Origin of the sequence: Klebsiella sp. BIGb0149, assembly GCF_004362605.1 — a bacterium.
In the GTDB taxonomy this organism is placed as follows: domain Bacteria; phylum Pseudomonadota; class Gammaproteobacteria; order Enterobacterales; family Enterobacteriaceae; genus Klebsiella; species Klebsiella terrigena.
In genome coordinates, this window is sequence record NZ_SNYG01000012.1 from 1 (window position 1) to 56510 (window position 56510).

54 protein-coding genes, 2 tRNA genes and 1 rRNA gene (1 of these 57 running past the window's edge) are annotated in these 56510 nt (G+C 56.0%); 40 read left to right on the plus strand and 17 right to left on the minus strand.

All coding sequences use genetic code 11. From position 1 onward, the window contains the following. From rrf to dkgB, 3 genes are all read left to right on the plus strand, one after another. A 5S ribosomal RNA gene (gene rrf, locus EDF75_RS25680) occupies nucleotides 1-88 on the plus strand; the annotation flags it as partial. A gap of 195 nt (nucleotides 89-283) precedes the next feature. Beyond that, a tRNA-Asp gene (locus tag EDF75_RS25685) sits at nucleotides 284-360 on the plus strand. Between the two features lie 162 nt (nucleotides 361-522). Beyond that, nucleotides 523-1326, plus strand: a complete 804-nt coding sequence (gene dkgB / locus EDF75_RS25690; RefSeq protein WP_133601328.1) for a 2,5-didehydrogluconate reductase DkgB — start codon at nucleotides 523-525, stop codon at nucleotides 1324-1326. Between the two features lie 34 nt (nucleotides 1327-1360). Here dkgB and yafC read toward each other — a convergent pair whose 3' ends face one another. Continuing rightward, a complete protein-coding gene (yafC, locus tag EDF75_RS25695; protein ID WP_041144158.1) occupies nucleotides 1361-2263 on the minus strand; it encodes a DNA-binding transcriptional regulator YafC in 903 nt (300 codons plus the stop codon). Between the two features lie 104 nt (nucleotides 2264-2367). On the opposite strand from yafC, the gene EDF75_RS25700 reads away from it, so the two are divergent. The 3 genes from EDF75_RS25700 to EDF75_RS25710 all read left to right on the plus strand — a co-directional run bounded on the left by EDF75_RS25700 (nucleotide 2368) and on the right by EDF75_RS25710 (nucleotide 5311). Then, on the plus strand, nucleotides 2368-3555 hold the full coding sequence (locus EDF75_RS25700; RefSeq protein ID WP_133601329.1) for an MFS transporter: 1188 nt from the start codon (nucleotides 2368-2370) through the stop codon (nucleotides 3553-3555). A gap of 103 nt (nucleotides 3556-3658) precedes the next feature. Then, nucleotides 3659-4456, plus strand: coding sequence for an endonuclease/exonuclease/phosphatase family protein (locus EDF75_RS25705; protein ID WP_133601396.1), 798 nt, complete (start codon nucleotides 3659-3661; stop codon nucleotides 4454-4456). An 84-nt stretch (nucleotides 4457-4540) separates the two neighbouring features. Next, on the plus strand, nucleotides 4541-5311 hold the full coding sequence (locus tag EDF75_RS25710) for a class I SAM-dependent methyltransferase (protein WP_133601330.1): 771 nt from the start codon (nucleotides 4541-4543) through the stop codon (nucleotides 5309-5311). 44 nt (nucleotides 5312-5355) lie between these two features. Here EDF75_RS25710 and mltD read toward each other — a convergent pair whose 3' ends face one another. Together mltD and gloB are read right to left on the minus strand one after the other, a co-directional pair. Continuing rightward, nucleotides 5356-6723 carry a murein transglycosylase D gene (mltD, locus tag EDF75_RS25715; protein ID WP_133601331.1) on the minus strand — a complete coding sequence of 456 codons (1368 nt, stop codon included), beginning with the start codon at nucleotides 6721-6723 and terminating at the stop codon, nucleotides 5356-5358. Between the two features lie 71 nt (nucleotides 6724-6794). Next, nucleotides 6795-7550: a hydroxyacylglutathione hydrolase gene (gloB, locus tag EDF75_RS25720; protein WP_133601332.1), complete on the minus strand. Its 756-nt coding sequence runs from the start codon at nucleotides 7548-7550 to the stop codon at nucleotides 6795-6797. 33 nt (nucleotides 7551-7583) lie between these two features. Here gloB and EDF75_RS25725 point away from each other — a divergent pair, with 33 nt between their 5' ends. After that, nucleotides 7584-8306: a class I SAM-dependent methyltransferase gene (locus EDF75_RS25725; protein WP_041144164.1), complete on the plus strand. Its 723-nt coding sequence runs from the start codon at nucleotides 7584-7586 to the stop codon at nucleotides 8304-8306. On the opposite strand, the gene rnhA is transcribed toward EDF75_RS25725, so the two are convergent. Then, on the minus strand, nucleotides 8303-8770 hold the full coding sequence (gene rnhA / locus EDF75_RS25730; RefSeq protein ID WP_133601333.1) for a ribonuclease HI: 468 nt from the start codon (nucleotides 8768-8770) through the stop codon (nucleotides 8303-8305). The two genes, EDF75_RS25725 and rnhA, sit on opposite strands and share 4 nt — an antisense overlap. 64 nt (nucleotides 8771-8834) lie before the next feature. Between rnhA and dnaQ the strand changes: the two genes are divergently transcribed. Both dnaQ and EDF75_RS25740 read left to right on the plus strand, forming a co-directional pair. Next, entirely contained in the window at nucleotides 8835-9566 is a 732-nt protein-coding gene (gene dnaQ / locus EDF75_RS25735; protein ID WP_200851558.1) for a DNA polymerase III subunit epsilon, read from the plus strand. A gap of 134 nt (nucleotides 9567-9700) precedes the next feature. Continuing rightward, a tRNA-Asp gene (locus tag EDF75_RS25740) sits at nucleotides 9701-9777 on the plus strand. 372 nt (nucleotides 9778-10149) lie between these two features. On the opposite strand, the gene EDF75_RS25750 is transcribed toward EDF75_RS25740, so the two are convergent. The 3 genes from EDF75_RS25750 to fadE form a co-directional block, all read right to left on the minus strand. Then, nucleotides 10150-11262, minus strand: coding sequence for an AI-2E family transporter (locus tag EDF75_RS25750; protein WP_133601334.1), 1113 nt, complete (start codon nucleotides 11260-11262; stop codon nucleotides 10150-10152). A gap of 356 nt (nucleotides 11263-11618) precedes the next feature. Then, nucleotides 11619-12389 (minus strand): amidohydrolase, encoded by a 771-nt coding sequence (locus EDF75_RS25755; RefSeq protein ID WP_133601397.1) that lies wholly within the window; start codon nucleotides 12387-12389, stop codon nucleotides 11619-11621. A gap of 210 nt (nucleotides 12390-12599) precedes the next feature. Next, nucleotides 12600-15044, minus strand: a complete 2445-nt coding sequence (gene fadE, locus EDF75_RS25760; RefSeq protein WP_133601335.1) for an acyl-CoA dehydrogenase FadE — start codon at nucleotides 15042-15044, stop codon at nucleotides 12600-12602. 238 nt (nucleotides 15045-15282) lie between these two features. Between fadE and lpcA the strand changes: the two genes are divergently transcribed. Beyond that, a complete protein-coding gene (lpcA, locus tag EDF75_RS25765) occupies nucleotides 15283-15864 on the plus strand; it encodes a D-sedoheptulose 7-phosphate isomerase (protein WP_004133848.1) in 582 nt (193 codons plus the stop codon). Nucleotides 15865-16015: 151 nt separating this feature from the next. Next, nucleotides 16016-16783, plus strand: coding sequence for a class II glutamine amidotransferase (locus tag EDF75_RS25770; RefSeq protein ID WP_045854097.1), 768 nt, complete (start codon nucleotides 16016-16018; stop codon nucleotides 16781-16783). Here the strand turns inward: EDF75_RS25770 and dpaA are convergent. Next, a complete protein-coding gene (gene dpaA / locus EDF75_RS25775; RefSeq protein ID WP_045854098.1) occupies nucleotides 16754-17494 on the minus strand; it encodes a peptidoglycan meso-diaminopimelic acid protein amidase in 741 nt (246 codons plus the stop codon). The two genes, EDF75_RS25770 and dpaA, sit on opposite strands and share 30 nt — an antisense overlap. Before the next feature lie 412 nt (nucleotides 17495-17906). Between dpaA and EDF75_RS25785 the strand changes: the two genes are divergently transcribed. From EDF75_RS25785 to EDF75_RS25825, 9 genes are all read left to right on the plus strand, one after another. Further along, nucleotides 17907-19250 carry a Na(+)-translocating NADH-quinone reductase subunit A gene (locus EDF75_RS25785; protein ID WP_133601336.1) on the plus strand — a complete coding sequence of 448 codons (1344 nt, stop codon included), beginning with the start codon at nucleotides 17907-17909 and terminating at the stop codon, nucleotides 19248-19250. 3 nt (nucleotides 19251-19253) lie between these two features. Further along, the gene (locus tag EDF75_RS25790; protein ID WP_133601337.1) at nucleotides 19254-20492 is read left to right on the plus strand and encodes an NADH:ubiquinone reductase (Na(+)-transporting) subunit B; all 1239 of its coding nucleotides are present in this window, start codon (nucleotides 19254-19256) and stop codon (nucleotides 20490-20492) included. Beyond that, nucleotides 20485-21279 (plus strand): Na(+)-translocating NADH-quinone reductase subunit C, encoded by a 795-nt coding sequence (locus EDF75_RS25795; RefSeq protein ID WP_133601338.1) that lies wholly within the window; start codon nucleotides 20485-20487, stop codon nucleotides 21277-21279. Before EDF75_RS25790 ends, EDF75_RS25795 begins: the two co-directional genes overlap by 8 nt. Next, nucleotides 21272-21910, plus strand: coding sequence for an NADH:ubiquinone reductase (Na(+)-transporting) subunit D (locus EDF75_RS25800; protein ID WP_041144175.1), 639 nt, complete (start codon nucleotides 21272-21274; stop codon nucleotides 21908-21910). The genes EDF75_RS25795 and EDF75_RS25800 overlap by 8 nt, the downstream gene beginning before the upstream one ends. 3 nt (nucleotides 21911-21913) lie before the next feature. After that, nucleotides 21914-22513, plus strand: a complete 600-nt coding sequence (nqrE, locus tag EDF75_RS25805; protein ID WP_041144176.1) for an NADH:ubiquinone reductase (Na(+)-transporting) subunit E — start codon at nucleotides 21914-21916, stop codon at nucleotides 22511-22513. Nucleotides 22514-22524: 11 nt separating this feature from the next. After that, nucleotides 22525-23748 (plus strand): NADH:ubiquinone reductase (Na(+)-transporting) subunit F, encoded by a 1224-nt coding sequence (nqrF, locus tag EDF75_RS25810; RefSeq protein WP_128879000.1) that lies wholly within the window; start codon nucleotides 22525-22527, stop codon nucleotides 23746-23748. Nucleotides 23749-23750: 2 nt separating this feature from the next. After that, nucleotides 23751-23966: a (Na+)-NQR maturation NqrM gene (nqrM, locus tag EDF75_RS25815; protein ID WP_041147525.1), complete on the plus strand. Its 216-nt coding sequence runs from the start codon at nucleotides 23751-23753 to the stop codon at nucleotides 23964-23966. A gap of 135 nt (nucleotides 23967-24101) precedes the next feature. Beyond that, entirely contained in the window at nucleotides 24102-25157 is a 1056-nt protein-coding gene (dinB, locus tag EDF75_RS25820; protein ID WP_133601339.1) for a DNA polymerase IV, read from the plus strand. Nucleotides 25158-25162: 5 nt separating this feature from the next. Then, nucleotides 25163-25615, plus strand: coding sequence for a GNAT family N-acetyltransferase (locus tag EDF75_RS25825; RefSeq protein WP_133601398.1), 453 nt, complete (start codon nucleotides 25163-25165; stop codon nucleotides 25613-25615). Between the two features lie 40 nt (nucleotides 25616-25655). Here EDF75_RS25825 and pepD read toward each other — a convergent pair whose 3' ends face one another. After that, the gene (pepD, locus tag EDF75_RS25830) at nucleotides 25656-27113 is read right to left on the minus strand and encodes a cytosol nonspecific dipeptidase (RefSeq protein ID WP_133601340.1); all 1458 of its coding nucleotides are present in this window, start codon (nucleotides 27111-27113) and stop codon (nucleotides 25656-25658) included. 257 nt (nucleotides 27114-27370) lie between these two features. Between pepD and gpt the strand changes: the two genes are divergently transcribed. From gpt to EDF75_RS25860, 6 genes are all read left to right on the plus strand, one after another. Continuing rightward, entirely contained in the window at nucleotides 27371-27829 is a 459-nt protein-coding gene (gpt, locus tag EDF75_RS25835; RefSeq protein ID WP_041144180.1) for a xanthine phosphoribosyltransferase, read from the plus strand. 106 nt (nucleotides 27830-27935) lie between these two features. Then, nucleotides 27936-29180: an esterase FrsA gene (frsA, locus tag EDF75_RS25840; RefSeq protein WP_133601341.1), complete on the plus strand. Its 1245-nt coding sequence runs from the start codon at nucleotides 27936-27938 to the stop codon at nucleotides 29178-29180. Between the two features lie 57 nt (nucleotides 29181-29237). Continuing rightward, nucleotides 29238-29636, plus strand: coding sequence for a sigma factor-binding protein Crl (crl, locus tag EDF75_RS25845; RefSeq protein WP_133601342.1), 399 nt, complete (start codon nucleotides 29238-29240; stop codon nucleotides 29634-29636). A 614-nt stretch (nucleotides 29637-30250) separates the two neighbouring features. Beyond that, nucleotides 30251-32536, plus strand: coding sequence for an FdhF/YdeP family oxidoreductase (locus tag EDF75_RS25850; protein WP_133601343.1), 2286 nt, complete (start codon nucleotides 30251-30253; stop codon nucleotides 32534-32536). A 578-nt stretch (nucleotides 32537-33114) separates the two neighbouring features. Then, complete coding sequence (gene cas6f, locus EDF75_RS25855) at nucleotides 33115-33669, plus strand: type I-F CRISPR-associated endoribonuclease Cas6/Csy4 (protein ID WP_133601344.1); 555 nt, start codon at nucleotides 33115-33117, stop codon at nucleotides 33667-33669. 255 nt (nucleotides 33670-33924) lie between these two features. Next, entirely contained in the window at nucleotides 33925-34227 is a 303-nt protein-coding gene (locus EDF75_RS25860; RefSeq protein ID WP_243733556.1) for a hypothetical protein, read from the plus strand. Nucleotides 34228-34246: 19 nt separating this feature from the next. Here the strand turns inward: EDF75_RS25860 and csiR are convergent, their stop codons facing one another. From csiR to glaH, 4 genes are all read right to left on the minus strand, one after another. Continuing rightward, nucleotides 34247-34939, minus strand: a complete 693-nt coding sequence (csiR, locus tag EDF75_RS25865) for a DNA-binding transcriptional regulator CsiR (RefSeq protein WP_133601345.1) — start codon at nucleotides 34937-34939, stop codon at nucleotides 34247-34249. Between the two features lie 89 nt (nucleotides 34940-35028). Continuing rightward, nucleotides 35029-36477, minus strand: a complete 1449-nt coding sequence (gabD, locus tag EDF75_RS25870; RefSeq protein WP_133601346.1) for an NADP-dependent succinate-semialdehyde dehydrogenase — start codon at nucleotides 36475-36477, stop codon at nucleotides 35029-35031. A 22-nt stretch (nucleotides 36478-36499) separates the two neighbouring features. Beyond that, the gene (lhgO, locus tag EDF75_RS25875) at nucleotides 36500-37768 is read right to left on the minus strand and encodes an L-2-hydroxyglutarate oxidase (protein WP_133601347.1); all 1269 of its coding nucleotides are present in this window, start codon (nucleotides 37766-37768) and stop codon (nucleotides 36500-36502) included. A 27-nt stretch (nucleotides 37769-37795) separates the two neighbouring features. Beyond that, nucleotides 37796-38773, minus strand: coding sequence for a glutarate dioxygenase GlaH (gene glaH, locus EDF75_RS25880; RefSeq protein WP_133601348.1), 978 nt, complete (start codon nucleotides 38771-38773; stop codon nucleotides 37796-37798). Between the two features lie 274 nt (nucleotides 38774-39047). Between glaH and EDF75_RS25885 the strand changes: the two genes are divergently transcribed. From EDF75_RS25885 to EDF75_RS25905, 5 genes are all read left to right on the plus strand, one after another. Beyond that, a complete protein-coding gene (locus EDF75_RS25885; RefSeq protein WP_133601349.1) occupies nucleotides 39048-39380 on the plus strand; it encodes a nuclear transport factor 2 family protein in 333 nt (110 codons plus the stop codon). A gap of 413 nt (nucleotides 39381-39793) precedes the next feature. Further along, nucleotides 39794-40837: a TRAP transporter substrate-binding protein gene (locus EDF75_RS25890; RefSeq protein WP_241722232.1), complete on the plus strand. Its 1044-nt coding sequence runs from the start codon at nucleotides 39794-39796 to the stop codon at nucleotides 40835-40837. 74 nt (nucleotides 40838-40911) lie between these two features. After that, nucleotides 40912-42786, plus strand: coding sequence for a TRAP transporter large permease (locus tag EDF75_RS25895; RefSeq protein WP_133601350.1), 1875 nt, complete (start codon nucleotides 40912-40914; stop codon nucleotides 42784-42786). 172 nt (nucleotides 42787-42958) lie between these two features. Next, entirely contained in the window at nucleotides 42959-43723 is a 765-nt protein-coding gene (locus EDF75_RS25900) for an SDR family NAD(P)-dependent oxidoreductase (protein WP_115193510.1), read from the plus strand. A gap of 46 nt (nucleotides 43724-43769) precedes the next feature. Next, nucleotides 43770-44189 (plus strand): RbsD/FucU family protein, encoded by a 420-nt coding sequence (locus EDF75_RS25905; protein ID WP_133601351.1) that lies wholly within the window; start codon nucleotides 43770-43772, stop codon nucleotides 44187-44189. Between the two features lie 54 nt (nucleotides 44190-44243). Here EDF75_RS25905 and EDF75_RS25910 read toward each other — a convergent pair whose 3' ends face one another. Both EDF75_RS25910 and EDF75_RS25915 read right to left on the minus strand, forming a co-directional pair. Next, complete coding sequence (locus EDF75_RS25910) at nucleotides 44244-45311, minus strand: LacI family DNA-binding transcriptional regulator (protein WP_374756753.1); 1068 nt, start codon at nucleotides 45309-45311, stop codon at nucleotides 44244-44246. A 174-nt stretch (nucleotides 45312-45485) separates the two neighbouring features. Beyond that, entirely contained in the window at nucleotides 45486-46241 is a 756-nt protein-coding gene (locus tag EDF75_RS25915; RefSeq protein ID WP_243733557.1) for an AraC family transcriptional regulator, read from the minus strand. A 109-nt stretch (nucleotides 46242-46350) separates the two neighbouring features. Between EDF75_RS25915 and EDF75_RS25920 the strand changes: the two genes are divergently transcribed. The 3 genes from EDF75_RS25920 to EDF75_RS25930 all read left to right on the plus strand — a co-directional run bounded on the left by EDF75_RS25920 (nucleotide 46351) and on the right by EDF75_RS25930 (nucleotide 47671). Continuing rightward, nucleotides 46351-46743 (plus strand): nuclear transport factor 2 family protein, encoded by a 393-nt coding sequence (locus EDF75_RS25920; protein ID WP_133601353.1) that lies wholly within the window; start codon nucleotides 46351-46353, stop codon nucleotides 46741-46743. A gap of 82 nt (nucleotides 46744-46825) precedes the next feature. Further along, nucleotides 46826-47212, plus strand: a complete 387-nt coding sequence (locus EDF75_RS25925; protein WP_133601354.1) for a VOC family protein — start codon at nucleotides 46826-46828, stop codon at nucleotides 47210-47212. 126 nt (nucleotides 47213-47338) lie between these two features. Continuing rightward, nucleotides 47339-47671 (plus strand): DUF1294 domain-containing protein, encoded by a 333-nt coding sequence (locus tag EDF75_RS25930; protein WP_133601355.1) that lies wholly within the window; start codon nucleotides 47339-47341, stop codon nucleotides 47669-47671. Here the strand turns inward: EDF75_RS25930 and EDF75_RS25935 are convergent. After that, entirely contained in the window at nucleotides 47662-48528 is an 867-nt protein-coding gene (locus EDF75_RS25935) for a LysR family transcriptional regulator (RefSeq protein ID WP_133601356.1), read from the minus strand. The genes EDF75_RS25930 and EDF75_RS25935 overlap by 10 nt on opposite strands. Nucleotides 48529-48621: 93 nt before the next feature. Here EDF75_RS25935 and nagA point away from each other — a divergent pair, with 93 nt between their 5' ends. Next, a complete protein-coding gene (gene nagA, locus EDF75_RS25940) occupies nucleotides 48622-49719 on the plus strand; it encodes an N-acetylglucosamine-6-phosphate deacetylase (RefSeq protein WP_208113330.1) in 1098 nt (365 codons plus the stop codon). Between the two features lie 291 nt (nucleotides 49720-50010). Here nagA and EDF75_RS25945 read toward each other — a convergent pair whose 3' ends face one another. After that, a complete protein-coding gene (locus tag EDF75_RS25945; protein WP_371822945.1) occupies nucleotides 50011-50820 on the minus strand; it encodes an IclR family transcriptional regulator in 810 nt (269 codons plus the stop codon). Between the two features lie 353 nt (nucleotides 50821-51173). Between EDF75_RS25945 and EDF75_RS25950 the strand changes: the two genes are divergently transcribed. From EDF75_RS25950 to EDF75_RS25970, 5 genes are all read left to right on the plus strand, one after another. Beyond that, nucleotides 51174-52700: a sugar ABC transporter ATP-binding protein gene (locus EDF75_RS25950; protein WP_133601359.1), complete on the plus strand. Its 1527-nt coding sequence runs from the start codon at nucleotides 51174-51176 to the stop codon at nucleotides 52698-52700. A 22-nt stretch (nucleotides 52701-52722) separates the two neighbouring features. After that, the gene (locus tag EDF75_RS25955) at nucleotides 52723-53868 is read left to right on the plus strand and encodes an ABC transporter permease (protein ID WP_133601360.1); all 1146 of its coding nucleotides are present in this window, start codon (nucleotides 52723-52725) and stop codon (nucleotides 53866-53868) included. 20 nt (nucleotides 53869-53888) lie between these two features. Then, the gene (locus tag EDF75_RS25960) at nucleotides 53889-54989 is read left to right on the plus strand and encodes a substrate-binding domain-containing protein (RefSeq protein WP_133601361.1); all 1101 of its coding nucleotides are present in this window, start codon (nucleotides 53889-53891) and stop codon (nucleotides 54987-54989) included. Nucleotides 54990-55000: 11 nt separating this feature from the next. Further along, nucleotides 55001-55831: an SMP-30/gluconolactonase/LRE family protein gene (locus tag EDF75_RS25965; protein ID WP_133601362.1), complete on the plus strand. Its 831-nt coding sequence runs from the start codon at nucleotides 55001-55003 to the stop codon at nucleotides 55829-55831. A 229-nt stretch (nucleotides 55832-56060) separates the two neighbouring features. Continuing rightward, nucleotides 56061-56510: the 5' portion of a NanQ anomerase/TabA/YiaL family protein gene (locus tag EDF75_RS25970; protein WP_133601363.1), read on the plus strand. 24 nt of this gene lie beyond the right edge of the window; 450 of the gene's 474 nt are visible here — the first part of the coding sequence; its start codon is at nucleotides 56061-56063; its stop codon lies beyond the right edge, outside the window.

Genomic DNA, 56510 nt, shown 5'->3' on the forward strand with positions numbered 1-56510 from the left:
CTGACCCCATGCCGAACTCAGAAGTGAAACGCCGTAGCGCCGATGGTAGTGTGGGGTCTCCCCATGTGAGAGTAGGGAACTGCCAGGCATCAAATTAGCAGTATGGCACTGACTTTCGAGGCAGTTTGCTATTCGACAGAGTAGCAGAGCAAAAGCGAATGCTTTTGAACGTTGCACAGCAACGGCCCGAAGGGTGAATCACAAAGTGGTGATTCATAAACTGCCAGGCATCAAATTAGCAGTAAACCGGGGCAATAAACCGGTTGTTGTAAAGAAATTCGGTGGAGCGGTAGTTCAGTCGGTTAGAATACCTGCCTGTCACGCAGGGGGTCGCGGGTTCGAGTCCCGTCCGTTCCGCCACTTATTAAAAGCCCTGAGCATTTGCTCAGGGCTTTTTCTTTTTCCGTCGTACTATTATTGCTGTTTCAGCAAAAATCCTCTGCATTTATCGATCTTTTTCCCCTCTGCTGCATCAGCCATAATGTTCTCAATGAGTTAACACTAAGTAAAAAAGAGGAATTTATGGCAATCCCTGCATTTGGTCTTGGAACCTTCCGTCTGAAAGATGATGTGGTTATCGCATCGGTAAAAACGGCGCTGGAACTGGGCTACCGTACGATTGATACCGCTCAGATCTATGATAATGAAGCGGCCGTTGGCCAGGCCATCGCCGAAAGCGGCGTAGCGCGTGATGAGCTGTTTATCACCACCAAGATCTGGATCGAAAACCTGAGCAAAGACTCGCTTATTACCAGTCTGAAAGAGAGCCTGAAAAAGCTGCGTACTGAGTATGTCGATCTGACGCTGATCCACTGGCCTTCGCCGGGTGATGCCGTCGCCGTTGAAGAGTTTATGCCGGCGCTGCTGGAAGCTAAAAAGCTGGGGCTGACTCGCCAGATCGGGATTTCAAACTTCACGATTCCGCTGATGGAACGCGCAATTGCTGCCATCGGCGCTGAAAACATTGCTACCAATCAGATTGAGCTATCCCCCTACCTGCAGAATCGCAAGACTGTGGATTGGGCGACAGCGCACGGTATCCATATCACGTCGTACATGACGTTGGCATATGGTAAGGCACTGAAAGACGAAGTCATTTCAGGTATTGCTGCGAAGCACAGCGCAACGCCTGCACAGGTGATACTGGCCTGGGCTTTGGGAGAAGGCTACGCGGTGATCCCGTCTTCAACTAAACGTGAAAATCTGGCGAGCAACCTGAAAGCTCAGGATCTGCAGCTGGATGAGGAAGATCGTAAAGCGATCGCCGCGCTGGATTGCAACGATCGTCTGGTTAGCCCGGAAGGTCTTGCCCCCGAGTGGGATTAAAATAACCCACCCTCTGTAACCCTTATTTAACCCTCTACAGCTCCTTCGGGAGCTGTTTTACGTGCTCGCTGAGAAAATCAATAAACGCCCTGATCCGGGTACTGACCGCTCTGTCGCTGTAATAAACGGCGCTAAAGGGCATTTCTACCGGCAGCCGCTTGTCGGCAAGAAGCTCGACAAACTCCCCGCTCGCAATCTCCTGATTCACCATATAATCCGATAAACAGGCGATGCCGTTACCGGCCAGGCACAGCTGCTTGATGGTTTCCCCACTATTGGAGGATATCTCGCAGCTGACTTCCAGCAGCTGGCCATCGCAGCAGGAGACTGGCCAGGTATTTAGTGAAAGGGGCTCAGTAAAACCCAGGCACTGATGATCTTTAAGGCTGGCTACATCCTGCGGCGTGCCGTGGCGGGAGAGGTAGTCAGGCGAGGCGATGATTTTGCGGTAGCTGTTAAACAGCGGCCGGGCGCGCAGGCTGGAATCCGTCAACGTACCCGCGCGGATCGCAACATCAACCTTACGCTCAATCAGGTTGATGAAGGTTTCCGACGACACCAGCGCGAGGGTCATTTCTGGATAGCGCTCGCGAAAAGGCTTCACCAGCGGCATCAGAAAGTGGAGCATCACCGGGGTGGCGGCATCTACCCGCAGCAATCCTCTTGGCGTCGTCCGTGTTTCCAGAAGCTCATTTTCCGCCGCCGCCATCTCCTGAAGCACCACCTGCATGCGGCGAAAGTAGCGTTCTCCCTCCTCGGTCAGGCTTAGCTGGCGAGTTGTTCGGTTAAGCAGGCTGACGCTAAGCTTTGATTCCAGCTTTTTTACCGCCCGGCTGACGGCGGAGTTTGCCTGTCCCAGCTGTTCCGCCGCCCGGCTAAAGCTTCCGCTTTCCACCACGGCGACAAAGATGGCAATCTCTTCTGATGTTGCTCTCATTATTGCACCTGTAGCAAAATTCTATTGAGACTTTGATGGTTTTTGTTATTTAAGCATCCCTGCATACTACGTGTCATCTTAATCCTGATGCTACGGAGTAAATTATGCCACTGGCGCTACTTGCCTTAACTATCGGTGCCTTTGCGATTGGTACCACCGAATTTGTCATTGTCGGCCTGGTGCCGACGATCGCAGAGCAGCTGGCCATCTCACTGCCTTCAGCGGGTCTGTTGGTTTCTATCTACGCGCTGGGCGTCGCGATCGGTGCCCCGGTGCTGACGGCGCTGACCGGCCGCATGCCGCGCAAACAGCTGCTTCTGGCGCTAATGGTGCTGTTCACTGCCGGCAACCTGCTCGCCTGGCAAGCGCCGGGTTATGAAACGCTGATTTTCGCCCGCCTGCTTACCGGCCTGGCGCACGGCGTGTTCTTCTCGATTGGTTCTACCATTGCGACCAGCCTGGTGCCTAAAGAGAAGGCCGCGTCGGCGATTGCCATCATGTTTGGCGGTCTGACCGTCGCGCTGGTTACCGGGGTGCCGATTGGTACCTTTATCGGCCAGCATTTCGGCTGGCGTGAAACCTTCCTTGCGGTTTCCATTCTTGGCGTGATTGCGCTGGTGAGCAGCCTGATTCTGGTGCCGAACAATATTCCGGGTCGGTCCAGCGCCAGCCTGCGCGATCAGGTGCAGGTGTTAACCCATCCGCGCTTGCTAATCATCTATGCCATTACCGCCCTGGGATATGGCGGCGTCTTCACGGCGTTTACCTTCCTCGCGCCAATGATGCAGGACCTTGCCGGTTTCAGTCCGTCTGCGGTGAGCTGGATTTTACTGGGCTACGGTGTTTCAGTGGCGCTGGGTAACGTCTGGGGCGGCAGGCTGGCCGACAGGCACGGAGCGGTGGCCGCACTGAAGATTATCTTTGCTGCGCTGGTTGTGCTCCTGCTGGTGTTCCAGCTGACGGCCAGTATCCAGTATGCCGCGCTGGCAACGGTGCTGGTGATGGGAATCTTTGCCTTCGGCAACGTGCCGGGCCTGCAGGTCTATGTCGTACAGAAAGCGGAACAGTATACGCCCGGCGCCGTAGACGTTGCCTCCGGCCTTAACATCGCCGCTTTTAACGTCGGTATCGCTTTAGGCTCTATTATTGGCGGACAAACCGTAGCGCGCTATGGCCTGGCCGAGACGCCGTGGATTGGCGCGGTGATTGTGTTGGCTGCGCTGCTGCTGGTCATACTGAGCGGTCGCCTGGATAAATCTCGCCCGGCAACGGCGGTTTCCGTCGAAGGATAAAGGTTTCTCGCGAATTGCATTGAAAGTGCATACGAAAATCCCTATAACAGAATAACCGGCCGCAGTCAGGCCGGTTTCATGTTATCGAGGTTTGATGCCTAAATTGCGAAAGAATACTTATGCTATGCGCTATGTCGCCGGACAGCCTGCGGAGAGAATTTTGCCTCCGGGGTCGTTTGCAAGCCTTAGCCATGGTTTCCCGCCTGGCATCCCTTTAAGCAGCGATGAGAAGATCCGCGTGCTGGTGTGGAATATCTTTAAACAGCAGCGGGCCGAGTGGAAGTCCGTGCTGAATAATTTCGGTAAAGATGCCCATCTGGTGCTGTTACAAGAGGCGCAAACGACGCCCGAGCTGGTCAGATTCGCCACGACCAACTATCTGGCCGCCGATCAGGTTCCCGCACTCGTTCTACCTCAGCACCCCTCTGGCGTCATGACGCTGGCTTCGACTCATCCGGTCTACTGCTGCCCTCTGCGCGAACGCGAACCCATTTTGCGTCTGGCTAAATCGGCGCTTGTGACCGTCTACCCGCTGCCGGATATGCGTTTGCTGATGGTGGTGAACATCCATGCGGTTAACTTCAGCCTTGGGGTTGATGTCTACAGCAAGCAGCTGTTACCTATCGGCGACCAGATAGCGCACCACAGCGGCCCGGTTATTATGGCCGGTGATTTTAATGCCTGGAGCCGACCGCGCATGAATGCGCTCTATCGCTTTGCCCGCGAAATGTCGCTGCGCGAGGTTCGTTTTTCCGACGATCAGCGCCGCCGCACTTTTGGTCGCCCGCTCGATTTTGTGTTCTACCGGGGATTAAGCGTGCACGATGCCTCCGTGCTGGTCACCCGCGCCTCCGATCACAACCCGCTACTAGTCGAATTCAGTCCCGGCAAGCCTGATTAATTAAGGTACGTCAGGCCTGCCATGGGGCGGGCCTGCGCAAGCAAGGTGCTGCCTTTATTATTCAAACAACCGAAGGACAACACAATGACAACACGCTCTCACCATGACAACGTCGAAAAGCAGTTTGGCTCACAGGCCAGCGCTTACCTGACCAGCGCAGTACACGCATCGGGACGCGATCTGCAGCGGCTGGCCGAGCGGCTGGCTGATTTCCCTGCTGCGCAGGTTCTCGATATGGGCTGCGGCGCCGGGCATGCCAGTTTTGCTGCGGCCGGGCAGGTGGCAGGGGTAACGGCATATGATTTATCCAGCCAGATGCTGGACGTTGTGGCGCAGGCCGCTCAGGATAAGGGTTTTTCAAATATAAAGACCCAGCAGGGCTATGCGGAAACTCTGCCCTTTGCGGCGGACAGCTTTGACGTGGTGATTAGCCGCTATTCTGCCCATCACTGGCATGATGTCGGCCAGGCGCTGCGTGAGGTCAAACGCGTTCTCAAGCCGGGTGGGGTGCTGATTATTATGGACGTCATGTCACCGGGACATCCGGTTCGTGACGTGTGGCTGCAAACGGTTGAAGCGCTGCGCGATACCTCTCACGTTCGCAACTATTCCAGCGGAGAGTGGCTGGCGCTGGCGAACGATGCCGGGCTGGTCACCAATAGTTTATCGACCGATCGCCTGCCGCTGGAGTTCAGCTCATGGGTGGCGCGTATGCGTACGCCGGAGGCGCTGGTAGCAGCGATTCGCCTCTATCAGGATAGCGCATCGGCGGAGGTAAAAGCCTACTTTGCCTTACAGGACGACGGCTCCTTTACCAGCGATACCATCATGTTTGAAGCGCATAAAGCGGTATAAAAAGAAAAGGCACCGGGAGACGGTGCCTTTTTTTATCAGGTATATCAGGAATCCGGCCGGTCGCTATTTTTCACAAACAGCGTGAGCTGATCGCCCGGCTTCAGGTCATCGGTGCCGTTGTTCCAGCGCATCACATCACGAATATTCACGCCATGTCGTTTTGCGATGCTCGACAGCGAGTCGCCTTTGCGTACGCGATAGGTGATGCTATCGCTGTTGTTCGCAAGACGCGTCGCGCTGCTGCCGGCGCCAACTACCAGCTCCTGGCCCGCTTTCAGCCCGGATCCGCGCAGATTATTCCACTGCTGCAAATCTTTCGTCGATACGCCGAGACGTGAGGCGATCCCGGAAATCGTATCGCCTGAACGAACCTTATAGCTGCGGCTGGTCAACGGCGCGTTGGCCGCGAGCTGCGTTGGCTGTACGGCGGCAATATCGCCAGAGGCCAGAGATTCACGCAGCTGAGCGGCATGTTTCTGTGGCACCATCACGTACTTCGGCCCGTTCGCACCCAGGGTTGAGCCCTTTACTCCGGCGTTGAATGTTTTCAGCTTGCCGACGGGCATTCCTGCCATATCGGCCAGCTGACTAATATCAACCGGACTATCGAGGCGAACTCGCGCCAGCGCACGGCTTTCGTCTGCCGTCGGCAGCTTCACGCCATAGCGCTTGCTGTTTTTGAGAATATCGCTCAAAGCCAGCATCTTAGGTACGTAAATTCGGGTTTCCTGTGGTAATGAAAGCGACCAAAAATCAGTGGGCTTGCCGCGTGATTTATTCGCTTTCATTGCCTTCAGTACCCGGCCTTCACCGCTGTTATAAGCTGCGACGGTCAACAGCCAGTCGCCGTCAAACATCTTATTCAGACGCTGCATCATGTTCAGCGCCGCCGTAGTAGAGGCGACAACGTCACGACGCGCATCGTAGCTGCGGGTCTGCTTCAAACCATAATTGCGCCCGGTGCTCGGAATGATCTGCCAGATGCCTGCGGCATTGGCGCCAGACGTTGCATGCGGGTTAAAAGCGCTCTCCACTATGGGTAGTAATACCAGTTCCATTGGCATGTTACGTTTCTTAACTTGCCCGGCTATCCAGTACATATACGGCTCTGCCCGTAAAGTTACATCGTGGAGATAGCTCTTATTACTTAAGTACTTCTGTTTCTGTTCGCGAATCCGGGTATTTTCCGGAATTCCCATCTTTAGCTCGTCGCCTATGGAAGTCCACAGATCCTGGTCTTGCGCGTAGAAGGTTCCATCATCTAACCAGCGCGCTTGACTTGTGAACTTACCTGCTTCCCCTTGACCAGCTGCAGAAAGGCTCTGTGCGTGCTGTTGAACGTTGCCATCGTGCTTAGACGATTGGCACCCCGCCAGCAGGACAGAGACGAGTAAAATCGCTCGTGCCTTCATGTGTGTGTCAATAGTTGCTTAAAAGACGAGCAAGAATAACGGTGAAGTTCGCGAATGACAAGAGTTAAATGTCAGAAGTCATCTTTCTTTGACCTTAACCACGCGAATCGCTGCGCAGAGTGTTGCAAATTTGTTTCTTTGGATATTTCTTTAATTAAATCATCATCATCCGTGCGTAAAAATAAATTTATACGGCGTTCATTTTTGAGAGTTACCGGTAGTGTCATTTGGTTTTTTGCACGTAACTCATTAACTTTATGGTAGTAATCATTTATAGCCATATCCTGTGGCAGGATACTCAGAGCAAACTTCATATTTGCTAAAGTATACTCATGTGCGCAACATACCAGCGTATCGTCGGGGAGCGCCGCTATTTTCTTAAATGATTGATACATCTGATCCGCCGTCCCTTCGAAGAGTCTGCCACAGCCGCCGGAAAACATTGTATCGCCACAAAATAGATAAGGTTCACTGTAGAAACAGATGTGTCCTAAAGTGTGACCTGGCGTGGAGAAAATAGAAAATTCGTGGCCTAAAACAACGACCCGATCGCCGTCGGCAACGAGACGCGTCGTTCCCTTATCCTGGGTTTCTGCCGGTCCGTAAACCACGATGTCGGGGAATTTTTCGCACAGTTGTTTCACGCCGCCAACGTGATCGTGGTGGTGGTGGGTGAGAAAAATGGCCTCCGGCTGCCAGCCGTGCTCCGCGATAGCGGCCAGCACGGGCGCCGCTTCGCCAGGATCGACGATCAGACAGCGGCCGTTATCCGCGCTAAGAACCCAGATGTAGTTGTCCTGAAATGCAGGAATGCTGATAAGATTCATTTATTACCCCTAAAAGCGTAGCGGAAGGTTGCGATGAAGCCGGCAAGGATATCTCAGATAGTCACAGCGCCAGAGCATTGGTCCAGTATGCCCTGGGGCGAATACTATCGCGAATCGCTGGAGCGGCAGATGAAACCGTGGCTGGCCAAGCTATATGGCTTTCATTTACTTAAGATTGGCAATCTGAGCGCGGAAATCAATACCGAATCCTGCGCTATCTCGCATCAGGTGAACGTTTCGCTTCAGGGCACGCCGATTCAGGTTCAGGCCGATCCCCTCCATCTGCCTTTTGCCGAAAAGTCGGTTGACGCCTGCCTGCTGGCGCATACCTTGCCCTGGTGTAGCGATCCCCACCGCCTGCTGCGCGAAGCCGACAGGGTGCTGATTGATGACGGCTGGATAATTATGACCGGGTTTAACCCCGTGAGCCTGATGGGCCTGCGCAAGCTGATGCCGGTATTGCGCAAAACGGTGCCGTACAGCAGCCGGATGTTTACGCTAACGCGCCAGCTGGACTGGCTGGCGCTGCTCAATTTTGAGGTGCTGCACTACGGCCGTTATCAGGTGCTGCCCTGGTCCCGACACGGCGGCAAGATGCTCAGTACCCACCTGCCGGCGCTGGGCTGCCTGCAGCTGATTGTTGCCCGCAAGCGCACGATCCCGCTCACGCTCAACCCGCTGAAGTCGGGAAAAGCGAAGACCCGGCTGCGTCAGACGGTAGGGGCCACGCGACAGTCGCGAAACGGGCAGAATTAACGTTCCGGCTGGTAACCGACATCGTCCTGGGTAGGGCTGGAGGCGGCAGCGCGCGCCAGCTCGTCGCAGCGTTCGTTTTCCGGATGGCCGGCGTGGCCTTTGACCCACTCCCACTTAATCTGGTGCTGGCCAAGCGCGATGTCCAGGCGCTGCCACAGATCCACATTTTTGACCGGCTTTTTATCCGCCGTTTTCCAGCCGCGCTTTTTCCAGTTGTGGATCCACTGGGTGATCCCCTGACGCACGTACTGGCTGTCGGTGCTGAGAACGACTTCGCACTGCTCTTTCAGCGCTTCCAGCGCAACGATGGCCGCCATCATCTCCATGCGGTTGTTGGTCGTGAGGTTATAGCCTGCGCTAAAGATTTTTTCCTTCCCGCGATAGCGTAAAATAGCGCCGTAGCCGCCGGGTCCTGGATTTCCCAGGCATGAACCGTCGGTGAAAATTTCTACCTGTTTAAGCATCTCTGGTAGACTTCCTGTAATTGACATCGATATGTAAACGGCAAGTCTGACATAAATGACTGATATGAGCACTGCAATTACGCGACAGATTGTTCTCGATACTGAAACCACTGGTATGAACCAGCTCGGTGCGCATTACGAAGGACATAAAATCATCGAGATTGGTGCGGTGGAGGTGATCAACCGCCGCCTCACCGGGAATAACTTCCACGTTTATCTCAAGCCGGACCGGCTGGTGGACCCTGAAGCCTTTGGCGTTCACGGGATTGCCGATGAGTTTCTGATGGATAAGCCGGCGTTTGCTGAGGTCGCCGATGAGTTTATGGACTATATCCGCGGGGCGGAGCTGGTCATCCATAACGCATCGTTCGATATCGGCTTTATGGACTACGAGTTCGCCAAGCTCAAGCGCGATATTCCCAAAACCAATACCTTCTGCAAGGTCACCGATAGCCTGGCGCTGGCGCGGAAAATGTTCCCCGGCAAGCGTAACAGCCTCGATGCGCTGTGCTCACGTTATGAAATAGATAACAGCAAGCGAACGCTGCACGGGGCGTTGCTCGATGCCCAGATTCTGGCCGATGTCTATCTGATGATGACCGGCGGTCAGACGACGCTGGCATTTTCGACGGAAGGCGAGGGGCAGATGCAGGCAGGAGAGATAGGAATACAGCGCGTTGTTCGGGCGGCCAGCAGGCTGCGCGTCGTTTACGCCTCTGATGACGAGCTGTTAAACCATGAATCGCGCCTCGATTTGGTTCAAAAGAAAGGCGGAAGCTGCCTGTGGCGGAGCTGATAGGCCGCAATACGCTGTAAAAATAGGCTGGTGGGCGATTTTTACAGCAAATGGTTCAAAAGTGAAGAAAAAGCGTTGACGGAGTTAGCGGTAATCCGTAATATTCGCCTCGTTCCCAAGGGAACAGTGAAAGTGGAGCGGTAGTTCAGTCGGTTAGAATACCTGCCTGTCACGCAGGGGGTCGCGGGTTCGAGTCCCGTCCGTTCCGCCACTATTCAGAAAGCCTGAATCAGCAATGATTCAGGCTTTCGTCGTTTTAGCGACGCCATCTTATTCATTTCATATATTTCAATTGCTTGCGGATATGATGCTGCAAAACAGCCAGCATGCATGCCCCGGACAGGCCAATAATCAGCGCGCCGTTTACCGCTTCCAGCGGTCCAGGAAGCTTCCACCTGGCGCTCATCACAATATCGCCATAGCCTAACGTGGCGAAATTTACTGCGAAATCGCCTGATGTAAAAGCGGATACACCACACTGAAATAATCGACTGCAGAAGCATATTGCACAGAATAATCGGCACTCCCGCCAGCGGCGGTAGCAGCATGTTAGCCTCTCAGCAGAAAACGCTCGGCTCTCCCCTCATTGCGCATCTTTGCTGACTGGGTTGGCGTGGGCCTGGCCCTCGTCGACCCAGGTCATAAAAATACGATAACCGATGGAAAGCAGGGTTGCCCCGATAAACATCCCAAGAATGCCGCTGGCCGCCATGCCGCCTAATGCGCCCAGCAGGACCACCGGCATCGGCGCGTCAACGCCGCGCCCGAGCATCAGCGGCTTAAGGACGTTATCGGCCATGCCGGCCACGATCAGCACAATAGAGTAGAGGACGTTCATTCCGGTGCCGTGGTCGCCGATGCTCCACATCAGCGCGATTGCCGGGGCGGTCACCAGAATGACGGGGATTTGGGCGATCCCGAGGATCAGCGCCAGGATAAAGAAGATCCCGACCGCCGGGATCCCGGCGACAATCATGATGATGCCGACCAGCAGCGCCTGAATAAGCGCAACGCCGATAACGCCCTGCGCGACGGCGCGAATGGTGCTGGTACAGAGCCGGGTTAAGGTCAGGCCTTTCTTCTCATCGGTGATACGAATCGCAATCCGCCTCGCGCTGTTGGCGCCAGCGCTACCCCAGGCCATCATAATGCCCGCAACGATGAAGGAGAGGATAAAGCCGATGAGTCCGCCGCCCATGCTGGCCAGGATGCCCAGCACCTGCCGGGCGATTTCGCCGAGCTGGGTGCGGTAGTTGTTTATCAGCCCGGGTAAATCCATCGACGCTTTTAGCCATAGGGCGCTGATCTTCTCCCCGACAACGGGGATGGTGGCAATATGGGCTGAAGGTGGGGGAATGGCGAAGCTGCGGCCGCTCATCTTATCAATCAGCGCGCTGACGCTCTCTCCCAGAGAGCTTATCATCAGCACCGTCGGCGCCACGATCAGCAGAATGCCAAGCAGGACCAGTATTGTGGAGGCCCAGCCCTGTTTTCCGCCGAGCCGGGCGGCAAAATATTGATGGAGCGGATAGAGCGTGACCGCCAGAATGACGGCCCAGAGCATCATATTCAGGAATGGAGAAAATACGGTATAGCAGAAGGAGGCTAATGCCAGGATAAGCCCAAACCGAATGAACATATCCAAAAAACGGGCAACCACTCTTTTTTCAACAATAAGCAGATTATCATTTTCCATGATGGTTTGTTCTCGCTGAGAATGCGCACACAACCGCCCCGGCCTGGTTTTACAAACCAGGCCAGTATTTGAGATGGAATCGTTTAGAAATCGCTGAAAGTTATTTGAAAATCGTGCTAGTTATTGTTGAATTTTATCCCTTTTATTAGTGTAGAACAGAAAATAATCCTGCCAGGAAAATATTATTTATCGTCAGGGAAAGGCGTCAGAACGGGAATGTCCGGGGGCTTAGGGCGAAATAAATAATAAAGGAAAACAAGATGCTGGTGGGGGCGTAAATTTATTGCCCGTGTATTCAGCAGCGTAGTGTTAACGGGACGGGAGAGTGTCCCCCCCGATAACGAGGGGGAGGGGAATTAATTCAGGCTAAACGGATCGGCATCCTGCCAGGCGGGGAATTTTTCGCGATACTCGTTGAGGGCGGTGAGCGACAGCTCCGCATCGAGGCGCGTGGCCTGATGAGGCTCTGCCGTTGCCAGAATTTCTCCCTGCGGGCTGATAATGCGGCTGTCGCCCCGATAGTGATGGCCATTACCGTCGGTACCGACCCGATTGCAGCCGGCGATGTAGGCCTGGTTTTCAATGGCCCGGGCGACCAGCAGCGACTGCCAGTGCAGCGAGCGCGGCGCCGGCCAGTTGGCCACGTACAGCGCTAAATCGTAGTCGTTATGGTTGCGTGACCACACCGGGAAGCGCAGGTCGTAGCAAACCAGCGGCAGGATCCGCCAGCCGCGCCACTCGAAGACGACCCGCTCGTTGCCGGCCGTATAATGATGGTGCTCTTCGGCCATCCGGAACAGGTGCCGCTTATCATAAAAATGGGTTTTACCGCCGGGCTCCACCAGCAGGAAGCGGTTAACCGGGCCGCGCTCGGTTTGTAGCGCAGCGCTACCCGCGATGAGGGCATTGGTCTGCAGCGCTTTCGCCCGCATCCACTCAATGACCTCTTCCTGCGGCAGCGACTGCTGAGCGGCTTCCATCGCGAAGCCGGTGGTGAACATTTCAGGCAAAACAATCAGATCGCGCCCGCTGACGCCTTCCAGCTGGCGATCGAAATGGCGCAGGTTGGCGGGACCGTCCATCCACACCAGCGGTTGTTGCAGTAGCGTAATTTTCAGGCCAGGCACAGTGGTGAACTCCATTATCATTAGGCTGTTATAGTCACTTTAACACCATATCAGTCTCTGGATAGTCAGCGGAATATTTTGTTAAAAAAATGCTAATGCTGGAAACGATTTGTGCGCAGCCAGAGGGCAGAGAGAGTCGAGGGAGCAAAGCGGGCAAAAAAAGAGGCGGAGGAAAACCCCGCCCCGATCGTGATGCGGCTATTTTATTATTCAGGCGGCTTCAATCTTGCGGACCTTCTCCGGCAGCTTTACCGGCCGGGTGGCCAGCTCATCCGGGGCGAAGTCGTCAACGTTGATGCTGCGCAGGCGGCTGGTCTCCGCCCGGGTAAGAACGGTGGCTTCTTCCTGATTGATTAACCCTTTCGCCAGCGCGTTGCGGGCCAGCTCATCAAGGCGCGTAAACGGCAGGTTTTTGCCCAGCTCCTTACAGATGCGCTGATGAATCGGGTCGGCGGCCATCACGTCCAGCAGCGCTTCTTCCAGCAGACCGACCGGATTGTGCTCGCTCGGGGTCAGGTACTGGCCGCGGCCAATACGCGAACGCGTTGCGCTCGGGATCTGCAGGATTTTTGCGACCTTATGGTCCAGCTTATCGGACGGCGCGTCGTAGTGGCGGCCGGTCGGGAAGATGGCAACGCGCAGGACGCCGGCGACAAAGCGGTTCGGGAAGTTTTTCAGCAGGTCGTCAATGGCCTGCTCCGCCTGATACAGCGCATCCTGAACGCCCCAGTGAACCAGCGGCAGGTCGGCTTCGTTACGCCCCTCATCGTCATAGCGTTTCAGCACCGCAGAGGCGAGGTAAAGCTGGCTTAACACATCGCCCAGTCTCGCGGAAATACGCTCGCGGCGCTTCAGGCTGCCGCCAAGAACGGCCATTGAGACGTCGGACAGCAGCGCCAGGTTCGCGCTCAGGCGGTTCATATGCTGGTAGTAACGGCGGGTCGCGTCGCGGGTTGGTGTGCTGCTGGTCAGCCCGCGGGTCAGGCCCAGCCAGAAGCTACGGACCTTATTGCTGCCGACGTGACCGATGTGTTTGAACAGCAGCTTGTCGAAAGCGTCAACGTCGTTGTTCTGCGCGGCGGCCATTTCGTCCAGCACGTACGGATGGCAGCGGATTGCGCCCTGACCGAAGATCATCATGCTGCGGGTCAGAATGTTGGCGCCTTCTACGGTGATGGCGATCGGCGCCCCTTGATAGGCGCGGGCGAGGAAGTTGCCTTCACCCAGCATGATGCCTTTCCCGCCGGTGATATCCATTGCGTCGATGATTGAACGCTGGCCGCGGTGGGTGCAGTGATACTTCACGATAGCCGACAGAACCGCCGGCTTCTCGCCCAGCATGATGCCGTAGGTGATCAGCGACGCGGCGGCGTCCATCACGTAGGCGTTACCCGCAATACGCGCCAGCGGCTCTTCGATGCCTTCCATTTTACCGATGGAGATCTTGAACTGGCGGCGAATATGGGCGTAGGCGCCGGTGGCCATCGCCACGGACTTCAGGCCGCCGGTGGCGTTTGACGGCAGGGTGATCCCGCGACCGACGGACAGGCACTCCACCAGCATCCGCCAGCCCTGACCAGCCATCGTTGGGCCGCCGATGATGTAGTCGATTGGGACAAAGATGTCTTTACCCTGGGTCGGGCCGTTCTGGAACGGTACGTTAAGCGGGAAGTGGCGGCGGCCAATTTCAACCCCAGGCGTCGAGGTTGGGATCAGCGCACAGGTGATGCCCAGCTCCTCTTCTCCCCCCAGCAGGCGGTCAGGGTCGGAGAGTTTAAACGCCAGCCCCAGTACGGTGGCGATTGGCGCCAGGGTAATGTAGCGCTTGTTCCAGGTCAGGCGCATGCCCAGAACCTGCTCGCCCTGCCATTCGCCCATGCACACCACGCCGGTATCCGGAATGGCGCCGGCGTCGGAGCCCGCTTCCGGGCTGGTCAGCGCAAAGCAGGGGATCTCCTGACCACGCGCGAGACGCGGCAGATAGTGATTTTTCTGTTCATCGGTGCCGTAATGCTGCAGCAGCTCGCCCGGGCCTAAAGAGTTAGGCACGCCCACGGTAATCGCCAGGATACCGGAAACGCCGGACATTTTTTGCAGCACGCGGGACTGAGCGTAGGCGGAGAACTCCAGACCGCCGTACTCTTTCTTAATGATCATCGCAAAGAAGCGATGCTCTTTCAGATAGGCCCACAGCTGCGGAGGCAGGTCGGCCATTTCGTGGGTAATTTCAAAATCGTTCGCCATGCGGCAGGCTTCTTCCACCGGGCCGTCGATAAACGCCTGCTCTTCGGCAGTCAGGCGCGGCTGCGGATAGTTATGCAGCTTCTGCCAGTCCGGGTTACCGCGAAACAGATCGCCTTCCCACCAGGTGGTACCCGCATCGATAGCTTCTTTTTCAGTCCGCGACATCGGCGGCATCACCTTGCGGAACGCGCGGAACGCGGGCGCTGAAAAAATAGATTTACGCATCGGCGCAAAGTTAAACGGCAGCAGAACGATCGCTAACGGCAGCAGCAGCCAGATATTCCACAGCCCGGCCACGCTAAGCGCGGCGGTCCAGGCGAGCAAAATCGCGCTGCTGAGCAGGAGATTGATTCGGTGATAGAAGAGCGCACCGAGTAGAACAACGGTTGCAACAATACTCAAAATCATCATAACGAAATGCTCCCTGTCTTGTAGGAGGTCTGACCACTTGTGATGATATGGTTGTAGTGGATGTAATTTGTTTTAGCAATGTGTTTACAAAATAATTACAACCTTGCTCACATTGTTGTGCGTAAATGCGGCACGTAAAAGCAAAACCTCAGGGGATAACAGCGCCTGCTGCTTCTCGCTTTAGCGGCTATCCGGTACACTGCCAGGGTTATTCCACCAATACTGAAGGATTATCCTCATGTACCAGGATCTTATTCGTAACGAACTGAACGAAGCAGCGGAAACGCTGGCTAACTTTCTGCAGGACGAAGCCAATATTCACGCGATCCAGCGTGCCGCGGTGCTGCTGGCAGATAGCTTTAAGGCGGGCGGTAAAGTCCTTTCCTGCGGTAACGGCGGTTCCCACTGCGATGCGATGCATTTTGCCGAAGAACTGACCGGGCGCTATCGTGAAAACCGTCCGGGCTACCCGGCCATTGCGATTTCAGACGTCAGCCACCTTTCCTGCGTCAGCAATGATTTTGGCTATGAGTACGTTTTCTCCCGCTACGTTGAGTCGGTTGGCCGCACCGGTGACGTGCTGCTGGGGATTTCCACCTCCGGTAACTCAGGTAACGTTATCAAAGCGATCGAGGCCGCCCGCGCGCAGGGGATGAAGGTGATCACCCTGACCGGTAAAGACGGCGGTAAAATGGCCGGCTCCGCCGATGTTGAAATTCGCGTGCCGCATTTTGGCTATGCCGACCGTATTCAGGAAATTCACATTAAAGTGATTCATATTCTGATTATGTTGATCGAAAAAGAGATGGTTAAAGCTTAACAGGCCGTATTGCTGGCGGTGTTGAACCCCGGGCAGCGCTCAATCTCCTTGCGTACCTCAGGTACGATCCGGTTTTTGCGCGCTGGCCGCGTTCAGGCTGGCTGCCGCAGTAACGCCTTTGGTATTTAAGCCGCGTGGTATGAGGTGAGATATGTGCGAACTGCTCGGGATGAGCGCGAATGTGCCAACAGATATTTGCTTTAGCTTTACCGGGCTGGTCCAGCGCGGTGGCGGCACCGGGCCGCATAAAGACGGCTGGGGCATCACCTTCTATGAAGGCAAAGGCTGTCGCACCTTCAAAGATCCGCAGCCCAGCTTTCAGTCGCCCATCGCTAAGCTGGTGCAGGACTATCCCATTAAATCCTGCTCGGTCATCGCCCATATTCGCCAGGCTAATCGCGGCATCGTCGCGCTGGAAAACACGCATCCCTTTACCCGTGAGCTGTGGGGGCGCAACTGGACCTACGCGCACAACGGCCAGCTGGAGGGATATGAGTCTCTCGATACGGGAAATCTTCATCCGATCGGCGAAACCGACAGCGAAAAGGCCTTCTGCTGGCTGCTGCACCGTCTGACCGAGCGCTATCCCGGCACCCCTGACTCGATGCCTGAAGTCTTCAGCTATGTCGCTGAGCTGGCGGGTGAGCTGCGGGAGAAGGGGGTCTTTAACATGTTGCTCTCCGACGGGCGTTACGTGATGGCGTACTGCTCGACGAACCTGTACTGGATTACGCGGCGGGCGCCGTTTGGCGTAGCGACGCTGCTGGATCAGGATGTGGAAATCGACTTTCAACGCGAGACCACACCGAACGATGTGGTCTCCGTTATCGCCACTCAGCCGCTAACCGGCAATGAGACCTGGAATAAGATCATGCCGGGCGAGTGGGCGCTATTTTGCCTGGGGGACCGTGTAGTTTGACGCCAGCTGCGGCTGAATAACCTCATGGCTAAGCGGCTTGCTGACCACGTAGCGGCCGTCCGTTACCGAGATAACCGGTGGCTTGTGGGTTTGCTGGAAATAGTCGTAGCCTGGCTTCAGCTGTTTCCAGAAGTCCGCGTAGTAGGAGTACTTGTGGCGCTCCATGTTGGCGTTGGTCATACGGAAAGGATAAATGCTGACCTGCACGTTTGACTGGCCAAACACCAGCGCGCCGGTCACGAACTGGAAAATCTCATCAATGCCGGTATCGGTCATGGCATAGCAGCCGACAGAGACGCAGGCACCGTGGATCATCAGGTATTTACCTTCATAGCCATGCGCGCGATCGTAGGCGTTCGGGAAGCCGATATTAATGGCTTTATAGAAGCGGCTGTCCGGTTTTAGCTGGCTACGCGCAACGTTGTAAAATCCTTCCGGACTCTTGAAGTCGCCCTGGCGCTGCTTCGGCCCCAGCCCGCCGGAGTAGTTACAGATCCGGTAGCTGTCGAGGAGCTGATATTTTTCGCCCATTTTGACGTAAAGATCGAGCGTTCGCTCCTCTTTAAAGATCTCAATGTAGACCGGGGAACCCATTAATTGCTGTTTGTATTCTTTGCTAACCGGCGTCGTCGAGCTGTTATTGCTGAGAAGCCCAGCAAATGAAACGCACGGCAACAGAAGCATCGCAATAAATAATGCGATTTTGCGCATACTGCTTGTTCCTTGATAAAACAAAAACCACATTGCCAGGACGGCAAGAGAGACCCAAAATCAGAGTTTTCTGGATTTAGAGCGCTCACATTAGCATCACGGCAATTTTTCGCAAGCGCGGCGTATCGCGTTTACAATTTAGTTGTCCTTTATAACGAATCTGGCGGCAAAGCGCAGTGAGAACTTTGCGCAATAGCTCGCATTTTAGAGCCGCGTAACGGGGTTTACCTACAGCAACTGCTCACAAAATGTTACACTTATGGTGCTTAGTCACCAGGGTAAGAAAGGATGCTTCTCCCCCGTCTTGCGAATGAGCAGGACCTTCGCTTTTCCTTTCTTTCTCTGACTTTCCATCAATGTTGCTGGCCGCGGCCTCAAGCCGGGGTTTAGATTACGGACACCTGCTAACGATATGATTAAAATAAAAAAAGGGCTGGATTTGCCCATAGCTGGCATGCCAATACAGCAGACGACTTCTCAGATTGCAGTCAAACGCGTTGCGCTGTTGGGCGAGGAGTTCGTCGGTATGCGCCCCTCAATGGCGGTTCAGGAAGGCGACCGGGTGCAGAAAGGCCAGCCGCTGTTCGAAGATAAAAAGAACCCTGGCGTCCATTTTACCGCGCCCGCGAGCGGGGTTATTACTGCGATTCACCGCGGCGAGCGCCGGGTACTGCAGTCGGTGGTGATTGACGTCGAGGGCAGCGACGCGGTGCAGTTTCCCCGCTATGCGCCGGACGATCTTGCCGGACTGTCGCGTGAGGACGTACAGCGTCAGCTGCTGGCCTCCGGCCAGTGGACGGCGCTGCGCACCCGCCCTTTCAGCAAAACGCCGGCGCCGGGCAGCGTGCCGGCGGCGATTTTCGTCACCGCAATTGATACCAACCCGCTGGCCGCCGATCCTCAGCCCATTATCTTCGCCCAGCGCGAGGCCTTTGACGCCGGCCTTACGCTGCTGACCCGTCTCACCGACGGAAAAATCCACGTCTGCCAGGCCAGCGGCGGTAAGCTGGGCGGCCATCGCTCAGGACAAATTACCTTTAATCAGTTTGCAGGCCCGCATCCGGCGGGACTGGCGGGAACCCACATCCACTTCCTCGAGCCAGTGAGCCTGACAAAACAGGTCTGGCACCTGAACTATCAGGAGGTTATCGCCATCGGGCGGCTGTTCCTTGACGGGGAGCTCTACAGCGAGCGCGTTATTGCGCTTGGCGGCCCGCAGGTTAAGGCGCCGCGGCTGGTGCAAACCTGCTGCGGCGCCAGCCTTGATGAGCTGCTGGCGGACGGGCTCGCGGACGGCGAAAACCGGGTGATTTCCGGCTCGGTGCTGAGCGGCACCCATGCCTTTGGCCCGCGTGCTTTTCTCGGCCGTTTCCACCTGCAGGTGAGCGTGGTTAAAGAGGGGCGCAACAAAGAGCTGTTTGGCTGGGTGATGCCGGGGAAAGATAAGTTCTCCATCACCCGGACCACCGTGGGGCACTTCCTGAAGCATAAGCTATTCAACTTTTCGACCGATACCCACGGCGGCGAGCGGGCGATGGTGCCGATTGGCAACTACGAAAGAGTGATGCCGCTGGACATTCTTCCCACCGTACTGCTGCGCGATCTGCTGGCGGGCGATAGCGAAAGCGCGCAGGCGCTGGGCTGTCTGGAGCTGGACGAAGAAGATCTCGCGCTGTGCACCTACGTGTGCCCCGGCAAGTATGAATATGGGCCGGCGCTGCGCAGCGTCTTAACCCAGATTGAGCAGGAAGGATAGGTCATGGGCTTAAAGCAGCTGTTTGACAAAATTGAGCCGCACTTCACGCACGGCGGCAGGCTGGAAAAGTACTACCCGCTGTTCGAAGCGACGGCGACGCTATTCTACACTCCCGGTCAGGTGACGCGGGGTGCCGCTCACGTACGTGATGCCATCGATCTGAAGCGAATGATGATCCTGGTGTGGCTCGCCGTGTTCCCGGCGATGTTCTGGGGCATGTATAACGTTGGCCTGCAAACGCTCCCGGCGCTGCACAAGCTGTACGGCGCAGAGCAGCTGCAGCAGGTTATTGCCAGCGACTGGCACTACGGCCTGGCGCAGTGGCTGGGGGTTAGCTTCGCCGCGGATGCGGGCTGGATAAGCATGATGACCCTCGGCGCGGCGTACTTCCTGCCAATCTATATCACCGTATTTATCGTCGGGGGATTCTGGGAGGTACTCTTTGCCATCGTGCGCAAGCATGAAATCAACGAGGGCTTTTTCGTCACCTCGATTCTTTTCGCGCTGATCGTTCCTCCCACGCTGCCGCTGTGGCAGGCCGCGCTGGGCATCTCCTTTGGCGTGGTTATCGCCAAAGAGATTTTTGGCGGCACCGGGCGTAACTTCCTTAACCCGGCGCTGGCGGGGCGCGCGTTCCTGTTCTTTGCTTACCCGGCGCAGATTTCTGGCGACCTGGTATGGACCGCCGCGGACGGCTTTTCCGGCGCGACGCCGCTCTCTCAGTGGGCGAGCGGCGGCGGTGAAGCGCTGGTAAACGTGGCCAGCGGCCAGCCGGTGAGCTGGCTGGACGCCTTCCTCGGCAATATTCCCGGCTCGATTGGCGAGGTCTCAACGCTGATGATCCTGATCGGCGGGGCGATTCTTATCTTCAGCCGCGTAGCCTCCTGGCGCATTGTTGCCGGGGTGGCGATCGGCATGGTGGCGACCGCGACGCTGTTTAATTTTATCGGCTCGGATACCAACCCGCTGTTCACCATGCCGTGGTACTGGCATCTGGTGCTCGGCGGCTTTGCCTTCGGCATGATGTTTATGGCGACGGACCCGGTATCCGCCTCGTTTACCGATAAGGGCAAATGGAGCTATGGCCTGCTTATCGGCGTGATGTGCGTGCTGATCCGCGTGGTCAACCCGGCCTATCCGGAAGGGATGATGCTGGCCATTCTCTTTGCCAACCTTTTTGCGCCGCTGTTCGATTACCTGGTGGTGCAGGCCAATATTAAGCGGAGGAAGTCGCGTGGCTGAGAATAAAGGTAACGATAGCATTGGCAAAACGCTGCTGGTGGTGCTGGTGCTGTGTCTGGTCTGCTCTATCGTGGTTGCCGGCTCCGCCGTGGGCCTGAAGTCACGGCAGCAGGAGCAGCGTGAGCTGGATAAACAGCGCAATATCCTCGCCGTATCCGGGCTGATGACGCCGAGGATGAGCGCCGATGAGGTGGAGAGCCTTTTTGCCGCCCGTATCTCCCCGCGGCTGGTGGATTTAGCCAGCGGCGAGCTGCTGGCTAAGGACCCGGCTAAATTTAACCAGGCGCAGGCGCTGAAAGATCCTGAGCAAAGCCTCTCGCTGGAGGTCAGCCAGGACCCGGCGGGCATCAAGCATCGGAGCAATATTGTCGAAATTTACCTGGTGCGCGATGAGCAGCAGCGGATTCAGGAAGTGATCCTGCCGATTTACGGCAACGGCCTGTGGTCGATGATGTACGCCTTCGTAGCGCTGGGTACCGATGGCCGTACCATTAAGGGCCTGACGTATTACGATCACGGCGAAACGCCGGGGCTGGGCGGTGAGGTGGAAAATCCCAACTGGCGCCAGCAGTTTATCGGCAAGCAGGTGCTTGATGATAGCGGCCATCCGGCGCTGAAGGTGGTGAAGGGCGGGGCGCACCCGGGAGATATCCATGCCGTCGACGGCCTGTCCGGGGCGACGCTGACCTCCAACGGCGTGCAGCATAGCTTTGATTTCTGGATGGGCGAGCTGGGCTTCGGCCCGTTTCTGAAAAGAGTGCGTGATGGAGAGCTGAATAATGGCTGAAGCAGGCGATACGAAAGAGATGAAGCGCGTGCTGGTGGGGCCGCTGCTGGCCAATAACCCCATTACGCTGCAGGTGCTGGGAGTCTGCTCGGCGCTGGCGGTGACCACTAAGCTGGAAACCGCGCTGGTGATGACCGTCGCGGTCACGCTGGTGACGGCCTTCTCCAGCATGTTTATCTCGATGATCCGCCACCATATTCCCAACAGCGTGCGCATTATCGTGCAGATGACGATCGTCGCCTCGCTGGTGATCGTGGTGGACCAGCTGCTGCGCGCCTTTGCCTATGAGACCTCCAGGCAATTGTCGGTATTCGTCGGGCTTATCATCACCAACTGCATCGTGATGGGGCGGGCGGAAGGGTTCGCCATGAAGTCACCGCCGCTGGCCAGCTTTATTGACGGCATTGGTAACGGTCTGGGCTATGGCGCCATTCTGATTATCGTCGGCTTTCTGCGCGAGCTTATCGGCAGCGGCAAGCTGTTTGGGATGACCGTCCTTGAGACCGTGCAAAACGGCGGCTGGTATCAGCCAAACGGCCTGTTCCTGCTGGCGCCGAGCGCCTTCTTCATTATCGGTTTGCTGATTTGGGCGCTGCGCAGCTGGAAGCCGGAACAGCAGGAAAAGGAGTAAACGATGACGGCTCACTATATCAGTCTGTTTGTCCGCGCCGTATTCGTAGAAAACATGGCGCTGGCCTTCTTCCTCGGGATGTGTACCTTCCTTGCGGTGTCGAAAAAGGTCTCTACCGCCTTTGGTCTCGGCCTGACGGTTACCATCGTGCTTGGTCTGGCGGTACCGATTAATAACCTGATCTATAACCTGGTGCTGCGCGACGGGGCGCTGGCGGAGGGCGTTGATTTAAGCTTCCTCAACTTCATTACCTTCATTGGGGTTATCGCCGCTCTGGTGCAGATCCTCGAGATGATCCTCGATAAGTATTTCCCGGCGCTACATCACGCGCTGGGGATCTTCCTGCCGCTGATTGCCGTGCACTGCGCGATTTTTGGCGGCGTCTCCTTCATGGTGCAGCGTGACTACAACTTCACGGAGTCCATTGTCTACGGCTTCGGTTCCGGCATCGGCTGGACGCTGGCGATTGTCGCCCTGGCGGGCATCCGGGAAAGAATGAAATATGCCAACGTGCCCGCGGGTCTGCGCGGGTTAGGGATCACCTTTATTACCACGGGACTGATGGCGCTGGGCTTTATGTCATTCTCCGGTGTGCAGCTATAAGGGCGGAAAGTATGGAAATTATTCTTGGCGTCGTGATGTTCACCCTGATCGTGCTGGTGCTCTCGGGGCTGATCCTCGCCGCGCGTTCAAAGCTGGTTAACGCCGGTGACGTGGTCATTGAAATTAACAACGAGGCGGACAGGCAAATCCGCACTCCTGCCGGTGATAAGCTGCTTAACACCCTCTCCAGCAACGGCATTTTCGTCTCTTCCGCCTGCGGCGGCGGCGGCTCATGCGGCCAGTGCCGGGTGACGATAAAAGAGGGCGGTGGCGATATCCTGCCGACCGAGCTTTCCCATATCTCCCGGCGCGAGGCGAAAGAGGGCTGCCGTCTGGCCTGCCAGGTGGCGGTAAAGCAGGACATGAAGATCGAGCTGCCGGAAGAGATCTTCGGCGTGAAGAAATGGGAGTGCGAGGTCATCTCCAATGATAACAAAGCGACGTTTATCAAAGAGCTGAAGCTGCGCGTGCCGGAGGGCGAAGTCGTGCCGTTCCGCGCCGGCGGGTATATTCAGATTGAGTGCCCGTCGCATAAGGTCGCCTACGCCGATTTTGACGTGCCGGACGAGTACCGCGCCGACTGGGATAAGTTTAACCTTTTCCGCTACGTCTCCGAGGTAAAAGAGCCGACCCTGCGCGCCTACTCGATGGCTAACTACCCGGACGAGAAGGGCATCATCATGCTCAACGTGCGTATTGCCACGCCGCCGCCGAAGGTACCGGACGCCCCGCCTGGCATTATGTCGTCCTATATCTGGTCGCTAAAGGCCGGAGACAGGGTGACCATCTCCGGGCCGTTTGGCGAATTCTTTGCTAAAGATACCGACGCTGAAATGGTCTTTATCGGCGGCGGGGCCGGCATGGCGCCGATGCGTTCGCATATTTTCGATCAGCTCAAGCGGCTGCACAGCGGGCGTAAAATCAGCTTCTGGTACGGCGCGCGCTCGCTGCGCGAAATGTTCTACGACGATGAATTCGAACAGCTGGCGCGGGAAAATCCTAACTTTACCTTCCACGTGGCGCTGTCCGATCCGCTGCCGGAAGATAGCTGGGATGGCCACACCGGCTTCATCCACAATGTGCTATATGAGAACTATCTGCGCGATCACCCGGCGCCGGAGGACTGCGAGTTTTACATGTGCGGGCCGCCGGTGATGAACGCCGCGGTGATTAAAATGCTCAAGGATCTCGGCGTCGAGGATGACAATATCATGCTGGATGATTTTGGAGGCTGATGATGTGGACTCTGTTTTTCGCCACCTTTGTGATTTTCGCCCTGGTGATTCTGGGGATGTCGCTGGGCTATCTGGTGAAGCGCAAAAGCCTGCAGGGAAGCTGCGGCGGGATCGCCTCGCTGGGTCTGGAAAAGGTCTGCGACTGCCCGGAGCCGTGCGATGCGCGCAAAAAACGGCTGGCGCGCGAAGCGCAGCGTAAGCAGGAGCGGATCCTGTAACCTCTCCCTGCCAGCCTCATCGCCCCGGCCGCGCTCAGCGACGCCGGGGTTTGGCCTCAGCGCATTTTGCTTCCCTCTCTTCTCATTGCGCAGAATTATGCTGTATACTTGTCCAGTGGTCAGTGAGGGCTAGCTATGCGCAAAATCATCCATGTTGATATGGACTGCTTCTTTGCCGCGGTTGAAATGCGGGATAACCCGGCGTTGCGGGATATTCCCATCGCCATCGGCGGCAGCCGGGTCCAGCGGGGCGTCATCAGTACCGCCAACTATCCGGCGCGTAAGTTTGGCGTGCGTAGCGCCATGCCAACGGCGATGGCGCTTAAGCTTTGCCCGCACCTGACTCTGCTGCCGGGGCGCTTTGACGCCTATAAAGAGGCGTCGGCCCATATCCGGGAAATTTTCTCGCGCTACACCTCGCTGATCGAACCCCTCTCGCTCGATGAGGCGTATCTTGACGTCACCGACAGCGTCCACTGCCAGGGCTCGGCGACGCTGATGGCCGAAGAGATCCGCCAGACCATTCAGCGTGAGCTGCAGCTGACCGCTTCCGCCGGTATCGCCCCGGTGAAGTTTCTCGCCAAAATCGCCTCCGATCTCAATAAACCCAACGGCCAGTTTGTGATTGCGCCGCACCAGGTTGCCGAGTTCGTCAGAACCCTGCCGCTGGCGAAAATACCCGGCGTGGGGAAAGTCTCCGCGGCAAAGCTGGAAAATATGGGGCTGCGCACCTGCGAAGACGTGCAGAAAAGCGATCTGGCGATGCTGCTCAAGCGTTTCGGCAAATTTGGTCGGATCCTGTGGGAGAGAAGCCAGGGCATCGACGAGCGGGAAATCAACAACACGCGACAGCGTAAATCGGTGGGCGTCGAGCGTACGCTGGTGGAGGATATTCACCGGTGGGGTGACTGTGAGGCGATTATCGAGAGCCTCTACCAGGAGCTGGAGCGGCGGCTGCTCAAGGTTAAACCGGACCTGCTGATTGCCCGCCAGGGGGTAAAGCTCAAGTTTAATGATTTTCAGCTCACCACCCAGGAGCACGTCTGGCCGCGCCTGAGTAAAGATGATTTGCTCGCCACGGCCTACAAAGCCTGGCATGAACGGCGCGGCGGCCGCGGGGTGCGGCTGGTGGGGCTGCACGTTACGTTACTCGATCCCCAGCTGGAGCGGCAGCTGGTTCTGGGACTATAGCTATGCTGCAGATAAGAGATTACCGGGATGACGATTTTTCCGCGCTGGGCGCCATCTTCCTGCGCGCGATTCGGCAGACCGCCAGCCGCGACTATTCGCCACGGCAAATTGCCGCCTGGGCGCAGGTCGATGAGGCGCGCTGGCGGCAAAAAATGCGCGACTCGCGGGTGCTGGTGGCGGTGATTGACCGGCAGCCGGTCGGCTTTATTAGCGCCATCGGCAGCGATATCGATCTCCTGTTTGTCGCTCCTGAGCGCGCCCGTCAGGGAATTGCCGGGGCGCTGCTCGCGGAGCTGTTCAGGCAAATTCCGCAGGGGACGCTGACGGTTGAGGCCAGCATCACGGCGAAACCGTGCTTTGCACGTCATGGCTTCAGAGTGGTGGAAGAACAGCAGGTGGAAGTCCGCGGCGAGAGGTTTATCAATTATCGCATGGAGAAGGTGAGGGAGCCCGAATAGGGCGCAACGCGCCGTACCCGAGCTCTTTTCGCGGCGGAACTTACTTCGCCGGAATGGCTTTCAGCAGTTCAGTCAGCAGGGTCCAGTACTGGCCAACGCTCTCGATATGAACCTGTTCGTCCGGAGAGTGAGGTCCGGTAATGGTCGGCCCAATGGAAACCATATCCATATTCGGGTACGGCTTCTTGAACAGACCGCACTCCAGACCGGCGTGAATAATCTGGATATTCGGCGTTTTGTTAAACAGACGCTGGTAGGTTTCGCGGACCAGATGCATAACCGGTGAGTTTGCATCCGGCTGCCAGCCTGGGTAAGCGCCCTTGGCTTCGGTTTTAGCGCCCGCCAGTTTACCTAACGAATCCAGCATGCTGACGACGTAGTCTTTGCCGCTGTCGATCAGGGAACGGATCAGGCAGTGAATTTCGACGTTATCATCGGTCATGGTGACCACGCCGACGTTGAGGGAGGTCTCTACCACGCCCTTCGCCACGTCGGAGTTACGGATCACGCCGTTCGGCATGGCGTTCAGCAGGCGAACGAAGCCGTCGCGAGACTGCGCCGTCAGCGCGGCTTTATCCGTCGTAACGGCATCCAGCAGCAGGACCAGATTCTTCTCTTTGGCCGCCAGCTCGTTTTTAAGGATCTCCTGGTAGGTGTTGACCAGGGCCGCCAGGGCGTCCGTCTTGTCAGCGGCTACCGCAACGGTGGCGAAGGCTTCACGCGGAATGGCGTTACGCAGGGTGCCGCCGTTGAAATCAACCAGGCGCAGGTCCAGCTCGGCGGCGTGACCGGCGAAGAAGCGGGCCAGCAGCTTGTTGGCATTTCCCAGACCGACGTGGATTTCACCGCCGGAGTGGCCGCCTTTCAGCCCTTTTAAGGTCAGCTTAAAGCTCTGGAAACCGGCCGGAATCGCTTCGCGCGCCAGCGGCAGGTTGGAGGTGAAGTCGATACCACCGGCGCAACCCATGTAGATTTCGCCTTCTTCTTCCGAGTCGGTATTAATCAGGATATCGGCCTGCAGCCAGTTTGCCTGCAGGCCAAACGCGCCGTCCATCCCGGCTTCTTCGGTCATGGTCAGCAGCACTTCCAGCGGGCCGTGTTCAACGGCGTCGTCAGCCAGCACCGCCAGAGCGGAAGCCATGCCGATGCCGTTATCGGCGCCCAGGGTTGTGCCGCGGGCCTTGATCCACTCGCCGTCGATGTACGGCTGAATCGGATCTTTAGTAAAGTCGTGAACGGTGTCGTTGTTTTTCTGCGGCACCATATCGAGGTGCGCCTGCAGCACGACCGGTTTACGGTTTTCCATCCCGGCGGTAGCGGCTTTACGAATCAGAATGTTGCCAACCTGGTCGCGTTCTGCGTGTAAGCCTTTTTCTTTTGCCCAGCCCATGATGTGTTCAGCGAGTTGTTCTTCGTGATAGGAAGGGTGGGGAATGGAGCAGATTTTGGCAAAAATATCCCACAGCGGCTGCGGGGATAATTGAGACAGTTCAGACACGATGAGTCTCCTTACGATCGCCTGCAAAATTCTTTTGCAGGTCGAGGGTTAGCAATAGAATACACGTCAAGCGAGGGCTTGCGCGGTGGGGTTGAGAATACCACTTTCCACGCTAACGGGTAGTGGAAACAACGCAAAAAGCGTCGCCAGGGCCGCTTAATACTGGTTTTTAGCGCGTCAGATCTCTATAATCTCGCGCAACCATTTTCCCCCTCGAACATCATTTAAGCCGTATAACACAGGCTGGGACACTTCACATGAGCGAAAAATACGTCGTCACCTGGGACATGTTGCAGATTCACGCCCGCAAACTGGCAAGTCGCCTGATGCCTTCTGAACAATGGAAAGGCATTATTGCCGTTAGCCGCGGTGGTCTGGTACCGGGCGCGCTGCTGGCGCGTGAGCTGGGTATTCGTCATGTTGATACCGTTTGCATTTCTAGCTATGACCACGATAACCAGCGTGAGCTGACCGTCCTTAAGCGTGCTGAAGGTGATGGTGAAGGGTTCATCGTGATTGATGACCTGGTTGATACCGGCGGTACCGCGGTAGCCATCCGCGAAATGTATCCAAAAGCACACTTCGTCACTATTTTCGCTAAGCCGGCCGGTCGTCCGCTGGTTGACGATTATGTTGTTGATATTCCGCAGGAAACCTGGATTGAACAGCCGTGGGATATGGGCGTGGTCTTCGTACCGCCTATCTCAGGCCGTTAATTTTCAAGGCAAGTGCTATTTACCACGCCCGGTTTTGCCGGGCGTGGTTTTTTTTGCCTGTTAGCAGGTTACAATAGCAGGAGTGGCAACACGATGGAGACTGCACATGTCACAGGCTAACCTTAGCGAAACGCTGTTTAAACCTCGATTCAAACATCCAGAAACGTCAACCCTGGTGCGCCGGTTTGCGTCCGGTTCGCAGCAGCCGATCCACTCCGCGCTTGATGGCAGCAACGTCGATCGTTGGTATCGGCTGATCAATCGCCTGATGTGGATCCGCCGGGGCGTGACGCCGCAGGAGATCCTCGACGTGCAGGCGCGCATCGTCATGAGCGATGCGGAGCGCACCAACCCGGAGCTGTACGACACCGTCGTGGGGTATCGCGGCGGCAACTGGATTTTCGAATGGTCTAAACAGGCCATGATTTGGCAGCAAATGGCGGGTCAGGAAACGGACCTTGAGCTCAGCGGCCGCCACTGGCTGCACGCCTCCAACCTCTACAGCATTGCCGCCTATCCGCATATTAAAGGCGATGAGCTTGCCGATCAGGCGCAGGCGCTGGCCAACCGGGCCTATGAAGAGGCCGCCCAGCGCCTGCCCGGCGAACTACGCGAGATCGAATTCCCGGTACCCGGCGGCGCGCCGGTCAGCGGCTTTTTACACCTGCCAAAAGGTGAAGGCCCGTTCCCGGTGATCATGATGTGCGGCGGCCTGGACTCGCTGCAGACCGATTACTACAGCCTGTATGAGGACTATTTTGCCCCGCTGGGGATAGCGATGCTGACCCTCGATCTGCCTTCCATCGGCTTTTCATCGAAATGGAAGCTGACCCAGGACACCAGCCTGCTGCACCAGCACGCGCTGCGGCATCTGCAGAACGTTCCGTGGGTCGACCATACCCGGGTCGCGGCGTTCGGCTTCCGCTTTGGCGCCAATATTGCCGTCCGGCTCGGCTATCTTGAGTCACAGCGCCTGAAGGCCGTTGCCTGTCTGGGGCCGGTGGTGCACAGCCTGCTGATCGATCCTCTGCACCAGGGGCGAGTCCCTGAAATGTATCTTGACGTGCTGGCGTCGCGTCTGGGAATGCACGACGCTTCTGACGAAGCGCTGCGCATTGAGCTGAACCGCTACTCGTTAAAAACCCAGGGGCTTCTGGGACGCCGCTGCCCGACGCCGATGTTCTCCGGCTACTGGAAAAACGATCCTTTCAGTCCGGAAGAGGAGTCGCGTTTAATTACCTCATCATCTGCCGATGGCAAGCTGCTCGAGATCCCATCGAAGCCGATTTATCGCAGTTTTGATCACGCATTGCGGCAGATTAGCCGGTGGATCAATCATAGATTTAGTTAATTTATTGCTAAATTTTATTGATTTGGTAAAACAGTTGCATCACTAAAGGAGATCGCAATGACGTTACCGAGTGGACACCTGAAGAGTAAGCTGATTAAGAAATTCACGGCTCTTGGCCCCTATATCCGCGAAGAGCAGTGTGAAGACAACCGCTTCTTTTTCGATTGCCTGGCAGTTTGCGTCAACGTTAAACCGGCGCCGGAAAAACGAGAGTTTTGGGGTTGGTGGATGGAGATGGAAGCACAGGCATCGCGCTTCACGTACAGCTATCAGTTTGGTTTGTTCGATAAAGAAGGGGTATGGCAGTCGGTGGATATCGCCGATCCTGAAGTTAGCGAACGGCTTGAAAAAACGCTCCGTGATTTCCACACCAGAGCCAACGCGCTGCTGGCAACGTTCAGCCTCAAGCTTGAACCGGCTGATGACTTTAGCGAGCCGGTCAGGCTGAGAGCCTGATGCCCCGTCCGTAGACCCAATTGAGCGAAAATGTCCATGCCCACAGCGTGGACATTTTTTTACGTAGAAAATTTTTTACTAATTGTAAATCCCTCCGGCCTGCTTGATCACCCTGTTTTAATACCCCGGATTAAAGGGGGTAGAAATTTATTGCGCCTGGAAAATAACCGTCCGCGAATCAGTTTATTAAACCGCAGAGAATATTCTGCTCTTTCTGCGGGTTTATTTTTGGATGCATATCGGCTGTTGCTTTTTAACCTGTTGCGACACCATGGGCGGGCAACAAGGTCCTGCCTGGAGAATGTGCGGGCGGTTTTTTTTACTCATTATTCTCGATGTAACCTGACCCGTTAAGGGTAGTCTTAGCAGAAAATAAATAGCTATCCTGCTGTTCTAAAAAGGTAAAGTTCTTTTAATCCTGCTCGCAGAGGCGTAACCGTCCCGGCCGGCCTGATGTTTATCTCGCCATAAGCACCCGCGGAACTTTATTTCCCCGCCAGCGAAATACTTCTTTCTTATTATTTTCTGTTAGCGCCGTACCCCTTGATAGGAATCAGCGCGACGGAGCGCCTGTGTTAATAAAGCAGCATTGAAAATATAACTGATACGATCTGATGACTGATACTACCCGTGGATTAAACGAATACCAGGGCGCCGCCGGAGGATGGGGAGCCGTTAAGGCCTGTACCGCGCACGTGCTGGGACAAAAAACGCCGGTACGCGACACCATCGCGCTGTTTAAAATGAATCAGGTGAAGGGGTTTGATTGCCCCGGCTGCGCGTGGCCCGATCCGGAGCACCGCTCGGTGATGGAGCTGTGCGAAAACGGCGTCAAGGCCGTCTCCTGGGAAACCACCGGCAAAAAAGCCTCGCCGGCGTTCTTTGCCCGCCACACGCTGAGCGAGCTTTGGCAGCAAAGCGATTTTGAGCTGGAAAACAGCGGCCGGCTCACTCATCCGATGAAATACGACATTATCAGCGATACCTACCAGCCCATCGCGTGGGAGGAGGCGTTTGCCGAAATCGGTAACATCATGCGCGGGTTCTCCCCTGATGAGATGGAGTTTTACACCTCCGGGCGCACCTCAAATGAAGCGGCGTTTCTCTATCAGCTCTACGCGCGCGAATACGGCAGCAACAACTTCCCCGACTGCTCCAATATGTGCCACAGCCCGACCGGCACCGGGCTGGGCTCCTCAATCGGGATCGGCAAGGGCACCGTCGAGCTGAGCGATTTTGACGCCGCGGATCTGGTGATTTGCGTCGGCCATAATCCGGGCACTAACCATCCGCGGATGCTGACGACCCTGCGCGAAGTGGCGAAGCGCGGGGCGAAGATTATCTCCGTAAACCCGCTGCGCGAGCGTGGCCTGGAGCGGTTTAGCTTCCCCCAGTCGCCGAGCGACATGCTCATGGGCGGGCACACGGATCTCTCCAGCGATTACTTCCAGATCCGCGTTGGGGGCGACGCGTGGTTTTTCCGCGGCGCCATGAAAGCGCTGCTGGAGATGGACGCGCAGCGTCGCTCCCTGCAGCAGGAGCCGGTCATTGATAGCGAATTTATCGCCTCGCAAACCTCGGGATACCAGGCGCTATTTGACGATCTGAGCGGCCTCGACTGGGCGGATATTGAGCGCGGGGCGGGCGTTGAGCGCAGCGCTATCGAATATTTTGCCGATATTTATCGCCGCCACCGGCGGGTTATCATCAGCTATGGCCTGGGAATTACGCAGCATCGTAACGGCACCCAGAACGTCCAGCAGCTGATCAATCTGCTGCTGATGCGCGGCAATATGGGGCGTGAAGGCGCCGGTATTTGTCCGCTACGCGGCCATTCTAATGTCCAGGGTGACAGGACGGTGGGAATCAACGAAGCGCCGGATGAAGCGTTTAACCTGCGGCTGGAAAACTATTTCGGTATCACGGTACCGCGGGCGCACGGACGATCCTCCATCGAAAGCATTAAGGCCATCGAAAGCCGGGTTTCTCGCGGGCTCATCTGCATGGGCGGCAACCTCGCCGTGGCGATGCCCGATCCGCTGCGAACCTTCCCGGCGATGCGCCGCCTGGATCTGCAGGTCCACGTTGCGACCAAACTCAACCGCTCCCACCTGCTGGCGGGCAAAAACACCTATCTGTTCCCGACCTTAGGACGCACCGAGCGCGATATGCAACGCGCGGGCGTGCAGTCCGTCACCGTTGAGGACTCGATGAGCATGGTGCATGCCTCAACCGGCTCGCTGAAGCCGGCCTCGCCGTGGCTACTGTCTGAGCCCGCCATTGTGGCGGGCCTGGCGCGCGCCACGCTACCGCGCAGCCCGGTCGCCTGGGAGAAGCTGGTGGCGGACTATCGGCTGATCCGCGAGGCGATTGAAGCCGTCATCCCCGAGTTCCATCAGTTCAACGAGCGCATCGCTGCCCCCGGCGGCTTCCGCCTCGATAACCCGGCCTCGCGCGGCGAATACCGCACGGCTTCGGGCAAGGCGACCTTCCACGTTTGCGATGCCGAGGCGCTGGATAGCGCGGGTATGCCGTCAGACTGCCTGGTGCTGACAACGATTCGCAGCCACGACCAGTACAACACGACGATTTACGGGATGGACGACCGCTACCGCGGCGTTACCGGACGCCGTGACGTCATTTTCCTGAGCCGTCAGGAAGCGCAAAAGCGCCAGCTGGCGCAGGGTGATGTGGTCAATATTGTGGCCCTGGACGATCGGGGCAATGCCTGTGAAGAGAGGGTGATGCGCAGCCAGACGGTTTATATTGTCCCGATGGCCGCGTCGTCCGTCGCCGCCTATCTGCCGGAGGCCAACATTTTACTGTCGCTGGACGCGGTTGATAAACAGAGCCTGACGCCGGCCTATAAGAGCGCCCCGGTGCGTATCTATAAGTCCTGAGACGCCGGAAAGCGGGGATAGCGCGATGCTATCCCCGTCACGTCAGTCCGGTCGGTCACTTTGCGCCCGGCGGCCCGCCGCGCTGGCGCAACCGATCATAATCAGCGCTCCCCGCCAGGACAGCGGAAAAATAGTGCGCCACACACAGAATAGAAACTAACGTTCCCCGTAAATGTTTTCGATTTTAATCTCTGCGCCATCGACAGTTTGTTTTATTCTTTTCTTCCGTACCAGGCTGGGCTTTATCTTGTCGCAGTCAAAGGGTAAGGGCCTACAGGGCAATGTCCAGGCCATCGAGGGAAATATAAAGCGAGGGATGTCGCGCAATAAATAATCCCGTCAGCCATCAGCCTGTTATGCACATCATGTAATAGTCACCCTGGCGAAATAATAACGCAGACGTGACTATTATTTCGGCGCGCCATTTTATTGACTCTACGCGATGAAATTAGCCAGGTTAAACCCCGCTTCAACCGCTACGCTGTTATTTCCTTACCTTTTGCTCATTTGATTTGTATCAATGGACTTGTATTTTGTATGGGTAAGGATGGCGGCAATGTATTAAGGAGAAATAGCCGATGGATTATTATATTGAAATTAAACTTATTCCACGTCAATCACGCTGCCTGCCATCCCTCCTTTCCGCGCTGTTTGAAAAACTATTTGTTGCGCTAAGCGCCCACAGGCATGGGGATATTGGCTTAAGCCTGCCGGCATTTAAGCAAACGCCGGGGAATGTGATTAGGCTACACGGGCAGCGGCACGGGCTGGAAAATCTCAGGCTTCGGGTATTACTTAATGAGTTATCACATTATATCTGGATTGGCCCGGCGACGCCGGTACCCGATAACGTCCAGTATCGTCATTACCGGCGCGTGCAGCTTAAAACGCCGCGCCAGCGCATGAAGCGCTATATGAATCGCCGCGGCGCTATCTCGGCCGACGCGCCGACCGGGCACAGGCGTCAGGTCGCGACGCCGACTTCCGATTTACCCTATATCTGGATAAAGAATCAGGCCCTGGGTCGAAGCTTCCGCATGTTTATTGCCGCAGGCGACTTAAGCGATACGCCAACGGAGGGCACGTTTAACCATTACGGGCTGAGCTCCACCGCGACGGTCCCCTTCTTTTGAAGAGTCCGGCGGTGGGGCGCCATCGCCGAAATTTCCCGCTCCGCTTATCGTCTTTCGGGGATTCGCGCGATTAAGACCAGGATAATTCCTGGAATCCAGGTCCGCCTGGCGAATGTGGCCGCCGGGAATGCCTGATGGAGCGATACGTGATACCGTGAGAAAAATAGCCCCTCAAATTATAAGATCTTCATGAAATTCATATTGCTAACAAGCCTGATAGGCTTATTTCTCTCACCAGCATGGGCCGGCACCGCGGTGAAACTATCCTGCTCGCTGCGGCAAAGCGTGACGATCTCCCGCTTCCACTACAAGCTCTCCACCATGAAGTGGGGGGATCATTTTCAGGTCGCCTCGGGCATGAAGCAGGCGCAGACGAAAAGCCAGGTGCCTTTTCGCATCACCCGCTTTCAAAACGGCGACGATCTGGTCTTTTTCCCCGATAGTAACGAGTACTTTTTCTTCTACTCCGGCATGGCGACCCCCGATCGATGCGTCGTTCAGGAGACCTACACCTACCCGATTACGCAGCTGCCTTTCTATAAGAAGCCGGCCAAATAAGCCCTCCGGCAGCGCCTCGTCAGGAGGCTTTGTGCTGAAGTTTTCCCGCCATCGCCCGCTGAATGACCGGAATTGGCGTCAGCAGATGCTGGCGCATCAGCTCACCGGCAAGCGGGGCGTCGCGCGCCAGAATCGCCTCGGTTAGCCTTCGATGCTGACGCTGCTTATCTTCCAGCATGGCAACCGACAGCACGGTCGTGCGCAGCCAGATAAAACGGTAGCGCGCGGCGAGGTCGAAAAGGCGTTCGCGCATTTGCAGCAGATACTGTGAACCGCAGCCGGCAACGATGGCGGAATGGAACGCCTGATGACGTCTATCCCACTCCTCCAGCAGCTGCTCGCTGGCGTCGCTGGACTCCAGCTTATTGAGCAGATGCGCTCTCGCGAGCAGTTCGGCCTCCCACTCGTCATCGCCGCGCTCGATGGCGAGACGCACCAGCATCGCCTCCATATTGGCCCTGGCGTCGAAGATATCGAGCAGCTCCTGCTGCGACATCGATGCAACCCGATAGCCTTTTTGATTAACCACGGTGACCAGGCGCTCGGCAACCAGCCGGGAGAGCGCTTCGCGCAGCGGCCCGACGCCAAGCGCATAGCGCGCGGTTAACAGGCTCATACGCAGCTTCTCATCGGGCTGATACAGGCCGCGAATGATGTCGCTTTTGAGCCAGCGATATCCGTCGATGGCCGTCGGCTGGGAGGTGGCGGTCATGGGCTTACTCCTGAACGGCTATCCCGGCCTTTCCGCGCCGGGACGGGCGTATTAGGGTTGTATTGACGGCATCAACGTCGGGCGTAACCCTACAGACCAATGCACATATATTTGATCTCTAAGTAATCGTCGATGCCATACTTCGAGCCCTCGCGGCCGAGTCCCGAGGCTTTGACGCCGCCAAAAGGCGCGACCTCATTGGAGATGAGGCCGGTGTTGATCCCGACAATCCCGTACTCCAGCGCCTCGCCAACGCGGAAGACGCGGCTCAGATCGCGGGCATAGAAATAGGCCGCCAGGCCGAATTCGGTATCGTTAGCCTGACGGATAACGTCCGCCTCATCTTTAAAGCGGAACAGCGGGGCCAGCGGGCCAAAGGTCTCCTCTTTGGCAACCTTAGCGCTATCGGGAACGTCCAGCAGGATCGTCGGCTGGAAGAAGTTACCGCCCAGCTCGTGCACCTTGCCGCCGGTCATGATGCGCGCGCCTTTGGCGAGGGCATCGGCAATATGCTCCTGCACCTTGGCGACCGCTTTGTCATCAATCAGCGGCCCGGTGGTGACGCCGCTTTGCAGGCCATCGCCGAGCCGCAGCTTTTCAACCGCCTGCTGCAGCTTCGCGGCAAAGCGGTCGTAAACGCCCTCCTGCACGTACAGGCGATTGGCGCAAACGCAGGTCTGTCCGGCGTTGCGGAACTTGGAGGCCAGCGCGCCTTCAACCGCTTTATCGAGATCGGCATCGTCGAACACGATAAACGGCGCGTTGCCGCCGAGCTCGAGGGAGACTTTCTTAATATCCTGCGCGCACTGCGCCATCAGCTGGCGGCCAATCTCCGTCGATCCGGTAAACGATAGCTTGCGCACCAGCGGGTTGCTGGTCAGCGCGTTGCCAACCGCGCCTGCGGATCCGGTGACCACGCTGAATACGCCGTCGGGGATCCCGGCGCGCTGCGCCAGCTCGGCCAGCGCGAGGGCGGAGAAGGGGGTCTGGCTGGCGGGCTTGAGCACCATGGTGCAGCCAGCGGCCAGCGCCGGGCCGGCCTTGCGGGTGATCATGGCGGCAGGGAAGTTCCACGGCGTGATGGCGGCGGTGACGCCAATCGGCTGCTTGATAACGATCAGGCGCTTATCCGCCTGATGGCCGGGAATGGTGTCGCCGTAGACGCGCTTACCCTCTTCGGCAAACCATTCGATAAACGAGGCGGCGTAGCCGATTTCGCCCTTAGCTTCCGCCAGCGGTTTCCCCTGCTCCAGGGTCATCAGGCGGGCGAGGTCGTCCTGGTTCGCCATGATAAGATCGAACCAGCGGCGCAGGATCGAGGCCCGCTCTTTAGCCGTTAGCGCCCGCCACGCAGGGAGCGCGCGGTTGGCGGCATCAATGGCCTCGTGGGTCTCTTCGGCGCCCATTTTCGGCACGCTGCCCAGCCGCTGGTCGTTGGCCGGGTTGGTGACCGTAATCACCTCCCCGCTGAGGGCATCGCGCCACTGGCCGTTGATAAATGCCTGCTGGCGAAACAAAGTTGGGTCGTTGAGCTGCATGATAGTGTCCTGTTTCAAGCGTTTAACGGGTGTATTCGGCAAGCACGGAGTCCGCGCTACGGGCGGCGCGCAGGCTGCGGCCGGGGTTGTGCTGGCGGGCGAGCAGCGCCTGTACTTTGCCGACGATATGCGCCCCGATGGGCAGAGCCGATGTGGCCGCCGGGGAGGGCGCATTGCAGGTATGAATGGAGCGCGCGGTGGTGACGAACAGAAAATCGTCGATCAGCCTGCCGTGCGGAGAAACCGCCTGCGCGCGAACGCCCGCAGGCCACGGCTGGAGATCCTGTAGAGCGAGGCTCGGGCAGTACTTTTGTACCAGCCGCAAATAGCCGCCTTTGCACAGGGAGTTTTTCATTTCGCCTAAGCCCGATCGCAGGTTGCCCTGCAGCACCCGGCGAATAGCGGGCGAAGTGAGGATTTCCAGCGTATCGGAGAGTGAAAAATCGCGTTTGCGATAGCCTTCACGCTTCAGGGCGAGCACCGCATTCGGGCCCACGGTCACGCTGCCGTCAATCATGCGCGTGAGGTGGACCCCGAGAAACGGCATCGCCGGGTCGGGTATCGGGTAGATCAGATGATTCACTATCTGGTTATGCTGAGGCGCCAGGCGGAAATACTCCCCACGAAACGGGCAGACAATAAAACCGGGATCGACGCCGAGCATTTTGACCACCCTGTCGGCCATCAGGCCGCTACAGCTCACTAACGTGGCGGCTTCAAACTCCTGTCCCTGTTTAGTGTAGACGACCACGCCGGCGGCGTGCTCTTTCAGGGCGCTAACCTCGGCGGCGTAGACAATTTCCCCGCCGCCGGCGACGAAGGCTTTCGCCATCGCCTCGGTAACTTCGCGATAGCTGACGATCCCGCTGGCGGGGACAAAAATGGCGCCGGTGCCGGTAATATTCGGCTCCCGCTCGCGCAGCGCCTCCGCGCTAAGCCATTCGCGCTGCAGGCCGTTGGCCGCGGTGCGATCCCACAGCGCCCGCATCCGCGCCATCTCCAGCGGCGAGGTGGCGACCAGCATTTTTCCGCAGACGTCATAGCGGATGCCGTACCGCTGGCAAAAGGCTTTGGTCGCCCGATTGCCGGCAAGGCAGAACTGCGCCTTGAGGCTCCCGGGGGTGTAGTAGACCCCGGCATGAATCACGCCGCTATTGCGGCCGGTCTGATGACAGGCCGGCGCGGACTCTTTCTCCAGCAGAGCAACTCTGGCGTCCGGGTAGACCTCCCGCAGCTGCATGGCGGTCGACATGCCGATAATGCCGCCGCCGATAATCACAAAATCATACATCCACGCGGTTCCTTCGACTGATAGCGCTTACTGATGGGGCCGGCAGCGGTGGTCGGCATCGCTGATGTAGCCGCGCTGGCGCATCAGCTCCCGGCGCAGATCCGGATGCGCGGTAAAGCGGTCGCGGCCGTGCAGCCAGAACAGATTGTTAATCAACAGCAGTTTGCCCACCGGCACCGGAACGGAGAGGATGTTCTGGCTGCTCTCCAGGGCGTCCGAGAGATCGCTTAGCCAGATGCCTTCGGCAAAATCTTTTGGCTGCACGAACTGATCGATATAGCGCATTACCGGGCGGCCCTGGCGGTCGACGTCGAACACCGGATGGAAGACGTCGTGGCTGACGTTTTTGCTCGGCGGCGCGGCCCAGCGCATCGGGCGACGGGCCAGCGGATGGCGGAAGTAACGATCCAGATGCTCCCAGTCGTCAAGATGCAGCAGCAGGGAGTTTCCGCCCTGCATATGCTGCTCGTCGATTTTCATCATCAGCACGTAGTCGGTGATCTCTTCGACGTAGGTTCCGTCGTTATGCAGCTCCATGACGCGATGCGGCTGCCGCAGATAGCTGTCCGAACTATCGACGTTAGTCACCACAAAGCGGGCGTAGTATTGGCCGCTCATGGCGTCGTAGTTGGAGCGGCCAATCAGATGGGCAACCGCCGTTGCCAGCTTCACCATCTCATCGGCCTGGCCCACGCTATCAATTCCTTCCGCGCCGATCAGCAGCGCCCCCTGACGGCGATCCAGCAGCGTGTCGTACAGCAGCGGCTGCAGCTGGCCGGCGCAGAGATCGTCGAGGATCTTCGCAATTTTAAAGCGCAGGAAGGATTTATATTCCAGCGCCTGCACCGGCCACTGTGCGACCTGCTGCATAAACTGGCGGGCAGTCTGCGCGGAAAAGGTGAGCTCCAGCAGCCGCGGCGAGTGGGCAGAGGGGATGATGGTGAACCCGCCATCGCTGCGGGCGCTATCGTCGGGATGGGGTTTTACGGCAGTGAACGTATTCATCAGAATCGATCCTCGCGGTAGGGTCCGGCTCGGCAATATTTATTTCGTAGCCATAGCTTAAAAATATCTACATTTTCAAAAGGTGCGCATTAACTGCGCTGATTGTTTGTTTTTTGTGATCCGGGGCGTTAAAAGAGAGCCGTTGGTGCAGCGGGGTGACTGGACGCGAAGAAGAGCGCTGGCGGGATATAAGTGACAAAAATAGGAGGTGACGTTTGAATAAAAATTCAGTTATTGTGCATTTATAATTACTTATAGTGAAAAGGAATGCGTCATGGAATGCCCGGTGGAGAAGCAGTTTAAGGCCTACAACGCCCACGATATTAATCAATTTATTGCCTGCTTTTCCGAAGATTTCAAAGCGTACCGCATGCCGGCGGAAACCCCCGCGATGATCGGCATTCCGGCGTTAAGGGAGTTTTACGTCAACCAGCGTTTTAACGTTGCTGAACTGCGGGCGGAACTTATTTTCCGTACCGTTCTCGGCAATAAGGTTTTCGACCACGAACTGATTTACGGACTCTCCGCGGAGCCGATTGAGAGTATGGCGGTTTTTGAAGTTGAGAATCAGCTTATTAAGACCGCGTGGTTCTATTTTGCCGCCTGACGCTCCTCGCCGGTGAGGAGAGCGCCCATCTGCCGGCCGCGCTATTTTCGCCAGCGAATAGCCGCCGGTGCGGTGGGGCCAAACGCTCTGCCGCTGGCGCCGGGCCGTCGCGGCGCCACACTCTCTCTGCCTTCCTCCTTCTCTGCGCTAAACAGTGACTAAACAGCCACGACCTGCTTTTCACTGTGTAACACCCGGGCGCAAATTAGCGATGTCCGCCACAAAAATCACATCTCATCCGCCAGGATCCCGTTAAGCACCTTGCTTTTAGCCAGGGCGCCGGATAGTTTCTGTAACGTTACACTAAAACGTTACAGTAGACGCGTGAAGCTACTTTTTTGTTTAACTCCCCCGCCGATTCAGCCAGGCCTGAGAGGGTGACATCTATCTCAACGGGACGTGAAAGGATAACGATGATGAAAATGAAACCGTTTTGTTCAGTAAGTCGTATTTTTGCCGTTGCATGTTTGGGCACGGCTCTGTTAGCCGGCAGCGCCGTGACCTCTTTGGCCCACGCGGCGCTTAATTTTCGGGTCTACTCTTCGCTGCCCGCGGATGAATCATCGGCCCACTACATCTGGTTCAGCCGCTTTCAGGAAAACCTGAATAACAATGAAAAACTGAAAGGGCAGATCAAGCTGAATTACTTCCCCAACGGCATGCTGGGGAAGGAGGCGGACGCCACCCAGCAGGTACGCATTGGCGCAATTAATATGATGATCTCCGGGACCTCCATCTGGGCCACGCTGGTCCCTGAAATTGGCGTCCTGGATCTCGGCTACTTATTTAAAGATTACGCTCAGGTCGGCAAAACCCTCGACGGCAAAGCGGGTGAAAAGCTGGCGGCTTTGATGATGAATAAGGCTAACGTGATGGTGCTGGGTTACGGCTATAACCTCGGCGCGCGCAATATTTATACTAAGAAGGTTATTGAAAAACCTGAAGATTTGAAAAATCTCAAAATCCGCGTTTTGCCGGTGCCCAACTTTATCGCCACCCTGAACCATATGGGGGCGGTGGCGATTCCGATGCCGGGAGGAGAAGTCTATTCGAGCCTGCAGATGGGGGTGATTGACGGCGTAGAGCACGACGCCCCGACGATCTACTCGAGCAAATATTATGAAATTGTCAAAAATGGCACTCTGACCCGCCATAGCTACAACCCGCTGATGATCGCCATGAATAAGAAAAGCTTCGAGCAGATCCCGGCGGAGCTGCGCGGCGAGGTGCTGGCCGCGGCCAAAGAGGCGACCGACTACGAACGCCTGCAGGCCGGTAAAAAAGAGCAGGAGGCCATTAAGAACCTGGAGGCCAGGGGCGTAACCTTCCGCGAAACCGATCGCCGCTATTTCTATCAGCAGGTGCAGCCGGTTTGGCAGGCGTTCCTTAGCCAGTACCCGGATATGAAACCTATCGTTGATGAGATTACCGCCGCGGCGCCGGAGAGCCAGCAGTAGCGGGGAGCGTCGGCTCGCCCGCCCGTCGCGGCGAGCCTGTGATGATATCCATGACCTTACACAGAGAGTTCAAGATGGCTGATATCTCTATTAAAGCAAAGGATGAGTGCGTCGCGCTGGCGCTACTCGGCAGGCTAAGTCGATTTTTGACGACCCTGACCGCCTGGGCCGGGGCGCTGGTGCTGTTTATCAACGTGCTGGTGGTTTTCGCATCCGTTATCTGGCGCTATGCGCTGCACTCCCCGATTCACTGGGCGGAAGAGGTAGCGCGGGCGCTGATGATTGCGCTGGTCTTTTTTGGTGTCGCAACATCGACGGCAAGAGGGGGGCATATCGGCGTCGATTTGTTCCTGCGCTTTCTGCCGCAGCACGTCCGGCCGTACGTGGTGCACGCCAGCCGCTGGATCCTGTTTCTGGTTTCCGTCGGGCTGGTCCTCTCCAGCTATGACCTGGTTCAGGCCGCGCGGGTGCAGACTACCGAAACCGGTTTACCGCAGGTCATCTACGTGATCCCGGTGCTGATTGGGTCGGTGGTGATGATGGTCGCCGCGCTGGAGCTTGCCTTACGTGAACGCGCCAGGGTCGTGCTGCTCAGCGGCGCCGGGATCCTCGCACTCGCCGCGCTTGGCTACGTCAAGCTGTCGCTGATGGCCGACCCGGCCAGCGCGGCGGCGGGGCTGATGCTTATCTGCTTCGTCCTCGGTATCCTCGCCGGCGTGCCGATTGCCTTCACCCTCGGCATGTCGGCGATGGTGTTCTTTATCTGCGATCCGTCGCTGCCGTTTGTCTTCTTCTCCCAGCAGGTTGCGGCCGGGGTCGATCACTTTGTCCTGCTGGCGATCCCCTTCTTCCTGCTCGCCGGAGCGGCAATGGAGATCAACGGCATGTCCACTCGCCTCGTTGAGCTCATCGTGCGGGGAATGGGGCGCTTTCGCGGCGGTTTAAACATGACCACCGTCCTGTCGATGGCTTTCTTCTCGGGCATCTCAGGCTCCAAGCTGGCGGACGTTGCCGCGGTGGGCGGCGTGCTGATGCCCGCGGTACGGCGGGCGAAGCAGGACGGCGAGGAGGCGGCTGGCGTTTTCGCCGCCTCGGCGGTGATGGCCGAAACCATCCCACCGTGCGTAAACCTGATCGTGATGGGCTTCGTGGCCAATATCTCGATCGGGGCGCTGTTTATTGCCGGCCTGGTGCCCGCGGCCTGTCTGCTGGTGCTGCTGATGATTGCCGCCAACCGCTTTGGCGGCAAAATTAACGTCAGCGAGGCCTATCCCGTACTGCGCCCGCGCGCTCAGCTCTATCTTGGCGCCGCCGTTGGGCTGGTGATGATCTTTATGATCGGCCGCGGCGTGATGATGGGGATCGCCACCTCGACCGAGATCTCTGCCTTCGCAGTGATCTACGCCATCGTGGTCGGCCGGCTGGCTTTTCGCGAGCTGACGTTTAAGGCCACGGTGAAGATGTTTATTGATATCGCCGCGATGTCCGGGGTGCTGCTGTTTATCGTCGCCTGCGCCACCAGCCTCTCCTACGCGCTGACCATACAGATGATCCCGCAGCAAATCGCCGGGCTGCTGGTCGGTATTGGCGTTGAGCAGGGGGCCTGGCTGTTCCTGCTGCTCACCATCGTGATTTTGATTATCTTCGGCGCGGTGCTGGAAGGCGCGCCGGCCCTGATTATCTTTGCCCCGATTCTGGTGCCGATTGCCGTGCAGCTTGGATTCAATCCGCTGCATTTCGGCATCATCATGATTCTGGCAATGGGCTTTGGGCTATTTTCACCGCCCATTGGGCTGGGCTTATATACCACCTGCGCCATCTGCGGCGTGGAGATGAAGCACGTGATCCGGCCGATGGCGAAATACCTGGCGGTGGTTCTGGTCGGCATCATTATTGTGGCGATGGTGCCGCCGTTAACCACCTGGCTGCCGGGGCTGGCGGGTTACTAAGCGTTGCGTTAATCGAGTACCAGGCGGCGGCATCGTTGCTATGCCGCCGAAATAATTGTCCGGAAGCTGAAATTTACTATGCCAGGGGGCAGGGACGTCCACGTTCCAAAATTGCCCGAGGCGATAAATATTATTTTCTGGTGGCGTTGAGTCTGAATAACAGGAGTCTGAAATGGGATTGTTAACGGCAAAAAAAGTATTTATTACCGGTGCTGAACAGGGTATTGGAAAAGAGACCGCAAGAAAATTAATTGAAGCGGGATGCGATATTTATATTCACTATTTCAGCGGCGAAGAGGGGCCTAAAGAGCTGATGGCGATTGCCGAACAAAAAGGGCGCAAAGCGGCCTGCGGCCGCGCCGATTTGACCGATGAGGCGGACGCCGCCCGCTGCGTGGCGGAGGCGGCAGAGTTTTTAGGCGGTATCGATATTTTGATCAACAACGTCGGCGGCATCATCGGGCGCAAGTGGCTCGGCGAGATTGACGCCCACTTCTGGCGGACCGTTATTGACGTCAATATGACCACCATGCTCAACGTGACCCAGCAGGCGCTGCCGTGGCTGAAGAGCGCCGCGGACGGCGCCAGCATCGTCAATCTGGCCTCGCTGGCCGGGCGCTCCGGCGGGCACTCGGGCTCGCTGGTCTACTCCACGACGAAAGGCGCGGTGCTGACGTGGACGCGATCGCTTGCCGCCGAGCTCGGGGAGTTTGGCATTCGGGTCAACGCGGTCGCTCCGGGCCTGATTCTGGGTACGCGTTTCCATAACCAGCACACCACCCAGGAATCGGCCGATCGCACGGTCCAGGAGATCCCGCTGGGCCGGGCGGGCACGCCGGAGGATGTCGCGAGAGCCATCTGTTTCCTTGCCTCCGAGTACGATGGCTTTATTTCCGGGGCGACAATCGATATTAACGGCGGTATTTACCGGGCATAGCGGAAAACCGGGCGGTTAACGCCGCCCGTATTAAGAGAGCATATTGATGATTAAGTCCGATATTATCCATCCTGATTTACTCCAGGCGCTGGCGCTGTGCGGGCATAAGGCCAATATTCTTATTGCCGATGCTAATTATTCTATTTTAACCAACAGCGCAGCGCAGGCGCGGATTGTGTACCTGAACTTTTCTCCCGGCTTAATTGGCAGCGTGACGATCCTGCAAAAAATCCTTGGCTATATTAGCGTTGAAAAAGCGACGCTGATGGCCAGCCCGCCCGAGTTTGATAATACTATCGCGCGCGAATATCGCCAGGTTCTGACGCCGGCGACCGAGCTTGAATATATTGAGCGCACCGCCTTTTACGCCCAGGCCAAATCGTCGGATACGCTGTTAGCCATCGCGTCTGGCGAAACCCGACGCTTTGCCAATATTCTGCTCACCGTCGGGCCGACGCTGGTATGAAAAAAGAGAAGCGCCCCGGGCGCTTCTCTTTTATCGCAGCGGAACGCGCCAGCCTCAGGACGCGGGCGCCTCGCGTACCGATTGCCGGCGGACCAGCGCGGGAGGGAACAGAAACTCTGCCGGCGAAAGCGTCGGGTTCTCTATCCGCTCAATTAACCGCTCGACCATCACCTCGGCCATCTCTGCCAGCGGCGGCATGATGGAGGTCAGACCGGGATAAACCAGCCCGGAGAGCGGGATATTATCAATGCCGATAATCGAGATCTCCCCCGGGACGCTGATCCCGGCCTCGTGCAGGCCGGCCATCAGCCCAATGCCCAGCGCATCGTTAATGGCGACCACCCCGTCAGGACGCTGCGACTGCCGGCAGATCTTTTTCGCCAGCGAGCGGCCCAGCTCGGTCATTTCGGTGTCGCCGTAGGCCGCCATGGTTTTCTCTTCGACAATCATCCCGTCGTAAAAAAGACCGTGGCGGCGCACCGCGCTAAGAAAACCTTCAATTTTGTGCGCCCGGCTGGAGGTCATGCCGGCGACGGTGGTGAAGATCAGGCGCCGACATCCGCGAGCGATAAGATGCTCCGCGGCCATGCGGCCTGCTTCGATGTTATCCATCGAGACGCTGTCGAGGGCCAGGCCGCCGGATTCAGCCCCGGTGGGCATCCGGCTGTCGTAGTTGACCATCATCATGCCCTGCGCGGCGGCCTGGGCAAAATGCGGCTTTTCAATGTCGCAGGCGGCGACGATGATCCCGCGCACGCCGTGGGCAAACATATCGGCAATAAAGGCCTCTTCTTCTTCAATCTGCCGATAGGTATTGCCGATCAGCACCCGATAGAAGCGCTTTTTCGCCGCCAGATCCACTTCGCGCACCAGCGAGGCAAAGCTGGGGTTAACGATCGAGGGCACCAGCAGGCCGATCATTTTTGCCTGCCCCGTTTTTAGCTGCTGAGCGACGCGATTCGGCAGGTAGTTCAGCGCCTGCATGCTGTGCTGGATGCGCGCCAGGGTTTCAACGCGCATCTGATCGGTACGCCCGTTAAGCACGTTGGATACGGTACTCACCGAAACGCCGGCGTGCTTTGCGACATCGCGAATGTTTGCCATACATCTCCTTTGCAGCAACTTGTGAATGGCAGAGTCTTCGTCGCATTCAGCATCGCTTTTTTGATGGGATTCATAAACTACAACGGTTTAGTGTAACGTTACAGTTGGCGCTGTCAATGGCGTAATGCCGCCGCTAAACCGGCGCTTTAGCCGGCTTTTTTGCGGCACTCTTTTTGCCGGAGCGCACGGGCGCTAGCCGCCGACGAGGGGAGATTTGGCGCTGGCAAGCTGAAGCTGGCCGGGCGTGCGGCCAAAGCGTTCGCGAAATACCTCGATAAAGGCGCTGACGTTGGCGTAGCCGCTGCGCGCGGCGACCTCGGCGATCGGCTCCCCTGCCAGCACCCACTGGAGCGATGTGACCACCTTCGCCTGCTGTCGCCACTGGCAAAAGCTCAGGCCGGTTTGTTCACGGAACAGGCGGCTGAGAGAGCGAACGCTGAGGCCCCAGCGCTGGGCCAGCTGCGCCTGGGTCTGCGGACTGTCCGGATGGGCGAGCAGCCGGTCGGCAACGTTACGCGCGCGACGATCGGTCGGCAAAAGCAGCTGTAGCGGAAGCTCGACCGCACTGGTGATTTCAGCCGCCAGCAGCGACAGCAGGCTGGAGGAGTAATCCGCGGGAAGGCCCGGCCGGGGACCGGCGCACAGGCGCTCCAGCAGGGCCTGAATGAAGCTATCGGTACCGTAGATCCCGGGCGTTGGCGGCAGCCTCGCGCAGATCGATGCGTGAAGGTAGAGGCTTGTCCCGCTGAGCCGGCCCGGCACCTGGGCCCTGTGGCGAAGGCCGGCGGGAAACCATCCCACGGAGCCCGGCGTGACCGTCCACTGCGCCTGGTCGGTCTCAACGACCATGATGCCGGTTGTAAGCCAGTAGAGCTGGCCGCCGTCATGCTCGTGCCACTCGGTGACGTGGCCTCGCTGATAATCAAAGGTTTCGATGCGCATCATCATGGCTGATTGGCCGTATATCATGTCCGAATACGGCTATCGTACCACGGGCGCGATCTTCTAACCTTAATTCAACCCGGTACCGCGCGACATACATTCACTAAGGAATCAAATGAGCCAGGAAACCCAGACCGTTATCGACGCCCTGCGAGAAATTATTACCAACCCTCAGCATGAGGAGGATAAGATTGCCCGCTATTTCTCCCCTGACTATCAGCAGCAGGTGGATGGCAAGCGCCTCGACTACCAGGGCTTCGTCGGGCATATGGCGTTACTTAAAACGCTGACGACCAGAATGAGCCTCTCGATTTTGGCCATTGCCGGCGATGGGAATACGGTGTTCACCCATCACCATGTCAAAGTGGATAAAAAAAGCGGCCAGCGGAGCGAAATTGCGGTGATGGCGCGCTTTACCCTGGCATCCGGGCGCATCCTGCGCTGCGATGAGCTTACTCACCTTCTCGTTGGTGAGCGGGAGGATCGCGATTTAGGCAGCCGCGCTTAGCGCGCCGCCAGCGCGGAGGCTACGCGGCGATATGCCAGAGCGGCGTTTTCATATTGCGTTTTGAATGAAGAGAATATTTATCATGAAGCCTGAAATTGACTACGTATTTCATCATTTTGGCATACCTCTGCAGGACGGGAGGCAGGAGGGCGTATTCAGCGAAAAAGCGGGAATGTATACCCACGACAATCCGGGAAAGTTTCGCGTCCAGTGGCACCGCTTTACGCCGGACTCTCCGCTGCATACCCTGCTGAAAACGGTCCCGCACGTGGCATTTAAGGTTGATGACCTGGCTGCCGCCATACGCGGAGAGGAGGTCATTCTGGGGCCGTACGAGCCCGTTGATGACTATTTTGTGGCGGTGATTAACGACAGCGGCGTGCCGATAGAGCTTATTCAAACCACGCTCTCTGACGATGAGCTGTGGAGCAGGGCGCGCTCGGGTCAAGGAAGCCTGTACCGCAAGTAAAGGTCGCGCGCCAGGTAATTAACCGCAGATCGAAAGTCACGCGTCGAACGTTGCGCCTTACCGCTTCTGAGCAGGAAAGGGTATAGTGGCCTTCCTGTTTCGGCTTATAAACGTTACCTCGGATCAATGAACCTCAATCGCTTTTGCTATCTTCTTCTCGGCCTGGCGGCCCTGAGCTGCTTATTTCTTCCTCACGCTTTGGCAACGTGGTTCTTACTTGTTAACGCGCTGACGCTGGCGATTTATGGCGTCGATAAAATGGCGGCCCGCAGGGCCTGGCGCAGAATCCCTGAACTGACGTTGCTGATTTTTGGGCTGGTGGGAGGATGGCCTGGGGCGATTATGGGCCAGCAGCTCTTTCGCCATAAGACGCAAAAGCAGCCCTTCAGGCGCTATTTCTTGCTCAGCGTGATGCTGAATATCGCGGCGCTGGCGGCGTTATACCGACTCTATCCTTGACCTATAAACTGGGTTTTGATTTGCGCTATAAAATTCATCAATGCCTGCCGATGAGGCTGGGCGCGCCACATGATACCGAGAGGCCAGCTCACATCATCCACGGGAGCGCTGTGAAGTTCAGGCATAATAGCCAACAAGGATGACATGCTTTGCGGCACGATCGTTATGGCATTGCCCGTTGCCGCCCATGCGATTGCCGAATGGAACTCGTTCACTGTCTGAACCAGCTGCGGGATATGTTTTTGCCCGGCAAAATAGCTCTGCACCTGCAGCCAGAAATCCGGAGCGCAGGCCTGGCTCATGAGCACTAAAGGGGCAGCGTGAAGGGAAGAGATATGAGATTTAAATTCAGAGGAAAAAACAAATAGCAGGCCATCCTGCTTCAACGCCAGATGGGAAAGGCCTTCGCAGGGCCTTAGCCGCATAAATCCAATATCCAGCAGACCCTCATTCAGGGCCGTGAACTGATCCATACTCGACATATCCCGAAGCTCCAGGCTTACGGCGGGGAAGTTTTGGCGAAATCTGGCGGCGAAGCTGGTGACCTCTTTTATCGCCCAGAAACCAAAACCTATACGCAACCGATCGTTGATCCCCTGGTGATAAAGTCGGGCATCAGATTCAAGCTTTTGCGCATGGCGCTGCGTTTCGCGCGCCTGAGACAGCATCCGGGCGCCAAAAAGCGTCAGTTCGCTGCCGTGGCGCCCACGGGTAAACAGGATACCGCCAAGGCTCTCTTCAAGGCGCTGGATCTGCCTTGTCAGGGTCGGCTGGCTCACCGCAAGCGCCTCAGCGCTACGGCTAATCGATCCCAGTTCGGCAATCGTCACAAAGGCTCTCAGTAAATGTGTTTCCATGTATATACCGTATGCATCACGTTATTAAATGCATTATACCGATGCTTTTATTGTTTCTAAACTGGAGAAATACGTAATCAAGAGGCGATTGTTATGTGGAATATCATCACACCTGGCGGCAGGTTAACCGGCACTCTGGACGTCGATTCGCAGGGCAGGATCCGTGCGATAAAACAGGAGCAGGGAGAGCCAGAGGGATGGCTTCTGCCTGGGTTTATTGATTTGCACGTGCACGGCGGCGGCGGGAAAGACCTAATGGAAGGCGGCGATGCGCTTCGGACATTGGCGCGGGCGCATGCGCGCTGCGGTACGACGACTTTACTGGCTACTACCGTAACGGCGAGCCCTGAATCCCTGACTTCCGTATTGTGTGATATCCGGGAGTTTATGGATCGGCCACGTAGTGCCGATACCAGCCGGGTGCTCGGCGTTCATCTTGAAGGGCCGTTTGTGAACCCGGAAAAACTTGGCGCCCAGCCGCCTGAGTCGCGACCGGCGAGCCGAAAGGAAATTGACCATTTACTGGAACTGGCTGATATCCGTTTGATTACGCTGGCGGCAGAATTCGCCGAGAATCTGGAAATGATACCTTACCTCATCGAAAGGGGCGTTCGGGTTCAGCAGGGACATACGCTGGCGACCTATGATCAGAGTCTTCACGCTATGCGCTGCGGCGCGACGGGATTTGCGCATCTGTTTAATGCCATGAGCGGTATACATCATCGTGAACCGGGCGTACTGGCGACCGCTCTGGCACACGGCGAGTTTGCCGAGATCATCCCCGATCTTGAGCATGTGCATTCCGGCGCATTGCTTGCCGCCCGGCGGGCGATTCCAAAACTTTACGCCGTTACTGACGCCTGTTCTGCAATGGGAATGCCGGACGGAGAATACCGCCTGGGGTCGCATACGATCTATAAATATCCTTGTATGTCAGCGGCCCGTCTCAAGGATGGCAATCTGGCGGCGAGCACGCTCGGCATGGATCAGGCGCTACGTAATTTCCTCAGATTGGGGATGACGCCAGAAGAAGCGTCGGCCCGCGTTTCTCTTTATCCTGCTGAATTCCTCGGTTTGAGCGATCGCGGGCGTATAGAGCCGGGGGCCTGGGCCGATTATGTTATCCTCGACCATGAATTTAGGCTTTGTAAGGTGGTTATCGAAGGGGTTTCGGTGCCCTTGACCGATTAAGGTGGTCCTGAGACGGATGGCGCCATAATCTTATGCATCATAATGAGCGTCAATTTCTACCCGAGGCAGAAGGCCTCGTCGATGAGATAACTCATTGGGTTGCTTCAAGTTTATATCAGTCTCTGAGGGGCGGGGATGAGGCCGCGCTTCGCCCGGATATTCATATTTTACCGCAGCGACTGTCCGACATTACGCCGGATGCAGAGCATTTAATTTCTTCCGCGCGACGCCGCTGACTTTTTGTTCATCCGGGCAACAACTATTTATCGTTAACCGCGTAATATCCTTTCTTTATCCGTAGAATCCCAGCTCTTTAGATATGTTTTTGGCTGACTCAGTAATCTCTTTGGTTATTTTGTCGATACCTATGCTTTCTAATTTTGCCGTGGCCAGGGAAATTGACACTGAATAAAGAACGTTGTTTTGAATATCGAAGATTGGCGCGGCGATGCAATAGGCGCCTATTTCTTTTTCTTCTTTATCCAGCGCTATTTTGCTCTGTCGAATGTGCTGTAATTCTTTGAGCATGTCGGGCAGTTGGGTGATGGTGAATTGCGTATATTGGTGAATATCATTCTTATGCGTTTCCCAATATTTGGCAGGGTACTTTTCATTGCTCCATGCCATAAAGATCTTACCCATCGCAGAGCAATATAAAGGCATGCGTTGACCAATGTAAGAGCTGGTCCGCATCACGCCGGTGGTTGCCTCAAGCTTATATATCAATATTACTTCGTCGCCTTCGCGGAAAGAAAAGTTAACGGTTTCGCCGACGTCTATATTTAATTTTTCCAGGTGCGGAGCAGCGATGTGAATAATATTCAGGGATGATAGTGCTTTTTGTCCGACAGAGATGAACTTTGTTGTAAGGCGATAACTACCGGGGGAAGGGGCTTGAGTAATATAGCCACAGGTCAGCAATCCTTGCAGTAGGCGATGCACCGTACTTTTATTCATGCCTGACAGTTCAGCAAGGTGGGCTAGCGGGCAACCGTTGGGGAAATTACTTAATATCTCGATGAGCCGTAAGCCTCTAAATAAACTTTGTGTTCCCGATGGTTTATTGTCTTTATCGCTTGTGTCTTTATTTGAGAGTTCCATTTTAATCCTCATGGCTAACTTATATCTGACCCTGCGCCATCAACAACGATTCCATACAAGATTAACTGATACCCGACAACCTGTAAATTGCTCATTTGTTGCGCTTAATCGTTTGTCGCCGTTTACGGCTGTTCATATGAACACGTTGTGATCTAAAGTGAGAATTCCATCACAGATTACAATAATTACAAATAAATTATTGTTTTTTAACGATAAAAAATAATCCGCGCCCCTTTGCATTTATTTTTGACCGGAGCTAGTATTCTTGGAACGTCATTTCGCATGTTGGAATATAGCGGTGTTGTTTTAGTTAAACGGCTATGACTTTCACCTGGAATTCTCCGGAGGCTGTTATGCAGCAAAGTGATAAAGCAGCAGTACTGACCCTGAGCCATATCACCAAACGGTTCGGTGGTCATCCTGCAGTGAACAACGTAAGTCTGAAGGTCTTTCCTGGCGAAGTGCTGGCGTTATTAGGGGAGAATGGTGCCGGTAAATCCACACTTATCAAAGTATTAGCTGGGGTTTACTCCCGTGATGAAGGCGACATTCTGTTTCATGATACGAGTATCTCGTCGGCGGCCAGTCTGAAAACCCCGTCTTCTCAACCCATTGCTTTTATCCATCAAGATCTTGGCCTGGTTGAATGGATGACCGTTGCCGAAAATATGGCGCTGGTCATGGGGTTTAAACGCCGGATGGGGCTGATCAACTGGAAACAGGTGCGTGAGAGATCGTTAGCCGCCCTGAACGAAGTGGGCATCTTGTTAGACCCGGATGCCAGGGTTTTTGACTTATCGCGGACAGAGAAGTCGTTACTGGCCATCGCACGTGCGGTTGCGGTGAACGCAGAAGTGTTGATTTTAGATGAACCCACCGCATCGTTACCTGCCAACGATGTAAAGCACTTGTTTGAAGTCATCAACCGACTCAAAAAACGCAACGTTGGCATGGTGTATGTGACGCATCGTTTAGATGAAGTGATTGAAATTTCTGACCGTATAGCCGTGATGCGCGATGGCAAGCATGTGGCGGAAGGTATTACGTCAGACTACAAGTTACATGACCTGGTGACCTTAATCGTCGGTGAAGCGTTGGAAAACAAACAGCGTCATCCCCTACCTGAAAGCGGTGACGCGGTACTCGGCCTGAATGGAATAGAAATTAATGAGATCGGCCCGGTGACATTCAGTCTTCGTCCGGGGGAGATGCTGGCGCTGGCCGGATTACGCGGTGCCGGGCAGGAGGAAATCGGTCGGCTTCTTTTCGGTTTGCGCAAAGCAACCGGCGGCCAGATTCGTTTCCGTGGAAAGTCTTACCATCCGCAAAATCCCATCGAGGCGATTAATGCCGGGGTTTCTCTCGTTGCTGGCGATCGCACAGGCGAAAGCCTCGTCATGACCATGAGCGTCAGAGAAAATCTGTTTCTTAATCCTTGTACCAGCGGGCATCGGTTGCTTAAACGCTACGCCCGGCGCGCGGAGATCGGCGCCAGCTGGTGGAAGGTACAATTGTTCGACATCAGACCAAAAGATGTGAACGTCGATATCAGCGCTTTATCTGGTGGAAATCAGCAGAAAGTTGTTATGGCGCGCTGGATGCATCTTAATGCGCCATTATTAATTCTTGAAGATCCTACTGCGGGTGTGGATGTTGGAGCGCGAGAAGAAATTTATCATTTACTCAATAAAGCTCTTGCGGAAAATATCGCAGTGCTTGTTATTTCCAACGATCTTGAGGAAATAGCGCATATTTGTAATCGAGCATTAGTTTTCAATCGTGGCCAGGTTGTCGGTGAATTAAAAAATGAACAGGTAACCTTTTCCAATTTACTGGCGCTTGCTTCAGCAAGTAGCAGCGAATCATCCATTGCAGTATGACTAATAAGGCCTGAGTAATCTTATGTCTAAAACATCAATTAAATCTACTGCGCTAGAGCAGCGGGTGAGTTTAGCGCAACAGGGGTTTGCCCCTTGGAGTATGCAGATCATGACGCGTTACGGTTTATTGATTCTGTGTATTTTGCTGGCGATATTTTTCTCAGTCCTCTCGCCTTCATTTGCTACCATGCTGACGGTACAGGCAATTATTGCCAGTAAAGCTAAAATTGCCCTGCTGGCCCTTGCTGCCACCCTGCCAATGATTGTCGGGAAAATCGATCTCAACGTCGGGTTTGGTATCGTATTGTGGCATATCCTGGCGATTACTCTGCAGGTTGAATACGGTTTTTCCTGGCAAATGGCCGTGGTGGTGGTCCTGGTCATCTCGGCTATTTATGGGCTATTAAATGGCATTCTGGTGGCATTAGCGGATATCGACAGCTTTGTCGCGACGCTTGGTTCAGGGACGGTCCTTTATGCGATTGCTCTCTGGCATACCGGCGGACGACAGATTGTTGGGGATTTACCTGATGCATTCAGTGCATTACAAAATACAGAGATATTCGGCATTCCGATCGGCGCCTACTATGTGGTATTCGCGGCATTGGTCCTGTGGTTAATTACTGAACATACTCCTCTTGGCCGCTGTATGTATGCCGTCGGGGGAAATCCTACCGCCGCAAGACTGAATGGTATTCCGGTCAATAAATATATTATCGGCACCTTTATTGCCTCCAGCGTCCTGAGTGGTTTTAGTGGCGTACTGATCGCGGCTGAGCAGGGGGTGGGACAGGCAAGCGTAGGGATTGACTACCTGCTTCCCGCTCTGGTTGGGGCTTTTCTGGGGAGCACCACGATCCGCCCGGGGCGGGTCAATATTTGGGGAACGATCGTCGGTATCGCGATTCTGGCCATTGGTATTGCCGGCATCCAGCAATTTGGCGGCGAATTCTGGGTCGAACCTCTGTTTAATGGCGCGACGCTACTATTGTCTATCACCCTGGCCGGCTATGCGCAGCGCCGCCGCATGCTTAATCAAAAGGCGGTCGTCAAGAATGCCTCCGTGACGGCGGTGGGTGACTCTGCCGGCGCCGGCGCATCGCGATCCTCTTCTCCAGCTGCAAACCAGAAAGCAGTTTCATCTGTACCCACTGACCTAAAACAATAAACGATCCCTGGAGGTTCAATATGAAAAATCAGGCACTTGCTCTTACCTTAATGGCAGTTATGACCGCGTCACTCCCCGCGATGGCGGATAGCTACCTTGACCAGGCTACTGCGGCGATCGCCAAAGCAACCTCAAATGGCAATCAATGGGATGGACCAACGACGGGCCCGAAAATTCAACCGAAAAAGAAAATCGTTTTTATCGCCGAAGATATGAAAAACGGAGGCGTGCAGGGAGTGCAGCAGGGGCTGAGCGAGGCGGCTAAGGCCGCGGGCTGGGATTTAGTCACTCTGGATGGAGCGGGTTCGGTGCAGGCGCAGCTGGCGGCGTTGAACCAGGCGATAGCACAGCGTCCTGATGGCATCATTATTGGAGCCTGGAATCCAAACGTCGCGAAGTTTCCCCTGAAAAAAGCGGCGCAGCAAAAAATAGTGCTCATGTCGTGGCACGCTGAACCCCAGCCAGGCCCGGTTCCGCAGTTCAACATCTTAAACAATATTACCTCTGACTCTAATGATGTTGCGCGACTGGCGGCGCAGTATGCCGTCGTCCGTTCAGGTGGTAAAGCGAAGGTGATGATTTTTACGGATTCGCTGTATCAGATCGCGTTATCCAAAGCGAACGTGATGAAAAGTGAAATTGAAAAATGCAGCGGTTGTAAAGTGGTTAACTTTATTGATACTCCGCTGGCTGACACCGCCAATCGCATGCCTTCTCTGACTTTCAGCCTGTTGCAAAAATACGGTGATAAATTCCAGTATTCTCTGGCAATCAACGATCTGTACTTTGACTTTATGGCGCCATCATTGAAAACCGCAGGCAAAGGTGGAGCGAATGCCCCATTTAATATTTCCGCGGGCGACGGATCCATCTCCGCTTTCCAGCGTATTCGTAATGGTGATAGTCAAATTGCGACGGTAGCCGAGCCGCTTAAATTACAGGGCTGGCAGTTAGTTGATGAATTTAACCGCGTATTTTCCGGGCAGCCCATCTCCGGATATATCGCACCGGCGCGTCTCGTGACTAAGGATAACATCGGCGAGGATGGCGGCCCGCAGAATATATATGATCCAAATAATAATTATCAGCAACACTATAAAACCATTTGGGGTGTTAATTAAGGAGAGTAGCAATGCAACTTGAAAAACTCTGTTCCCCGGCTATTTGGGCCGAAGGCCCGGTATGGTTATCCGACCACAATGCTATTATTTTTAGTGATGTAAAGGGAAACCGCATGTACCGTTGGCATCGAGAGCATGGCTTAACGGTCTGGCGGCCTTTTTCAAACTATGCGAATGGCAATGCGCTTGACCATCAAGGTCGGTTATTAACATGTGAACATGGCCGCCGCGGGATAAGCAGAACAGAACATGACGGGAGCATTACGTTATTAATTGATCGTGTTGAAGGTAAGCGTTTTAACTCGCCCAACGACCTGACGGTGCATCAAGATGGTTCCATCTGGTTTACCGATCCGCCCTACGGCATCATCGGCGATATTGAAGGTTATCATGCGCACAGTCAGATAATTGGTTGTTACGTCTATCGTTTTGACCCTAAAAGTGGCGAGATAAAGATTATTATCAGCGATGTTCAGCGCCCCAATGGGCTGGCGTTTTCTCCCGACCAATCGCTACTTTATGTCGCCGATATGTCAATTGCCGACTTCCCCGGACAGGGGCGTCGTCAATTAAGGGTCTACGAGCTTAACGGTGACCAGAATGTGGCGGGGCGTTTCTTTGCGCAGGTTGAACCCGGACTGCCAGACGGGTTTTGTGTCGATGGTAATGGCGATATCTACTGCAGCTGTCTGGATGGCGTTATCATTTTCGACAAGATGGGCAATAAAATTGGTAAAATTGACGTGCCGGAGACCGTGTCTAATTGTACGATTGGCGGCCCGAATAATAATGAGTTATATATCACGGCCACAACCTCTTTATACTGTATACGAATACGTTAACCTGTGAGGATGAGATAAAACCGGCAACCATCGGTCATTTCATAAATGATTACGGCGATATTAAACGTTTTTATATTTAAAGTAATATGTTGAATAGTCCTGCCCTGGAGCAGCGTTCATGTTTTTTCGCAATATGCTAATTTCGTCCTTTGGCGGTGGACGGGTTTCCTGGCAGGATTATTTATGTCTATGAGGTTGTAAATCAAAAAATTCTGCAATGGAGAGTATTATGATCACCGGGCATATAGATAACACCGACCTGCAATATTATCCTCCTGCGGTAAGGTACGCGCTGTCGTACCTTGCTAAACAGGACTTACCGGCTTTACCATCGGGAGTGCATACCGATGAACAAACCGGGTGGCAGGTTCAGGTTCAGGATTTGCAAACAAAACAGGAACAGGAGAATTATCCTGAAGCCCATCGCCGATATATTGACCTGCATTTTTTAGTCACCGGTCATGAAACTATTTATGTTAAAACCCAACCCGTCGATCTTGAAATTCACGAGCCCTATGACGCCGTCAGGGATATTATTTTTTATAAGCCGGTAGCCGATGAAACCCGAATCAGGATGTTGCCAGGCACCTTTGCGGTGCTGTTTACCCAGGATCTGCATCGTCCTAACTGTGCGACAACGGTGCCGGAGGCAATTCGTAAGATCGTGATAAAAATTCCG

What these genes read in the sequence shown, in the direction of transcription:
- EDF75_RS25950 (WP_133601359.1), top strand. Translation starts at nt 51,174, where the DNA reads ATGCAGCAAAGTGATAAAGCAGCAGTACTGACCCTGAGCCATATCACC.
- EDF75_RS25965 (WP_133601362.1), top strand. Translation starts at nt 55,001, where the DNA reads ATGCAACTTGAAAAACTCTGTTCCCCGGCTATTTGGGCCGAAGGCCCG.
- EDF75_RS25850 (WP_133601343.1), top strand. Translation starts at nt 30,251, where the DNA reads ATGACTGATACTACCCGTGGATTAAACGAATACCAGGGCGCCGCCGGA.
- dnaQ (WP_200851558.1), top strand. Translation starts at nt 8,835, where the DNA reads ATGAGCACTGCAATTACGCGACAGATTGTTCTCGATACTGAAACCACT.
- EDF75_RS25955 (WP_133601360.1), top strand. Translation starts at nt 52,723, where the DNA reads ATGTCTAAAACATCAATTAAATCTACTGCGCTAGAGCAGCGGGTGAGT.
- EDF75_RS25920 (WP_133601353.1), top strand. Translation starts at nt 46,351, where the DNA reads ATGAGCCAGGAAACCCAGACCGTTATCGACGCCCTGCGAGAAATTATT.
- EDF75_RS25960 (WP_133601361.1), top strand. Translation starts at nt 53,889, where the DNA reads ATGAAAAATCAGGCACTTGCTCTTACCTTAATGGCAGTTATGACCGCG.
- gabD (WP_133601346.1), bottom strand. Translation starts at nt 36,477, where the DNA reads ATGCAGCTCAACGACCCAACTTTGTTTCGCCAGCAGGCATTTATCAAC.
- fadE (WP_133601335.1), bottom strand. Translation starts at nt 15,044, where the DNA reads ATGATGATTTTGAGTATTGTTGCAACCGTTGTTCTACTCGGTGCGCTC.
- lhgO (WP_133601347.1), bottom strand. Translation starts at nt 37,768, where the DNA reads ATGTATGATTTTGTGATTATCGGCGGCGGCATTATCGGCATGTCGACC.
- cas6f (WP_133601344.1), top strand. Translation starts at nt 33,115, where the DNA reads ATGGATTATTATATTGAAATTAAACTTATTCCACGTCAATCACGCTGC.
- EDF75_RS25770 (WP_045854097.1), top strand. Translation starts at nt 16,016, where the DNA reads ATGTGCGAACTGCTCGGGATGAGCGCGAATGTGCCAACAGATATTTGC.
- nqrF (WP_128879000.1), top strand. Translation starts at nt 22,525, where the DNA reads ATGGAAATTATTCTTGGCGTCGTGATGTTCACCCTGATCGTGCTGGTG.
- crl (WP_133601342.1), top strand. Translation starts at nt 29,238, where the DNA reads ATGACGTTACCGAGTGGACACCTGAAGAGTAAGCTGATTAAGAAATTC.
- rnhA (WP_133601333.1), bottom strand. Translation starts at nt 8,770, where the DNA reads ATGCTTAAACAGGTAGAAATTTTCACCGACGGTTCATGCCTGGGAAAT.
- EDF75_RS25885 (WP_133601349.1), top strand. Translation starts at nt 39,048, where the DNA reads ATGGAATGCCCGGTGGAGAAGCAGTTTAAGGCCTACAACGCCCACGAT.
- EDF75_RS25945 (WP_371822945.1), bottom strand. Translation starts at nt 50,820, where the DNA reads ATGGAACTCTCAAATAAAGACACAAGCGATAAAGACAATAAACCATCG.
- EDF75_RS25895 (WP_133601350.1), top strand. Translation starts at nt 40,912, where the DNA reads ATGGCTGATATCTCTATTAAAGCAAAGGATGAGTGCGTCGCGCTGGCG.
- gpt (WP_041144180.1), top strand. Translation starts at nt 27,371, where the DNA reads ATGAGCGAAAAATACGTCGTCACCTGGGACATGTTGCAGATTCACGCC.
- frsA (WP_133601341.1), top strand. Translation starts at nt 27,936, where the DNA reads ATGTCACAGGCTAACCTTAGCGAAACGCTGTTTAAACCTCGATTCAAA.
- EDF75_RS25790 (WP_133601337.1), top strand. Translation starts at nt 19,254, where the DNA reads ATGGGCTTAAAGCAGCTGTTTGACAAAATTGAGCCGCACTTCACGCAC.
- gloB (WP_133601332.1), bottom strand. Translation starts at nt 7,550, where the DNA reads ATGAATCTTATCAGCATTCCTGCATTTCAGGACAACTACATCTGGGTT.
- mltD (WP_133601331.1), bottom strand. Translation starts at nt 6,723, where the DNA reads ATGAAGGCACGAGCGATTTTACTCGTCTCTGTCCTGCTGGCGGGGTGC.
- csiR (WP_133601345.1), bottom strand. Translation starts at nt 34,939, where the DNA reads ATGACCGCCACCTCCCAGCCGACGGCCATCGACGGATATCGCTGGCTC.
- EDF75_RS25900 (WP_115193510.1), top strand. Translation starts at nt 42,959, where the DNA reads ATGGGATTGTTAACGGCAAAAAAAGTATTTATTACCGGTGCTGAACAG.
- nqrE (WP_041144176.1), top strand. Translation starts at nt 21,914, where the DNA reads ATGACGGCTCACTATATCAGTCTGTTTGTCCGCGCCGTATTCGTAGAA.
- EDF75_RS25785 (WP_133601336.1), top strand. Translation starts at nt 17,907, where the DNA reads ATGATTAAAATAAAAAAAGGGCTGGATTTGCCCATAGCTGGCATGCCA.
- EDF75_RS25935 (WP_133601356.1), bottom strand. Translation starts at nt 48,528, where the DNA reads ATGGAAACACATTTACTGAGAGCCTTTGTGACGATTGCCGAACTGGGA.
- EDF75_RS25930 (WP_133601355.1), top strand. Translation starts at nt 47,339, where the DNA reads ATGAACCTCAATCGCTTTTGCTATCTTCTTCTCGGCCTGGCGGCCCTG.
- EDF75_RS25700 (WP_133601329.1), top strand. Translation starts at nt 2,368, where the DNA reads ATGCCACTGGCGCTACTTGCCTTAACTATCGGTGCCTTTGCGATTGGT.
- EDF75_RS25800 (WP_041144175.1), top strand. Translation starts at nt 21,272, where the DNA reads ATGGCTGAAGCAGGCGATACGAAAGAGATGAAGCGCGTGCTGGTGGGG.
- dpaA (WP_045854098.1), bottom strand. Translation starts at nt 17,494, where the DNA reads ATGCGCAAAATCGCATTATTTATTGCGATGCTTCTGTTGCCGTGCGTT.
- yafC (WP_041144158.1), bottom strand. Translation starts at nt 2,263, where the DNA reads ATGAGAGCAACATCAGAAGAGATTGCCATCTTTGTCGCCGTGGTGGAA.
- EDF75_RS25925 (WP_133601354.1), top strand. Translation starts at nt 46,826, where the DNA reads ATGAAGCCTGAAATTGACTACGTATTTCATCATTTTGGCATACCTCTG.
- lpcA (WP_004133848.1), top strand. Translation starts at nt 15,283, where the DNA reads ATGTACCAGGATCTTATTCGTAACGAACTGAACGAAGCAGCGGAAACG.
- EDF75_RS25750 (WP_133601334.1), bottom strand. Translation starts at nt 11,262, where the DNA reads ATGGAAAATGATAATCTGCTTATTGTTGAAAAAAGAGTGGTTGCCCGT.
- nagA (WP_208113330.1), top strand. Translation starts at nt 48,622, where the DNA reads ATGTGGAATATCATCACACCTGGCGGCAGGTTAACCGGCACTCTGGAC.
- EDF75_RS25905 (WP_133601351.1), top strand. Translation starts at nt 43,770, where the DNA reads ATGATTAAGTCCGATATTATCCATCCTGATTTACTCCAGGCGCTGGCG.
- EDF75_RS25710 (WP_133601330.1), top strand. Translation starts at nt 4,541, where the DNA reads ATGACAACACGCTCTCACCATGACAACGTCGAAAAGCAGTTTGGCTCA.
- dkgB (WP_133601328.1), top strand. Translation starts at nt 523, where the DNA reads ATGGCAATCCCTGCATTTGGTCTTGGAACCTTCCGTCTGAAAGATGAT.
- EDF75_RS25915 (WP_243733557.1), bottom strand. Translation starts at nt 46,241, where the DNA reads ATGATGATGCGCATCGAAACCTTTGATTATCAGCGAGGCCACGTCACC.
- dinB (WP_133601339.1), top strand. Translation starts at nt 24,102, where the DNA reads ATGCGCAAAATCATCCATGTTGATATGGACTGCTTCTTTGCCGCGGTT.
- EDF75_RS25725 (WP_041144164.1), top strand. Translation starts at nt 7,584, where the DNA reads ATGAAGCCGGCAAGGATATCTCAGATAGTCACAGCGCCAGAGCATTGG.
- glaH (WP_133601348.1), bottom strand. Translation starts at nt 38,773, where the DNA reads ATGAATACGTTCACTGCCGTAAAACCCCATCCCGACGATAGCGCCCGC.
- EDF75_RS25890 (WP_241722232.1), top strand. Translation starts at nt 39,794, where the DNA reads ATGATGAAAATGAAACCGTTTTGTTCAGTAAGTCGTATTTTTGCCGTT.
- nqrM (WP_041147525.1), top strand. Translation starts at nt 23,751, where the DNA reads ATGTGGACTCTGTTTTTCGCCACCTTTGTGATTTTCGCCCTGGTGATT.